The sequence below is a fragment of the Pseudomonas sp. B6001 genome (assembly GCF_013386015.1).
Lineage (GTDB): Bacteria > Pseudomonadota > Gammaproteobacteria > Pseudomonadales > Pseudomonadaceae > Aquipseudomonas.
The window spans coordinates 1-57,671 of sequence record NZ_JACAOX010000027.1 but is presented as its reverse complement, the minus strand read 5'-3'; the positions used below and the strand labels follow the sequence as shown (position 1 = coordinate 57,671).

Here is a 57,671-nt window from a genome sequence, read left to right as displayed (position 1 = left end):
CAGTGACCACTTCGCAGCCCCACTGCCCAAGCAGCGCGCTCATGCTGTCGAGGATGCCGACTTCGTTGTCCAGCACCAGCAGCCGCCTCCCCGGCAGCGGGTTGCCGGTGCTCGGTTGCGCGGCCACTACACTGATGGGCAGCGGCATGTCCTCGCTGATGGGGACTTCGATGCTGAACATCGAACCGCGCCCCGGCCACGAACGCACCGCCACCGGATAACCGAGGACCTCGGCGATACGCTCGACAATCGCCAACCCCAGTCCCACGCCCTTGCGGTCGGCGGCGCGGCCCACGTCCAGTTGATTGAACTCCAGGAAGATGGCGTCCAGGCGGTCCGCCGCAATTCCGCGCCCGGTGTCCCACACCTCCAGGCGCAACCGCTCACCCCGGCGGCGGGCGCCCAGCAGGATGGAGCCCGCGCTCGTGTAGCGGCAGGCGTTGCTGAGGAAATTGCGCAGGATCCGCGTCACCAGCCGCAGGTCGGTGTTGATTGCGTAATGGCCTGTACGCGCCCGCAGGTTCAGCCCGGACGCCGCGGCCACCGACTGGAATTCCGAGACCAGCGGTGCGAACAGTTCGTCGAGACGGTACAGGGCGATGTCCGGCTTGACCGCCGCTTGATCGAGTCGGGAAATGTCCAGCAAGTCGGTGAGCAAATCCTCGGCGCCTTCCAGGGCCTGATGGGTGCGCTCCACCAACACGTGTTCGACGCTGGGCAAGTTGCGCTCGCGCAGGGTGGAAATCAGCAAGCGTGCGGCGTTGAGGGGTTGCAGCAGGTCATGACTGGCGGCGGCAAGGTATTTGTCCTTGCTGCGGTTGGCGGCCTGGGCGGCATCCCGGGCATCGCGCAGGTCCTGCTCGATCTTCTCGCGCTGGGCGATTTGCTGTTGCAGGTTGCGGTTGGCTTCCAGCAACTCGTCGGTACGCGCCGCGACCCGCTGTTCCAATTCGTCGTTGAGGCGGATGTAGCGATTGCGCTCGGCTTCCAGCTCGTCGAGGCGCGCGGTCAGTTCGGGGTAATGACTCTTGCGCGCCGAGTGGTTGCCCAGCCCCAGGAGCCCCGCGAGTGCCCGTTGCTGATCGTCAGAGAGCTTCGCCATAGACGACCTCGACGTCACGCTGGCTGGATTCACGCGGGTTGGTAAGGATGCACGGGTCGTGCATGGCGTGCTGCGACAGAAAGGGAATGTCCGCCACTCGAATCCCATGCAGGCCGAGGGTTTCATGGAAGCCGATCGCATGCTTCAACGCGATCAAATGGTCCACCAGCCGGCCGCAGATTTGCCGGTGGTTGAGGCCCCGGCAATCAATGCCGAAGGTCTCGGCAATCACCTTGAAACGCTCCGGTGCCGCGCTGTAGTTGAACGCCACCACATGTTCCACCAGCACCGCGTTGCACAGGCCATGGGGCAGGTCGAGAAAGCCGCCAAGGCTGTGGGACATGGCATGCACCGCGCCGAGGATCGCGTTGGAAAACGCCAGCCCGGCCTGCATGCTGCCCAGCATGATTTTCTCCCGCAGGGCGATGTCGCCGGGGTTGGCGATCATCTGCACCAGGTTGCCATTGATCAGGCGCATGGCTTCCAGCGCGTGGGGATCGGTCAGCGGGCCGTGGCCGGTGGACACGAAGGCCTCGATGGCATGCACCAGCGCGTCGATGCCGGTACAGGCCGAGAGAAACGGGTCCATGCTCGCCGTGGTTTCCGGGTCGATCAGTGAAACATCGGGCACCACCGCCTTGCTGACGATGGAGAACTTCATGCGCTCCTGCTGGTTGGAAATGATCACGAACTGCGAGACATCCGCCGAGGAGCCCGCGGTAGTCGGGATCAGGATCAGCGGCGGGCTCGGCACGCGGATGGTGTCGACGCCTTCGAAGTCGAGGATGCTGCAGCCATGGGCGACCACGATGCCGATGGCCTTGCCGCAGTCCATCGGGCTGCCGCCACCGACGGCGACGATCACGTCGCAATGGTTTTCACGGTAGACCTCGGCGCCGAGCATCACCTCTTCAACCCGGGGGTTGGGCGAAACGGCGGTGTACAGGCAGTAGTCGATGCCGATCGCTTGCAGGCTGGCCTCGACATCGGCCACCCAGCCGACAGCAACCACGCCGGGATCACTCACCACCAACACCTTGCGCGCGCCAAAGGTCTTGGCGTAGTTGCCTACGTTGTGCCGGCAGCCGGCGCCAAAGATGATTTCAGGGGAAACGAATTTACGCAGGAGACTCAGGTTCGGGCTCATTGGTAAGCCTGTTTTTATTATTCTGGAAGATGCGCTCCACACTAACCCATCCGACACTGAATGCAATCAGACCAATGGGTGGCGCTGAAACCGCGACGTACGGCACGATCTACTACTTTGGTACTGATTCCCCTCTCTATCGTCGCATTCCCAAGGCATCGAGACTGGCATGTAATGGGCGCATGACCCTATGGATCGGACCTGCTTGAATAAGCAAAAATAATAAGGCGAACGTCCATGTACAAAATTCTGATAGCCGACGATCACCCACTGTTTCGCGAGGCGATCCACAACGTCATCAGCGACGGGTTCCCGGGCAGCGAAGTGATGGAAACCGGCGACCTGGACAGCGCCCTGACCATGAGCCAGGAGCACGACGATCTGGATCTGATCCTGCTGGACCTGAACATGCCGGGCATGCACGGCCTCAATGGCCTGATCAACCTGCGCAACGAGTCGCCGACGATTCCGGTGGTGATCGTGTCTGCCGAGCAGGACAAGCAGGTCGTGCTGCAAGCCATCACCTATGGCGCGGTGGGGTTTATCACCAAGTCCTCGCCCAGGCTGCAGATGACCGAGGCAATCCAACAGATTCTCAACGGCAATGTGTATTTGCCGCCGGAGATTATTCGCAGCCAGAAAATCGGCGGGCAACGGCGCATGAATGATTGCCTGGGGCTTGCGCCGGAGCTGCTGCAGGCCCTGACCCGCAAGCAATTGCTGGTGCTGGAGCGGATGACCAAGGGTGACTCGAACAAGCAAATCGCCTATAGCCTGGAGATTGCCGAGACCACGGTGAAGGCCCATGTCTCGGCAATCCTGCGCAAGTTGAACGTGCACAATCGGGTGCAGGCGATTCTCAGCGCCGGGGACATCGACTTTGGTGCCTACCTGCGGCGCTGATACCCGTAGGGGCGGGATGCTGAGCGCATTTCAAGGCACCTGAATGAGGGCCCGAAACAGCATGCCCGCCGCCACCAGCACACACAGGGTGGCAAAACCCACCTGCAAGGTGCGCGCCTTGATCACCGAGCACAGGCGCCGCCCCGCCAACATGCCGACAATGCTCGAACCGATAAACACCCAGCCCATCGGCTCGATACTGACCCCGGCATGAAACGCGCCGATCACGCCGATCAACGAGATCAGGCTGATCACCATCAGCGAGGTGGCGACGATGCCGCGCATCTGCACATCGGTCAGTTGCTTGAACGCCGGTACGATCAGGAAGCCGCCGCCCACGCCGAGCAACCCCGAGACCGCACCGGTCACTGCGCCGAGTGCTGCCAGGGTGGCGGTGCATTTGGCGGTCCAGGAAAAGCGCCCGGTCTGCTGGTCGAGCATGCAGTTCTTCTGGCCCCACGACGCGGTGCCGTGGTCGCTCGGCCCGGCCTCAAGCTTCTCCCGTTGCAGCATGCGCCAGGCCACCAGCACCATCAGCGCACTGAACAGGCCCATCAGGACTTTCTCCGACATCTGGTGGGCGAAGAAAACCCCCAGCGGCGAAAATAGCGCGCCAAGCAGCGCAATCAGCAGCGCCGCGCGGTAACGCACCAGGCCATGGCGCAAACCGTCGACAGCCCCCACGGCAGCGGCCGCGCCCACCGCGAACAACGACACGGGCGCGGCCTGGGTCATGGTCAACCCCAGCCCCAATACCAGGGCCGGGACACCAAGAATGCCGCCCCCGGCGCCGGTCAGGCCCATGACCAACCCCATCAACACGCCCAGAAAACTTGCCAGCAGCATAGGGTTGCCTCAATCCACCTTGGCCAGACGGGTCAGCCACTCGCGGCCCTTGAGCATGCCGTTCCAGTAGAACCACGGCAGGAAACTCGCCTTGAGGAACCACGCCGAACGCCGCGCCACAGTCGGGTCGAGGGGAAAGGTCGGCAGCAACTTGCCGCCATAGCCGAACTCGGCCAGCACCACCTTGCCCTTCTCCACGGTCAGCGGGCAGGAGCCATAGCCGTCGTACTTGAGGGGCAACGGTGCCTGTCTGCGCAGGGCCAGCAGGTTTTCCGCCACCACCACGATTTGCTTGCGCACCGCCGCGGCGGTCTTGGCGTTGGTGGTGGAACACACATCGCCCAGGCCGAAGATGTGCGGGTAGCGCAGGTGTTGCAGGCTCTGGGGATTCACTTCGCACCAGCCGGCGGCATCGGCCAGGGGGCTGTGGCGAATGAAGTCCGGCGAGACCTGTGGCGGGACGACGTGCAGCAGGTCGAAGGTTTTCTCTTCGACGCGCACATTGCCTTCGGCGTCCTTGATTTCGAACCAGGCCTTGCGCGCGGGGCCGTCGACCTTGACCAGGTTGGAGTTGAATGCCAGTTGCGCCGAGTACTTTTCAACGTACTTCATCAGCGGCGGCACGAAGGTCGGCACGCCGAACAAGGCAGCGCCGGCCAGGTTGAATTCGACCTTGATGTTTTTCAGGTCACCCTGGCGGAGCCAGTGATCGCACGACAGGTACATGGCTTTTTGCGGAGCGCCGGCACATTTGATCGGCATGGCCGGTTGGGTAAAGATCGCCTTGCCATTTTTGAGTTGCTGCACCAGCTGCCAGGTGTAGGCGGCGTGCTCATAGCTGTAGTTGGACGTTACGCCATGCCGGCCGAGGGTCTCTTGCAGGCCTTCGATCTTCTCCCAGGCCAGGCGCAGGCCCGGGCACACGATGAGGTTCTTCCAACTGACGCGCTGGCCACTGTCGAGCACCAGGGTGTGCTCGTCGGGCAGTAATTCGCTGACCGCGGCCTGGATCCAGGTGACGCCGTTGGGCAGCACGTCGGCCATGGGGCGCACGGTCCTGGTAACGTCATAAGCCCCACCGCCCACCAGGGTCCAGGCCGGCTGGTAGTAGTGGTGGTCGTTGGGCTCGATCAGGATGATGTTCAGGTGCGGGTCGCGCTTGAGCAGGCTGGCCAGCAGGCCGATGCCTGCCGAGCCGCCACCGATGACAACGATATCGCCACTGATGGCAGGTCCCCAGTGTTGGTCGTTCATGGTCTATGGCCTTTTTCAGTTAATGCACGCAAGGGTCGTTGCCGTATGGCACCACGCCCTAGCTGTTTGCCACCACGATGCCATCCTTTGCCTCGGGTCCTTTAATTCACTTAAGCTCACAAGGTTATGTGGAAACCTAACTGAATGTAAGTCGCCATTAGCTATCTGGGAAACCCGTCATGTCAGCGTTGATTCAATCCTTTCTGGACGAGGCGTCGTCGACCTACACCTACGTCGTCTATGAAACGGACGGTGGCCCATGCGCCATCGTTGATTCGGTGCTCAACTACGACCCGGCCTCCGGACGCACCGGCACCGGCCAGGCGGACAAGGTGATCGCGTTTGTGCGCGAGCATGGCTTGCAGGTGCAGTGGTTGCTGGAAACCCACGCCCATGCGGATCATCTGTCGGCTGCGCCTTATTTGCGTCGCCAGCTGGGGGGCAAGATCGCGATTGGCCAGTCCATCAGCAAGGTGCAGGGAGTGTTCAAGAACCTGTTCAACCTGGAGCCGGAGTTTCGGGTGGATGGGTCGCAGTTCGACCATCTGTTTGCGCCGGATGAGGTGTTTCACATCGGCAACCTGAAGGCCCAGGCGCTGCATGTGCCGGGGCATACGCCGGCGGATATGGCTTACCTGATTGATGACCAGTTGATTCTGGTGGGCGACACGCTGTTCATGCCGGACGTGGGCACGGCGCGCTGCGATTTCCCTGGTGGGGATGCGCGCCAGCTGTATGGGTCGATGCGCAAGTTGTTGGCCTTCGCGCCTGAAACCCGCCTTTATGTGTGCCATGACTATCCGCCCGAAGGACGCGCAGCCAAGTGCCTGACCACGGTGGCTGAACAGCGGGCGGGGAATATTCATGTGCATGACGGGGTGGATGAGGCGGCGTTTGTCGAGATGCGCACCACGCGGGATGCCGGGTTGGGCATGCCCACGCTGTTGTTGCCGGCGATTCAGGTGAATGTGCGGGCCGGGGTGATGCCGCCGGCGGAAGGAAATGGGGTGGTTTATTTGAAGATTCCCCTCAACCAGCTTTGAAATGCACTACAAAATGTGGGAGCGGGCTTGCTCGCGAATGCGGTGTATCAGTCTATATTTTCGGTGACTGACACTCCCCATTCGCGAGCAAGCCCGCTCCCACATTTGTTTTGTGTCGTTCGTTAGCCGAGGTTGATGCCGTTGGCCGGTAGCGGCAGCGCGGTCTTGTAGCGCACTTGCTTGAGGGCAAAGCTGGAGCGGATGTTGGCGACACCCGGGACTTTAGTCAGGAAGTCCATCATGAAACGCTCCAGGGACTGGATGGTCGGCACCAGCACCCGAATCAGATAATCGGGGTCGCCGGCCATCAGGTAGCACTCCATCACTTCGGGGCGATCCGAAATCGCCCCTTCGAATTGCTGCAATGCCAATTCGTTCTGCTTTTCCAGGCTGACGTGGATGAACACATTGACGTGCAGCCCCAGCAGGTCGGCGTCCAGCAGCGTCACCTGGTCGCGAATCAGCCCCAGTTCTTCCATGGCCTTGACCCGGTTGAAACACGGCGTGGGCGACAGGTTGACCGAACGGGCCAGGTCGGCGTTGGTGATGCGAGCGTTCTCCTGAAGGGCGTTCAGAATGCCGATATCGATACGGTCCAGTTTGCGCATGAGACAAAACCACCTGTTTATTATGTTTATGCAGTTTTTTTATCCCCAAATGATCTCCAACGCAATGAAACAGAGATAAATATTCTCCTGAGCCGAGCCTATGATTGTTGTAGGACAAGATTTCTTCTACCCGAAGAAGGACTGTCAGCTACCGCGCCCACTACAAGAAATTCACAAGATAGAGCGTAGAAAGCCATGACTCAGCAGTACGAACCACTGCGCCTGCACGTTCCCGAACCCTCGGGCCGCCCAGGCTGCAAGACCGACTTTACCTACCTGCGCCTGACTGACGCTGGCCTGGTGCGCAAACCCCCAATCGACGTAGAACCCGCCGACACCGCCGACCTGGCCAAGGGCCTGATTCGCGTGCTCGACGATCAGGGCCAGGCCCTCGGCCCATGGGCTGAAGGCGTGCCGGTGGAGATTCTGCGCAAGGGCATGCGCGCCATGCTCAAGACGCGGATCTTCGACAACCGCATGGTGGTCGCCCAGCGTCAGAAGAAGATGTCGTTCTACATGCAGAGCCTCGGCGAAGAAGCCATCGGCAGCGCCCAGGCCCTGGCCTTGAACATCGACGACATGTGCTTCCCCACTTATCGCCAGCAAAGCATCCTGATGGCCCGGGAAGTGCCGCTGGTAGACCTGATCTGCCAACTGCTGTCCAACGAGCGCGACCCGCTCAAGGGCCGCCAGTTGCCGATCATGTACTCGGTAAAAGATGCCGGCTTCTTTACGATTTCCGGCAACCTCGCCACCCAATTCGTACAAGGCGTGGGCTGGGGCATGGCCTCGGCCATCAAGGGCGATACCAAGATTGCCTCGGCCTGGATCGGCGACGGCGCCACCGCTGAGTCCGACTTCCACACCGCCCTCACCTTCGCCCACGTGTACCGGGCACCCGTGATTCTTAACGTAGTGAATAACCAGTGGGCGATCTCCACCTTCCAGGCCATTGCCGGCGGTGAAGCCACAACCTTTGCCGGACGCGGCGTGGGTTGCGGCATCGCCTCCCTGCGGGTGGACGGCAACGACTTTGTCGCGGTGTACGCCGCCTCCGCCTGGGCCGCCGAACGTGCCCGCCGCAACCTGGGCCCGACCCTGATCGAATGGGTGACCTACCGTGCCGGCCCGCACTCCACCTCCGATGACCCGTCCAAATACCGTCCCGCCGACGACTGGAGCCACTTCCCGCTGGGCGACCCGATCGCCCGCCTCAAGCAGCACCTGATCAAGATTGGTCAGTGGTCCGAAGAGGAACACGCGGCGGTCAGTGCCGAACTTGAAGCCGAAGTGCTCAAGGCCCAGAAAGAAGCCGAACAGTACGGCACCCTGGCCGGTGGCCAGATTCCAAGCGCCGCGACCATGTTCGAAGACGTTTATAAAGAGATGCCGGAGCACTTGAAGCGCCAGCGTCAAGAGTTGGGGATCTGACATGAACGATCACAACAACAATATCGAGCTGGAAACCGCCATGACCACCACGACCATGACCATGATCCAGGCCTTGCGCTCGGCCATGGATGTGATGCTTGAGCGAGACGACAATGTGGTGGTGTTCGGCCAGGACGTCGGTTACTTCGGCGGCGTGTTCCGTTGCACCGAAGGCTTGCAGAACAAGTACGGCACCTCGCGGGTGTTCGACGCACCGATCTCCGAAAGCGGGATCGTCGGCGTGGCGGTCGGCATGGGCGCCTATGGCCTGCGGCCGGTGGCCGAGATTCAGTTCGCCGACTACGTGTACCCTGCCACCGACCAGATCATTTCCGAAGCCGCCCGCCTGCGTTATCGCTCGGCCGGCCAGTTCACGGCACCGCTGACCATGCGCATGCCCTGCGGCGGCGGCATCTACGGCGGCCAGACCCACAGCCAGAGTATTGAAGCGGTGTTCACCCAGGTCTGCGGTCTGCGCACGGTGATGCCGTCCAATCCGTACGACGCCAAGGGCCTGCTGATCGCCTCCATCGAAAACGATGACCCGGTGATCTTCCTCGAACCCAAGCGCCTGTATAACGGCCCGTTCGACGGCCACCACGACCGCCCGGTAACCCCGTGGTCGAAACACCCGCAAGCGCAGGTGCCGGACGGTTACTACACCGTGCCGCTGGATGTGGCCGCCATCGCCCGCCCGGGCAAGGACGTGACGATCCTCACCTACGGCACCACGGTGTATGTGTCGCAAGTCGCCGCCGAAGAAACCGGCATCGACGCCGAAGTCATCGACCTGCGCAGCCTGTGGCCGCTGGACCTGGAAACCATCGTCAATTCCGTGAAGAAAACCCGTCGCTGCGTGATCGTTCACGAAGCCACCCGTACCTGCGGGTTCGGCGCCGAGCTGGTGGCGCTGGTGCAGGAGCATTGCTTCCACTACCTGGAAGCGCCGATCGAGCGCGTCACCGGTTGGGATACCCCGTATCCCCACGCGCAAGAGTGGGCGTATTTCCCTGGCCCGACCCGAGTGGGCGCGGCTTTGCATCGGGTTATGGAGGTCTGAATGGGCACGCACGTTATCAAGATGCCGGACATTGGCGAAGGCATCGCAGAAGTTGAATTGTCGGTATGGCACGTCAAGGTCGGCGACCTGGTGGTAGAAGACCAGGTGCTGGCGGACGTGATGACCGACAAGGCCATGGTGGACATTCCGTCGCCGGTGCACGGCAAGGTGATTTCCCTCGGCGGCGAGCCGGGGGAAGTCATGGCGGTGGGCAGTGTTTTGATCAGTATCGAAGTGGAAGGCGCGGGCAATACCAGGGAGTCGGCGTTGTCGGCGGTGGTTGAAGAGGTCGCGCCGGCACCGGCTCCTGCACCGAAAGTCGAAGCCAGGGCCGCGCCGGTGGTTGAACCCAAGCCGGCAGCCAAACCTGCGGTGGCGGCTGCGCAAGCGCCCGTGGCCCGCGAGGCCGATGACCGCCCGCTGGCCTCCCCGGCCGTGCGCAAACATGCGCTGGATGCTGGCATCCAGCTACGACTGGTCCAGGGCTCCGGCCCGGCCGGCCGGATTCTGCATGAAGATCTGGACGCTTACTTGCTCCAGGGTCCGGCGAAAAATTCCGGGGCCTCCAACCCGTACGCCGAACGCAACGACGAGCAGCAAATCCCGGTGATCGGCATGCGCCGCAAGATCGCCCAGCGCATGCAGGACGCCACCCGGCGCGCCGCGCATTTCAGCTATGTGGAAGAGATCGACGTCACCGCCCTCGATGAGTTGCGCGTGCACCTCAACGAGAAACACGGCGCTACCCGCGGCAAGCTGACCCTGCTGCCGTTCCTGGTGCGGGCCATGGTCGTCGCATTGCGCGACTATCCGCAGATCAACGCGCGTTATGACGACGAAGCCCAGGTCATCACCCGCCTCGGCGCGGTGCATGTGGGTGTCGCCACCCAGAGCGATGTCGGCCTGATGGTGCCGGTGGTGCGTCACGCCGAAGCCCGCGACCTGTGGGGCACGGCGCAAGAAATCAATCGCTTGGCGAATGCGGCGCGCAATGGCAAGGCCAGTCGCGATGAGCTGTCGGGCTCGAGCATCACCCTGACCAGCCTCGGTGCGTTGGGCGGGATTGTCAGCACCCCGGTGCTGAACCTGCCGGAAGTGGCCATCGTCGGGGTCAACCGCATTGTCGAGCGGCCGATGGTGATCAAGGGCCAGATTGTGATCCGCAAGATGATGAACCTCTCCAGCTCCTTCGATCACCGGGTGGTCGATGGCATGGACGCGGCGCAATTCATCCAGGCCATCCGTGGCCTGCTCGAACAACCCGCCAGCCTGTTCCTGGAGTAACCCATGTCTCAAACATTGCACACCACGCTGCTGATCATCGGCGGCGGGCCTGGCGGTTACGTGGCAGCGATTCGCGCCGGCCAGCTGGGCATCCCGACCATCCTGGTGGAAGGCCAATCGCTGGGCGGCACCTGCCTGAACATCGGCTGCATTCCGTCCAAGGCGCTGATCCATGTCGCCGAACAGTTCCAGCAAACCGTGCACCACAGCCAGGGTTCGCCGTTGGGTATCGAAGTCGATGTGCCGACCCTGGACATCGGCAAAAGCGTTGAATGGAAAGACGGCATCGTCGACCGCCTGACCACCGGCGTAGCCGCGCTGCTGAAAAAACACAAGGTCCAGGTCATTCAGGGCTGGGCCAAGGTCGTGGACGGCAAGACCGTCGATGTCGGCGACCAGCGCATCCAGTGTGAACACCTGTTGCTGGCCACCGGCTCGAAAAGTGTCAACCTGCCGATGCTGCCGATTGGCGGGCCGATCATCTCCTCCACCGAAGCCCTGGCGCCGAAACGCATCCCGAAACGCTTGATCGTGGTGGGCGGCGGCTACATTGGCCTGGAATTGGGGACTGCCTATCGCAAGCTCGGTGCCGAGGTCAGCGTGGTTGAGGCCCAGGACCGGATTTTGCCGGCCTACGACGCCGAACTGACCCAACCGGTGGCCGAATCCCTGAAGCAACTGGGGGTGAAGGTGTTCCTCAAACACAGCGTCACCGGTTTTGAGCACAACACCCTGCAAGTGCGCGACCCCAGCGGCGAGACGCTGTCGCTGGAAACCGACCAGGTGTTGGTTGCCGTTGGTCGCAAACCCAACACCCAGGGCTGGAACCTCGAAGCCTTGAACCTGGACATGAACGGTTCGGCGATCAAGATCGACAGCCGCTGCCAGACCAGCATGCGCAATGTGTGGGCCATCGGTGACCTCAGCGGTGAACCGATGCTCGCCCACCGGGCCATGGCCCAGGGCGAAATGGTCGCCGAACTGATCAGCGGTAAATCCCGCGAATTCAACCCGGCCGCGATCCCGGCGGTGTGCTTCACCGACCCGGAACTGGTAGTGGTCGGCAAGACCCCGGACGAAGCCAGGGCGGCCGGGCTGGACTGCATCGTGTCGAGCTTCCCGTTCGCCGCCAATGGCCGGGCCATGACCCTGGAGTCGAAAACCGGCTTCGTGCGGGTAGTGGCGCGCCGCGACAATCACCTGATCGTCGGCTGGCAGGCGGTAGGCGTTGGCGTCTCGGAACTGTCCACGGCCTTCGGCCTGAGCCTGGAAATGGGTTCACGCCTGGAAGACGTGGCGGGCACCATCCACGCCCACCCGACACTCGGCGAAGCGGTACAGGAAGCAGCCCTGCGGGCCCTGGGGCATGCATTGCATCTATAAATGGCGAAGTTCAAATGTGGGAGCGGGCTTGCTCGCGAAAGCGGTGGATCAGCACCGAATGCATCGAATGACACGCCGCATTCGCGAGCAAGCCCGCTCCCACACAAGCCAAGAATGAAGTATTGTTGCGCCCATCCAGAAATAAACCATAAGCCTGCCTTCGACCAGGCGGTTGACAAAAGATAGAGGGTGTCATGGGTAACGAAAGCATCAATTGGGACAAGCTGGGTTTTGACTACATCAAGACCGACAAGCGTTTCCTCCAGACCTGGAAAGACGGCGAGTGGCAAAAAGGCACCCTGACCGACGACAACGTGCTGCACATCAGCGAGGGCTCCACCGCCCTGCACTACGGCCAGCAATGCTTTGAAGGCCTCAAGGCCTACCGCTGCAAGGACGGTTCGATCAACCTGTTCCGCCCCGACCAGAATGCCGCGCGCATGCAGCGCAGCTGTGGCCGCCTGCTGATGCCACAAGTGCCGACCGACGCCTTCATCGAAGCCTGCAAGGAAGTGGTCCGCGCCAACGAGCGGTTCATCCCGCCGTACGGCACCGGCGGCGCGCTGTACCTGCGCCCGTTCGTGATCGGCACCGGTGACAACATCGGCGTGCGCACCGCGCCGGAATTCATCTTCTCGATCTTCTGCATCCCGGTCGGCGCCTACTTCAAGGGCGGCCTGACCCCGCACAACTTCCTGATCTCCGGCTACGACCGTGCGGCTCCCAACGGCACCGGCGCAGCCAAGGTCGGTGGCAACTACGCCGCCAGCCTGATGCCCGGTTCCCTGGCGAAAAAAGCCAACTTCGCCGACTGCATCTACCTCGACCCGGCCACCCACTCGAAGATCGAAGAAGTCGGCTCGGCCAACTTCTTCGGGATCACCCACGACAACAAGTTCGTCACCCCGAACTCGCCGTCGGTGTTGCCAGGCATCACCCGCCTGTCGCTGATCGAGCTGGCAAAATCGCGCCTGGGCCTGGAAGTGGTTGAAGGCGACGTGCTGATCGACAAGCTGTCGGACTTCAAGGAAGCCGGCGCCTGCGGCACCGCCGCCGTGATCACCCCGATCGGCGGCATCGAGTACAAAGACAAGCTGCACGTGTTCTACAGCGAAAAAGAAGTCGGCCCGGTCACCCAGAAGCTCTACAAAGAGCTGACTGGCGTACAGTCCGGCGACGTCGAAGCGCCTGAGGGCTGGATCGTCAAGGTCTAAGCAACACTGCAAAACCAAACTGTGGGAGCGGGCTTGCTCGCGAAAGCGGAGTGTCAGTCGACAGATTTATTGGCTGATCCACCGCATTCGCGAGCAAGCCCGCTCCCACATTTGCTTTCAGTGCTTGGAAAACCGGGCTTCAGGCCTTATCCATCGGGATGTTTTCCAGGATCTTCTTGCCCATGCTGATCCGCGGCTCCGCGCCATAACCCAGCGCCTCATAAAACCCCATCACCGCGTCATTGCCACTGGTGATCTGCAGGTTGATCTTCATGCAACCCAGCGCCGTCAACGCCTGCTCCGCATGCCGCACCAACGAGGCGCCCAGGCCCTGGCGGCGATAGTCGTTGTGCACCGCCACTGAATACAACCAGCCACGATGCCCGTCGTAGCCTGCGAGGATGGTACCGATCACCGCCTTCTTGTCGGTGGCCACGAAGAACAACCCATCGTTGACCGCCAGCTTCTTGTCGATCGCCAGGCTCGGCAGGTTATGCGCCGCGTCATAACCAAACGCCGCCTGCCACAACGCCACCACCTGCGCCCGATGGGCCCGATCGCGATAGACGCCGATGGGATGGCGGGATGACAACGCCTTCTCCATCACCAGCGTGCGTTCATTGCCATGGTAGACATCGCGCACCGTGTGGAAACCCAGCTTGGTGTAGAACGGCTCGGCCGTCAGCGAAGACGGCACATGCAACAAGGTCACCCCGGCTTCCCGGGCGCGCAGCTCGATTTCAATCATCAGCAAGCGCCCGATGCCCTGCCCTTGCAGCGCCGGATTGACGAAGACCGAGCGCACCACATTGGCGTCAAGTGCCGCCGTGGCAACGATCACCTCATCCTGAACAGCCACCAGCACCGTTCGACGCGCGAGCAACGCCACGACAGCCTCGGGAGTAAAGTTGCTCGCCACCCGCGCAATCACATCCGCCGGATAATCCCGGGCGTTGCTGTCATGCAGGGCCGCCAGGATGACCTGGCTGATGCCCTCGGCATCGGTAGTTTGGGCGAGACGAACTTCAGTGGGCATGGTTTCTCCATCCAGACAAAAAACCTCAGGCAACACAATACCAATGTGGGAGCGGGCTTGCTCGCGAAGGCGGTGTATCAGCCACCGAATTTATTAACTGACCCACCGCTTTCGCGAGCAAGCCCGCTCCCACATTTTGATCTCCACTCACCTCCACAGCCGATTCGGCTGCCCCACCCCACTTTTCAGCTTTCCCGGCTGAGCCACCCCCTCAGTTCAGCCGGGATTCTTCCTTCACACCGCACAAAATAGCCTCACTGCCCACCCCATGGACCCGTGCCCCCATGCAAACCACCAACACTGTCCTGATGATCCGCCCGGCGCACTTCGCCTTCAACCCGGACACCGCGATCAACAACCGCTTCCAGCGTGCGCCCCTCGACCCGTTGGCGGCACAGCAGAAAGCGCTGGAAGAGTTCGACGGCTACGTCGACACCCTGCGCCACCACGGCGTGGAAGTGCTGGTGGTACAAGACACCCCCGCTCCCCATACCCCGGATTCGATCTTCCCCAACAACTGGTGGAGCAGCCACGCCGACGGCAGCCTGGTGCTGTACCCGATGGAAGGCCGGAACCGACGACTGGAACGCGACAAAGGCGTGCTGCAAGTGCTGGAGCAACGCTTTGCGATCCACAACACCATCGACTTCAGCCACCTCGAACAACAGAACATGTTCCTCGAAGGCACCGGCAGCATGGTCCTCGACCGCCAGCACCGCATCAGCTACGCCTGCCATTCCGGGCGTACCCATCAGGATGCCCTCCGCCAGTTCGCCGAACGCCTTGACTACCAGGTCTGCGTATTCCACGCCGTCGACCGCCACCACGCGCCGATCTACCACAGCAACGTAATGATGAGTGTCGGCCGCGACCTCTCCGTGGTGTGCCTGCAAGCCCTGCCCGATGACCACGAGCGCCAGGCCCTTGAACGCTCCCTGCGCGACACCGGCAAAGACATCGTCGCCCTGGACTTCGACCAGCTGGAAGCCTTCGCCGGCAACATGCTCGAAGTCCATGACCGCGACGGCCAGCCGCTGCTGGTGATGTCGGCCAGCGCCTGGGGCTCCCTCAAGCCCGCCCAGCGCCAGCACGTGGAGCGCCACACCCGGCCGGTGGTGGTGAACATCGACAACATAGAACGCATCGGCGGCGGCAGTGCCCGCTGCATGTTGGCGGAAGTACATCTGCCCGCCCGCCCCTCATTTCAATAAGGAGTCTTCCCATGACCCGCTATATCGACGTCAACGACTTGAGCTACCTGGTTTCGCAAAAAGGCCTGCAAACCTGCATTACCGAGATGGCCGAGTACATCCGCGCCGACTACCTGCGCTGGCAGGACTTTGAAAAATGCGCACGCCTGGCCAACCACTCGCCCGAGGGCGTGATCGAGCTGATGCCGGTGTCCGACGCGTCGCTGTACGCCTTCAAATACGTGAACGGCCACCCGAAAAACACTCAGAGCGGCATGCTCACCGTCATGGCCTTCGGCGCCCTGGGTGATGTGGACACCGGCAAACCGGTGCTGCTGGCGGAAATGACCCTGACCACCGCGATCCGCACGGCCGCCACCTCGGCCCTGGTGGCGCGCTACCTGGCCCGGGACAACAGCCGCAGCATGGCGCTGATCGGCAACGGCTCCCAGAGTGAGTTCCAGGCCCTGGCCTTCCACGCGATGCTGGGCATCACTGAAATCCGCCTGTTCGACATCGACGCCAAGGCCACCGCCAAACTGGCCGCCAACCTCAAAGCCTTCCCGGCGATCAAGGTGATCCTGGCAGGCAGCGTTGCCGAAGCCGTGAAAGGCGCCGACATCGTCACCACCGTCACCGCCGACAAGGCCTACGCCACCATCCTCACGGACGAGATGATCGAACCGGGCATGCACCTGAATGCCGTCGGTGGCGACTGCCCCGGCAAGACCGAACTGGACCGACGAATCGTCGAACGGGCCCGCGTGATTGTCGAGTACGAGCCACAAAGCCGCATCGAAGGCGAAATCCAGCACATGCCGGAAGATTCGCCGGTCACCGAGCTGTGGCAAGTGATCAACGGCCAGGCGCCAGGCCGCGAAAACGCGCGCCAGGTCACCCTGTTCGACTCGGTAGGTTTTGCCATCGAAGACTACTCCGCCCTGCGTTACGTACTGGACGTGGCCAAGGCGCTGGACGTGGGCAGCGAACTGGAACTGGTGCCGGACCTTGCCGACCCCAAGGACCTGTTTGCCCGCCTGACCCAAGCACCGGTGGCACAGCAGAAAAAGCGCGCCTGAGACCGCTCTGGCCTGCCGCTTTGCGTGAAAGGCAGGCCGGAAAAACCCGGTCAACAAGCCGATTCAGCGGGTGCCGCAGCCGTTTCCGCTGTGACCCGCGTTTTAACAGCACATTCCGCCCGCCGCGGCAGGGGTAAACGACACAAAAAACGCACCATCTTGAAGCATTCTCTCTGACAACAAACAGCCCAATGTGGCGAGGCACCCAATGGTGAGGCAGCCCAATGTGGCGAGGGAGCTTGCTCCCGCTGGAGTGCGTAGCGCTCCCAGGATTTTGGGGCCGCTGCGCAGCCCAGCGGGAGCAAGCTCCCTCGCCACAAAAAGCCTCTTGACCTTAGCGTCCCGTTTTCTACTGCCCTGACATCAATTACAAAATATAGGGAATACACATGACTCCGCTCCGATCACTTTTCGCTGCGCTGCTCCTGCCATTGGCCGCAACCGCTGCCCAGGCTCAGGAATGGAAAGAAATCCGCTTTGGGGTTTTCCCCGAATACCCACCGTTTGAATCCGTCGCCGCCGACGGCAGCCTGCAAGGTTTCGACATCGACCTGGGCAACGCCATCTGCGCCAAGCTGGAAGTCAAATGCGTGTGGGTCCACAACGAATTCGACGGCATGATCCCGGCCCTGCGCGCCCGCAAGTTCGACGCCATCATGTCCTCCATGGCCGTGACCCCGGCCCGCCAGAAAGTCATCGACTTCAGCGACCGGCTGTTCCTCAGCCCGACCTCGGTGATCACCCGCAAAAGCGCCGACTTCGGCGACACCCCCGAATCCCTGAAAGGCAAACAGGTCGGCGTGCTGCAAGGCTCGCTGCAGGAAGCCTACGCCCGTGCGCACCTGGCAAAACTTGGCGCGCAGATCAAGGCGTACCAGTCCCAGGAACAGAACTACGCCGACCTGCAAAACGGTCGCCTCGACGCCACCCTGACCGACAAGCTTGAAGCCCAGCTCAACTTCCTGTCCAAACCTGAAGGCGCCGACTTCAAGACCGGCCCGGCCTTCAAGGACCCGACCCTGCCGCTCGACATCGCCATGGGCCTGCGCAAGAACGACAAGGACCTGGTGGAGCTGATCAACAAAGGCATCGCCGCCGTCCAGGCCGATGGCACCTACACGCAGATCCAGAAGAAATACTTCGGCGATCAGGACATCTACAACGAGTGACGCCTCCTGTGGGAGCGAGCTTGTGTGGGAGCGGGCTTGCTCGCGAAAGCGGTGGGTCAGTCACACATGTATTGACTGAAACTCTGTCTTCGCGAGCAAGCCCGCTCCCACACAAGCTCGCTCCCACCGTAAAACTCTGCGCTCCATCGAGATACTTCCCATGAATGAACTCCTCAACTTGCAAGGCTTCGGCCCGCTGCTGGCCCAGGGTGCCTGGATGACGGTCAAGCTGGCGTTCCTGGCGCTGCTGCTGAGCCTGTCTCTGGGACTGCTCGCCGCCGCCGCCAAGCTCTCCAGCGTCAAGCTGCTGCGGGTTCCGGCCACGCTCTACACCACGCTGATTCGCAGCGTGCCGGACCTGGTGCTGATCCTGCTGATTTTCTACAGCCTGCAACTGTGGCTGAACGACCTGAGTGAAATGCTCGGCTGGGCCTACTTCGAAATCGACCCGTTCACCGCCGGTGTCATCACCCTCGGTTTTATCTACGGTGCGTATTTCACCGAAAACTTTCGCGGGGCGATTCTCAGCGTGCCCGCCGGCCAACTCGAAGCCGCCACCGCCTACGGCCTGAGCCGCTGGCAGCGCTTTCGCCTGGTGCTGTTCCCGCAACTGATGCGCTTTGCCCTGCCGGGCCTGGGCAACAACTGGCTGGTGCTGCTCAAGTCCACCGCGCTGGTGTCGATCATCGGCCTGTCAGACCTGGTCAAGGCCGCACAAAACGCCGGCAAGACCACCAATGACCCGCTGTATTTCCTGATCCTCGCGGGCCTGGTGTACCTGGTGATCACCACCCTCTCCAACCGCATCTTCAAACGCCTGGAACGGCGCTACAACGTGGGCATCAAGGGGATGGTGCGATGATCGAACTGATCCAGCAATACGGCCTGGCCTACTTGTTCACCGACGGTAACGGCTTTTCCGGGGTGGCGATGACCCTGTGGCTCTTCATTATCTCGGTGGTGCTGGGCTTCTTTCTGTCGATCCCGCTGGCGATCGCGCGGGTCTCGGAACACTTCTGGATTCGCTGGCCAGTGGAGGTCTACACCTACCTGTTTCGCGGCACGCCGCTGTATATACAGTTGCTGATTTGCTACACCGGCCTCTACGGCCTGGACGTGGTGCAGGACAACGCCCTGCTCAACCAGTTTTTTCGCAATGCACTGAACTGCACGCTGCTGGCGTTTGTACTGAACACGTGCGCCTACACCGTGGAAATCTTTGCCGGGGCGATTCGCAACATCCCCCACGGCGAGATCGAAGCCGCCAAGGCCTACGGCCTGCATGGCTGGCGCCTGAACCTGTTTGTGGTAGTGCCCGCCGCACTGCGTCGCGCACTGCCGGCCTACAGCAATGAAATGATCCTGATGCTGCACGCCACGTCCCTGGCGTTCACCGCCACCATTGCCGACATCCTCAAGGTGGCCCGCGACGCCAACGCCGAGACGTTCCTGACGTTCCAGGCCTTCGGCATCGCTGCCCTGTTGTACATGCTGCTGTCCTTTGCACTGGTGGGCCTGTTTCGACTGGCCGAACGTCGCTGGATGCGTTTTCTTGTTCCTACCCGAGGCTAACCCATGAATCAGTCCGCGCAGGCCCTGGCCGCTTATCCCACCGATGTACGCCCCACTACCCAGCCGGTCGCCGTGGCCGAAAACGCCAACGTCAAACTCCAGGTCGAAGGCCTGCACAAACGCTATGGCGAGCATGAGGTGCTCAAGGGCGTTTCACTGAACGCGCGCAACGGCGACGTGATCAGCCTGATCGGCGCCAGCGGCTCCGGCAAGAGCACGATGCTGCGATGCATCAACTTCCTCGAACAGCCGGACGCCGGGGTTATCACCCTCGATGGCATCAGCATCGAAATGCAGCAAGGCCGCGCCGGCACGCGCGCGCCGCACCAGGCGCAATTGCAGAACCTGCGCACCCGCCTGGCCATGGTGTTCCAGCACTTCAACCTGTGGAGCCACATGACCGTGCTGGAAAACATCACCATGGCGCCGCGCCGGGTGCTGGGGATGAGCGCCGCCGAGGCGGAAAAACGCGCACGCCTGTACCTCGACAAGGTCGGCCTGCCGGGCCGGGTGGCGGACCAATACCCGGCATTCCTCTCCGGCGGCCAGCAACAGCGCGTGGCCATCGCCCGGGCCCTGGCGATGGAACCGGAGATCATTCTGTTCGACGAACCCACTTCGGCCCTCGACCCTGAACTTGTAGGAGAAGTGCTCAAAGTCATACAGACGTTGGCGGAGGAAGGTCGTACCATGCTCATGGTCACCCACGAAATGGGCTTTGCCCGCCAGGTGTCCAGCCAAGTGCTGTTCCTGCATCAGGGCCGCGTCGAGGAACAAGGCGGAGCCGGAATCCTCGACCAGCCGAACAGCGAACGCTTGCAGCAATTTCTTTCCAACCGATTGAAGTGAACACCACACACCATGGATACCAAGGCCACCGGACCGAACGCCTCACCTGTGCTGGACCGCATCGATGAAGCCATCATCGACGTGTTACGGCACCAGGGACGCATCACCTACGAAAAACTCTCGTCGCTGGTGCACCTGACGCCCAGGCCGTGCCTGGAACGGGTGCGCAAGCTGGAACGACGCGGGGTCATCCGGGGTTATGGGGCGATCATCGACGTGCAGATGGTCTCGCCGGGGCTGTCACTGCTGGTGCTGGTGGCCCTCTCCAACCAGAGCGGGCGCTCGGCGCAGAAGGCGTTCGAGGCATGTGTCAAAGCCTGCCCGCAAGTGTTCGAGTGCCAGTTGATCAGCGGGCCGTTCGACTACAGCCTGCGCATGCGCTGCCGGGACATGGAGCACTACCGCGTGCTGACGGAAACCTGGCTGAACAATGATGAATTGCACATCGATAAATTGGTGGCGCATCCCGAGCTGGCGGTCGTAAAAAACACCGCCACCGAACTGGCCTGAATCCGCCCCTACAGGCAATAGAGATCAAATGTGGGAGCGGGCTTGCTCGCGAATGCGGTGTATCAGTCGCTGGATGTGCTGCTGACACACCGCATTCGCGAGCAAGCCCGCTCCCACATTTAACCGTGCCCGCTTGAAATTCGCTTGCCTGGACGCGCCCCAATCAGCTTCGCCTGCCCATCCCGCTGCTTGCCCGTACGCGCCTCGCTGATCAGCCCCGGAATCAACTTGCCCTCCGGCAGATTCTTCCAGAACCGGCTCGGCAAATGCCCTTCCATCACCTTCGGATTCAACCGCGCCGGGTTAAAGATATGGCTGTAGTACGTCAACCACATCGCACTGTGGGGATCCTCGACATTCTGCGCCAACGCCTGCCATTCCACCGGGCATTGCCGCTGGTGAATCAACTGCTCCCCGTCGTAATAAACCCCATCCAGGGGCGTGGCGATCATCCAGCGATGACGCCCCATGCGCCCGACAAAATGCTGGCTGGCCACCTTCAAGATATCGTGGGCCGGCTCATGCCACGCCACGTACTCCGGCAACTGCGGCCCCGCCTCTGCCGGCAATGCGATAAACCGCACAAACGCATGCAGGTGATGGGCCTCGCGCTGCACCTGCTTGATCCGCCGCTGCAATTCGCTACCCAGCTTGTCCCCCGACATCATCGCCGTGCGGTCCCCATGGCTGACGCGCCACAGCACCTCATACAACAGGCTCCAGCGCTGTTCACCGTGATAACACGCGGCAGACTCCAGCAGCTCCAGCAGCGCCTTGGGAATCCGCGCCTGGAACGGCCCGCACTCCGCCGGGTACTGCTCGTCGGTGGCAAACAGGTCCGCCACCTCGGCCACGCCCCAACTCACGTGGCTGGGGTCGATCTGATAACTGAGCAACCAGCGCGCCTGCTCGCGCCAGGTGCTGAACAGGTTGTCGCATTCCAGGCTGATCATCCCCACAGCCCCATTTGCTGCGGCTGCGGGCGGTCGCGCAGTTGTTCGCGCAGCAGCACGCTGGTGCTTTCCGCTTGCTGCGGGTGGTAGTCGCTGGTGATGAAAAACGGCTTGGCCTTGGTCAGCACACACCGCATGCGCGCCAGGTCTTCGAAGCGGATCTTGCGCTGGCGACGCAGGTCCACCAGCCGTTGGGTGGTGCGCAGGCCAATTCCGGGAATGCGCGCAATAAGCGTCGGCTCGGCCCGGTTCAAGTCCAGCGGGAACACCTCGCGGTGCTCCAGCGCCCAGGCCAGCTTGGGGTCGATATCCAGGGCCAGGTCGCCCGGCCCTTCAAACAGTTCATTGGCGCTGAACCCATAGCTGCGCAACAGGAAATCCGCCTGGTACAAGCGGTGCTCGCGCATCAGCGGCGGCGCGGCCAGGGGCACGCTTTTCGGGCTGTTGGGGATCGGGCTGAACGCCGAGTAATACACCCGGCGCAGTTTGAAATTGCCGTACAACGCCTCGGCGCTGTGGAGGATGGTGCTGTCGTCGGTGTCATCGGCGCCGACGATCATCTGCGTGCTCTGCCCGGCCGGCGCGAAACGCGGCGCGCGGGGTTCGTTGAGCACGGTCTGCTCACCGGTATAGATGGTTTGCATGGCCTGCTTGATCGAGACGATCTGCTTCTCGGGCGCCAGGGTTTGCAGGCTCTTGTCCGTTGGCAACTCGATATTCACGCTGAGGCGATCGGCATACCGCCCCGCCTCGGCAATCAGTGCCGGGTCGGCTTCGGGAATGGTCTTGAGGTGGATGTAGCCGCGAAAGTCATGCTCTTCGCGCAGGAGTTTGGCGACCTGCACCAGCTGCTCCATGGTGTAGTCGGCCGAACGGATGATGCCGGAACTGAGAAACAGCCCGCTGACGCAGTTGCGCCGGTAAAAGTCGAGGGTCAGGGTCACCACCTCCTCCGGGCTGAAGCGTGCACGGGGCACGTCGCTGGAGCGGCGGTTGACGCAGTATTGGCAGTCGTAGAGGCAGAAGTTGGTCAGCAGCACCTTGAGCAACGACACGCAGCGACCGTCGGGCGTGTAGCTGTGGCAGATGCCCATGCCATCGGTGGAACCCAGCCCCGCCTTGCCTTCCGAGCTGCGCTTGGGCGCACCGCTGCTGGCGCAGGACGCGTCGTACTTGGCGGCGTCGGCGAGGATGCTGAGTTTTTCGATCAACTGCATGGGGCTTCTACCGATACTGGTTTTTTGTACAGTATCAGCAGCCGCCCCCGCGGTTCAAGTGCAGCCTGTCAGCTGGCGGTGGCCAGCAACACGTCCTGCACCGAACGGCTCTTGCCGCGGCTGCGGTCGTGTTCGTACAGCGACGCAGCAATCTCGTCGGCACGGATCGGCAGGATCGACAGCAAGGTATCGCTCAGGCCATGGCTGGCCTGGCTGAAGCCCTGCATGTAGATGCCGGCCTTGCAGCGCTCGTCGGTGACGATGCGGTAGTCGCGGCTGACTTCAAAGTCGCCCATATAGTCGGCCAACGGTGCGAGCAACTGACGATGCATCTGGCGCTCGTAACCGGTGGCCAGTACGACGGCATCGTAATGGTTGAGGCTGGTTTCGCCGGTGGCGTTGTTGCGCAGCGCCAACTCCACACCCAGCGGCCCGGCCGTGGCTTTTTCCACGGTGGTCAGGGTACGGAACGCGTGACGGGCAATGCCGGAAACTTTCTGGCGGTAGAAGATCCCGTAGATGCGCTCGATCAGGTCCAGGTCCACCACCGAATAGTTGGTGTTGTGGTATTCGTTGACCAGGCGCTCGCGCTCGCTGCCGTTCTGCTGGAACACCAGGTCGGTGAACTCCGGCGAGAACACTTCGTTGACGAACGGGCTGTCATCCGCAGGCTTGAGGGCCGAGCCGCGCAGGATCATGTCGACCTGCACTGACGGGAAGCTGTCGTTGAGGTCGATAAACGCCTCGGCTGCGCTCTGGCCACCACCGATGATCGCGATGCGCATCGGCTTGCCGTCGACACACGGTTGCTGGGCCATGCGTTCCAGGTACTGGGAGTGATGGAACACCCGACCGTCATCCTTGAGCGCCTTGAACGACGCCGGAATACGCGGCGTACCACCGGCGCTGACCACCACCGAGCGGGTGGTGCGCACGTGCTGTTCACCCTGGGCGTCCCGGGAAATCACCCGCAGCGCCTCTACCTGCTGCTGATGCAGGATCGGCTCGATGGCCAGCACTTCCTCGCCGTAGCGGCTTTGCGCCTGGAACTGCCCGGAGACCCAGCGCAGGTAGTCGTTGTACTCCATGCGGCACGGATAGAAGGTACCCAGGTTGATGAAATCCACCAGGCGCCCGTGGGCCTTCAGGTAATTGACGAAGGAATAAGGGCTGGTGGGATTGCGCAGGGTCACCAGGTCCTTGAGGAAGGAAATCTGCAATTCACTCTGGGTGACCAGGGTGTTGCCGTGCCAGCGGTAGTCGGCCTGTTTGTCGAGGAACAGCACGTCCAGTTTGCCCTGGGCTTTCTCGCGTTCCTGCAGGGCGATGGCCAGCGCCAGGTTCGAAGGGCCGAACCCGATACCGATCAGGTCGTGAACGGCGGGCGATGCAATTGCCTGTGTCATTCCAGTGTCCTCTGGATAAGCCCCGTGGCAGTGGGGCGGGAAAGCCTCAGAGACCTGAAGGCACAGCAACAGGTCGTGTGTTGATAGGAGACGAGGACAATGAAATAAAATTTAGCTAACGCTGGAATCAGTGCGCATCCCACTCACGCATGCGCGCCCGGCAATGCTTCATGGCATTGACGATGTGTTTTTCCACCAGCGCGCGGGAAATACCCAGGCGCTCGGCGATTTGCAGGTGGGACAGGCCGTCGAGCTTGCGCAACAGGAAACTGTCACGGCAGAGCGCCGGCAGCTCGGCCAGCGCGCGCTCAAGCATTTCCAGGCGCTGGCCGTGGTCCAGGCAGTGATGGGGCGAAGACAGCGAAAAACGCTCCTCGCTGTCGAGTACTTCCAGGGGTTCATCCTGGCGCAGGGCGTTGCGCCGATGACCGTCGATCACCAGGTTCAGCGCCGTGCGATAGAGAAACGCCCGGGGCTGCTCGATCGGGACCTCACTGGCACGCCCCAGCACCCGCACATAAGCGTCATGCACCACATCTTCGGCCACCTGACGGTTGCCCAGCTTGGCGTTGAGGAAACACACCAGCTCGCGATAGTAGTTTTCCAACATGACTCCCGACCGCCTGTAGGCGGCATTAGGTCCTTTGATTACGAAGATAACGGCCGATTCGATGATGGCAGTTTGAGGTGCGTGTAATTTATAGTAATTCTCATCTAGTTTTAAACAAGACTTGCAACGCCGGCCAATTATTTTGCCTGACACACCTGTAACGGCATATGTAACGGCCTAAATCCCCGGACAATTTCCTCGTCTACCTGTCAGCTTCCCGCTCCTGCGGGCCGATCTTTCCTGGCTGGAACTCTGCATGAAACGTCCTCGACCTGCCCGACGCGCCCTGCTTGTGGTCGCGTGCCTGATCCCCGTCATCGCTTTAGCTGCCTGGCAGGTCCTGCCGCCGGGCCGGGACAAACTGGCGACCGTCACCGTGACCCGGGGCGATATCGAAAGCAGCGTCACGGCCCTGGGCACCCTGCAACCCCGGCGCTACGTCGACGTGGGCGCCCAGGCGTCCGGACAGATCCAGAAGATTCACGTCGAGGCCGGTGCCCAGGTCAAGGAAGGCCAATTGCTGGTAGAGATCGACCCCTCCACGCAAAAAGCCAAGCTCGACGCCAGCCGCTATGCCATCGAGAACCTGCAGGCCCAGTTGCAGGAGCAACGGGCCCAGCACGAACTGGCTCGCCAGAAGTACCAGCGCCAGCAACGCCTGGAAGCCGGTAACGCCACCCGCGAGGAAGACGTGCAAACTGCCAGGGCCGAGCTGAGCGCCACCCAGGCGCGGGTCGACATGTTCCTGGCGCAGATTCGCCAGGCCAGGGCCAGCCTGCGCAGTGACGAGGCAGAGTTGGGCTACACGCGCATTTATGCGCCAATGAGCGGCACCGTGGTCGCGGTGGACGCCCGGGAAGGCCAGACCCTCAACGCCCAGCAGCAAACCCCGCTGATCCTGCGGATCGCCAAGCTTTCGCCGATGACCGTATGGGCCGAAGTCTCGGAAGCCGACATCGGCCATGTCAAACCCGGCATGACCGCCTACTTCACCACCCTGAGCGGCGGCAGCCGACGCTGGACCAGCACCGTGCGGCAGATTTTGCCGATCCCGCCCAAGCCGCTCAACGAAACCAGCCAGGGCGGTGGCAGCCCGAGCAGCGCCAGCAAAAGCGGCACCGGGCGAGTGGTGCTTTACACGGTGCTGCTGGACGTCGACAACACCGATAACGCCTTGATGGCGGAAATGACCACCCAGGTATTCTTCGTCGCCGGCCAGGCCAGGGACACCCTGACCGCGCCGGTCGCCGCCCTGCAAGGCAGCCTCGGCGGCGACAAACAGATCGCCCGCGTGGTGGCGAAAAACGGCAGCATCGAGCAACGCGAAATCCGCCTGGGCCTCAGCGACCGCCTGCGAGTCCAAGTGCTGGAAGGCCTGAACGAAGGCGATCACCTGCTGATCGGCCCGGCCGATGGCAGCGGAGGTTGAATGTCGACCCCACTGATCGAACTCAAGGGCATCCGCAAATCCTACGGCGGCGGCGACACGCCGCAGGTTGATGTGCTGCGCGGCATCGACCTGGCGATCCATGCCGGGGAATTCGTGGCGATTGTCGGCGCCTCCGGCTCCGGCAAATCCACGCTGATGAATATCCTCGGCTGCCTCGACCGCCCCACCGAGGGCGACTACCTGTTCGCCGGGGAAAACGTCGCCCGGCTCGACAGCGACGAACTCGCCTGGCTGCGCCGCGAGGCCTTCGGTTTCGTGTTCCAGGGCTATCACCTGATCCCATCCGGCTCGGCCCAGGAAAACGTCGAGATGCCGGCGATCTATGCCGGCATCAGCGCCGCCGAACGCCATGCCCGCGCCAAGGCCCTGCTCACGCGCCTGGGCCTGGCCGAGCGCACCGGCAACCGCCCGCACCAGCTTTCCGGCGGCCAGCAACAGCGGGTGTCGATTGCCCGGGCGTTGATGAACGGCGGGCATATCATCCTCGCCGACGAACCCACCGGCGCCCTCGACAGCCACAGCGGCGCCGAGGTCATGACCCTGCTGGACGAACTGGCCAGCCAGGGCCACGTGGTCATCCTGATCACCCACGACCGCGAAGTCGCGGCGCGGGCCAATCGCATCATCGAGATCCGCGACGGGCTGATCATCAGCGACTCTGCCGACACCAGCGAGACGGCCGCCGTGGCGATCTCGGGCGCCTTGCAAGCCGTGGACCTGCGCCAGCGCCTGGCCGATGGCGCCGAGCACAACGGCGCCTGGAAAGCCGAGCTGCTGGATGCCGTGCAAGCCGCGTGGCGGGTGATGTGGATCAACCGTTTTCGCACGGCGCTGACGCTGCTGGGGATCATCATCGGCGTGGCGTCGGTGGTGGTGATGCTGGCGGTGGGCGAAGGCAGCAAGCGCCAGGTGATGGCGCAGATGGGCGCTTTCGGCTCCAATATCCTCTACGTCAGCGGGTCGGCACCCAACCCGCGCACACCACCCGGCGTGATCACCCTCAACGACGTCGCCGCCCTGGCGGCCCTGCCTCAGGTCAAGCGCATCATGCCGGTGAACGGCGCAGAGGCCGGGGTGCGCTTTGGCAACGTCGACCATATGGCGTATGTCGGTGGCAACGACACTAACTTCCCGACGATTTTCAACTGGCCCGTGGCCGAGGGCAGCTACTTTACCGAAGCCGATGAGCGCTCCGGCGCCACCGTCGCCGTGATCGGCAACCGGGTGCGTACCAAACTGTTCAAGGACAACCTCAATCCGATCGGCCAATACATCCTGATCGAAAACGTGCCATTCCAGGTGGTGGGAGTGCTGGCGGAAAAAGGCTCCAGCTCCGGAGATAAAGACAGCGACGACCGCATCGCCATCCCCTACACCGCCGCCAGCGTGCGTTTGTTTGGCAGCTACAACCCCGAATACGTGGTGATCGCTGCCGCCGATGCACGCAATGTACGCGAGGCAGAAAAAGCCATCGATCAGTTATTGCTGCGCCTGCATAACGGCAAGCGTGACTATGAGTTGACCAACAATGCCGCCATGATCCAGGCCGAAGCAAGGACCCAGAACACCCTGTCGCTGATGCTCGGTTCGATTGCCGCGATCTCGCTGCTGGTGGGCGGTATCGGCGTGATGAACATCATGCTGATGACCGTACGCGAGCGCACGCGGGAGATCGGCATCCGCATGGCCACCGGCGCGCGGCAGCGGGATATCCTGCGCCAGTTCCTCACCGAAGCGGTGATGCTTTCGGTGGTCGGTGGCCTCACCGGCATCGGCCTGGCCCTGCTGGTAGGTGGCGTACTCATCCTCAGCAACGTGGCCGTCGCGTTCTCGATTCCGGCCGCCGTGGGGGCCTTCTTCTGCGCCCTGGTCACCGGCGTTATCTTCGGTTTCATGCCGGCCCGCAAAGCCGCTCGACTTGACCCGGTCAAGGCCCTTACCAGTGAATGATCGCCCTATGAAAGTGTCCCTGACCCTCCTCGCCGCCAGCCTGCTGCTGGCCGCCTGCAGCAGCCCCGCACCGCGTCCGGACGCAGGCATGCAAACACCGCCCGCCTGGCACAGTGCAAACGACGCAACGGCGCTGCGGGCCAACCAGCAATGGTGGACAAGTTTCGACAGCCCCCAGCTCAACCAACTGATCGAACAGGCCCGCAGCGGCAGTTACGACCTGGCCAGCGCCATGGCCCGGGTGCGCCAGGCCCAGGCCAGCGCAGTGATAGCCGGCGCACCGTTGCTGCCTGAACTCACCGGCGCGTTCAATGCAAACCGCCAGAAGCTGCTGCGGGGCAAGGGCTACAGCCAGCTGGATGCCACCAGCAGCAACAAGGCCGTGGATTACTTCGATGCGCGCCTGAGCGCCACTTACGAAATTGATTTCTGGGGTGGCAAGCGCGCCGCCCGGGACAGCGCCGTGGAAGAGGTGCGCGCCAGCGAGTTCGACCAGGCCACCGTGGAACTGACCCTGCTCAGCGGTGTTGCGACCAGCTATACCCAGTGGCTGTCATTGCGTGAGCAACTGCGCATCGCCCAACTCAACCTGGACAACGCCCAAAACGTGTTGAAGCTGGTGCAGACTCGCCACGATGCAGGCTCCGCCACCGCCCTGGAACTGGCCCAGCAAAAAAGCCTCGTGGCCGCACAACAACGCCAACTGCCGCTGGCACAGCAACAGGCCGACGAGGCCTTGATCAGCCTCGCGGCACTGCTGGGCACACCGGTGCAGGACCTGCACCTGGCCCCGCAACCCTTCGCCCAATTGAACTGGCCGGGCATCGCCGCCGGTGTTCCCAGCCAACTGCTCAGCCGCCGTCCCGACATCGCCAGTGCCGAGGCCCGGCTGGCAGCAGCCCAGGCAGACGTCACCGTCGCCCGGGCAGCCATGTTGCCCACCCTCACCCTCAGTGCCGACCTTGGCTCGGGTGCCAACAAGCTCGCCGACGTAGTGCGCAGCCCGTTCTACAACCTCACTTCCGGCCTGGTCGCACCGATCTTCAACAATGGCCGCCTGAGCGCCGAGCGGGACAAGGCCCGGGCGCGTCAGGATGAGCTGCTGCAGACTTACCGGGGAGCGATCATCAATGGCTTTGCCGATGTGGAAAAAGCCCTGAGCAGCATTCGCGGGCTGGATGCGCAGCGTCAGTGGCAGAGCGAGGAACTGAGGGAGGCGCAGACTGCCTTCGAGATTGCCCAGAGTCGCTATGAAGCCGGGGCGGAGGACTTGCTGACGGTGCTGGAGACGCAGCGCACGTTATATGCGGCGCAGGACATGAATGTGCAATTACGCCGATCGCGGCTGAACGCAAGCATTGCATTGTATAAGGCACTGGGGGGCGGCTGGCAGGTGCCAGCAAGCACAATCAACTGAATGAAAGCCGGGCTTGCCCGGCCCCCCACCGTTGAGCGGCGCGCTTTAGAGCACCCGCTCCTTGACCTTCAAATGGCGCGCGTACCAGGGACGCTTCGGCACCTTGCGAAACAGCCCGGCCAGCCTGTCCTCATCCGCCCCGAAGGTAATCCGCAGCGCCAGCTTCATGGTCTCCGGGTCCATCTCCATCGACTTGCCCATCTGCAACCCCGGCGTGGTGCTGCAACCATGGGTGTCCGGCCCCAGCCACGGGTCATCCACCTCCACCCAGCGCCCCGGCGCAAACCAGGGCACGCCGTTGACTTCCAGCCGGCTCACTTCACCCGGATGAAAACGCTCATGGGCACGAAACCAATCCTCGATGCGGTCATCGATCCAACCATGAAAACGCCAGAACACCGGATTCACGTGAGAAGAAAACGGATCTCCAAGGAAGTCATTCTCTGCCACGTACCAACGCGCGGCAAAGTCAGCCGGGTCCCGTGCAAAAGGCACCGGCGCGCCGTTGGACGGGTCCCGCGGCACCGAGGCCCAGCGCATATGCAGCCAGTCGTGCAGGCCCAGCTCCACCTCCGAGCCGAACTGCCCCAAGGTGAGTTTCGCCAGGTAGCGCGGGTCGCGGTACTGCGACTCCCAGACCTCAAAGTTACTGTGGTAAGTCTCGGCCGCCTTGATATCGCTGACCCACTGGGTATACGCACTGTCATTCGCCGCCATCCAGGTAGGCGGCAACGCGAAACCGTCATGATTGTCGAAATAACGCACAAATCCCTGGCGATCACGCTCCAGCCCCGGCTGTGGCTGAGGGAAGTACGTCCACGATGGCAAGTCCTGCATCGAACGTGCGGCGCCCAGCATGTGCCGATGCATGAAAAAGAAGTCGATACCCGAACCGTTGCGATCCTTGCGCGGCCCCCGTGCATCGCGCTCCCGGTCACGCGGACCAGGCTGCCAGCCGATCCCCCGCAAGGCATTACGCTTGTCTTCGGAGAGTTTGTGCCACTGGTCACGGGAAGCGTGCCAGAGCTGGTGAAACAGGCGATGTTCGGGAGCAATCAACCAGGCCAATAGGACCGGGTTGAGACCGATGCGCTCACGCGCCTCGGGAAACAGCCGCTTGGTGGCGACAAAATGATTGTCCCGTTCGAGCAGGGCCAATGGGCGGTCCAGGCTGAGGATCTGCCCGCTCAAGGTGCCGCTGCCGGCGTTACCGAATTCGGCCCAGACTTCATCAAGGGTCATTTTGAACTCGTAGGCTGGAGCCCCGTCCACGGCATCGCGGTCGATCAGGCGCCAGTACAGATGCGCCCCGTCTCCGGGAGTCAGGTCACCCAACACACGATAGCGCGGCTCGCCGTCGGCACGCAGTTGTTCGCCAGTGTCGAGGTAGCCCCGCAGGCCACGCCCACGCGGGGCAACGTCGAGGAGCAATTCCAGGCCCTCCAGGGGCAGGCCTTTCAGGCCGGCATCGCGGCCTGCCAACTGCACATGCCACACGCCACGCAGGCTGTCCGCCAAATGCTGGCCGGCGGTGTCTGCCAGATCCACCGTGGCTTCGCCCGGGGTAATCGGAAACTCTTCACGCGTCAGCTCGCGATGGGCATAAAAGGCCGCAGGCACTGCAGCGCCAGTCAGCGCCAGGCCGGCGATGAACCCTCGTCGAGAAATCGTCATTGCTTTACCTGTGTCAGCCATCAAGCAGGCTTTATCCAAGCTAGAACGTTCGCTGACAGGGGAAATTTAGCACCGCGCCCCCAGGCTTAAATTTTCCCGCCCATCGCTCGTTCATCCCAGATAGCAAAGGCCTCAACTGACTGAGATGGCAATGACAAAACCACGTTCGAAAAAGGCGTTGTACTTCGGCCTGCCGCTGGTCCTGGCCATTGGCGCCGGGGCCGGGTTCCTGGCTTGGGACCATTGGTTCAGGGGCAATGCCGGGTACCCGTTGGCGGTAATCAAGCAGGCCAATGAGATGCAGGACCGCCTGCTGTCGTTCGACAGTCACATCACCGTGCCGCTCAACTTTGGTACCGCCGGCAACGAAGCCGACAAGGACGGCAGCGGCCAGTTCGACCTGGCCAAGGCCAGCCGGGGGCGCCTGTCGGGTGCAGCCCTGACGATTTTCGGCTGGCCGGAAATGTGGAACGGCCCCAATGCGCCCCACAAGCCCACCGCGGGTTTTGTCGAAGAAGCCCGCCACCAGCAGGAGACTCGCTACAAGATCATCTCCGGCATGGTTCGCGACTTCCCCAACCAAGTGGGCATTGCCTACACCCCGGATGATTTCCGGCGTCTGCATGGCGAAGGCAAGTTTGCGATCTTTATCAGCATGCTCAACGCCTACCCGCTGGGTGATGACCTTAATCAGTTGAACCTGTGGACCGCGCGCGGCATGCGCATGTTCGGCTTCAGCTACATCGGCAACAACGCCTGGTCGGACTCGTCACGCCCACTGCCGTTTTTCAATGACTCACCCGATGCCCTCGACGGCCTCTCGGATATCGGCAAGCAAGCCGTGCATCGCCTCAATGACCTGGGGGTAATCATTGATGTCTCGCAGATGTCCACCAAGGCCCTGGAGCAAGTTGCGCAACTGAGCCGCACACCGATGGTGGCCTCCCACTCGGCGCCACGGGCGTCGGTGGACATACCACGCAACCTCAGCGACAAGGAACTGCAACTGATCAAGAACAGCGGCGGTGTCGTTCAGGTGGTGGGCTTCCCAGCTTACCTGCGCCCCCTCAGCCAGCCCACCCAGGACAAACTCAACGCGTTGCGCGCGCGCTTCGACCTGCCGCCACTGCCCAACCTGGCCGTAGCCCTGATGCCCGGCGATCCGATCATCTCGGCCTGGCCAGAACAAAAGTTTGGCCAATACGCCAGTGCGCTGTACGCCATCCTCGAAGAAGAACCCAAGGCCACCCTCAAGGACTTGGGCGATGCCATCGATTACACCGTGCGCAAGGTTGGCATCGACCACGTCGGCATCGCCTCGGACTTCAACGACGGCGGCGGCCTCAAGGGCTGGGAGAACGTCGGCGAAGTGCGCAACGTGACTGCGGAACTGATCCAGCGCGGCTACTCCGAAGCCGATATCGCCAAGCTCTGGGGAGGCAACTTCCTGCGGGTCTGGGACCAGGTACAAAAAGCTGCCAAGCCATTGGCCAACCGCTGAACCACCCTCAATGAATGAAGTGAATTCATGACCGACCGCCGTACGTTTCTCAAGCAGGCCGGGCTTCTCGCCGCGAGCCTGCCGCTGGGCACTGCCATCATCCCCCAGGCACTGGCAGGCAATGCGGCACCACCTGGCGACCCTTGGGCAGGCTTTCGCCAACTGTTTACCCAGGACCCGGACTACCTGCACTTTTCGAATTTCCTGGTGGCCTCGCACCCCAAGCCGGTGCGTGAGGCCATCGAGCGCTACCGCGCGCAGATCGACCGCAACCCCGGCCTGGCCATGGATTGGGACCTGCAAGAGACATGGAAGCGTGAAGGCCAGGTGCGCGAATGGGCCGGCCGCTACCTGAATGCCAGGCCCGGCCAGATAGCCCTGACCGGCAGCACCTCCGAAGGCCTGGCGATGATTTACGGCGGGATCCAGGTACGCCCCGACCAGGAAATCCTCACCACTGTTCACGAACATTACGCCACCGCCTACAGCCTCGATTTCCGGGTACGCAAGGAAGGCACCCAGGTACGCAAGATCAAATTGTTCGAGAGCGCCCATTCGGTGTCCGTCGATGAAGTGCTCGGTTCTATCGAGCGCAATATCCGCCCCAATACCCGTGTGCTCGGCATGACCTGGGTGCAATCCGGCAGCGGCGTCAAGCTGCCGATCGGCGCGATCGGCAAGCTGGTGGATGAACACAACCGCAATCGTGACGACAAGGACCGCATCCTCTACGTGGTCGATGGTGTGCATGGCTTTGGCGTCGAGAACCTCGATTTCCCGGACATGCATTGCGACTTTTTCATTGCCGGCACCCACAAGTGGATGTTCGGCCCGCGGGGCACCGGGATCATTTGCGCCCGCTCGGAGCAGAACACCGACGTGACACCGATGGTGCCGACCTTCTCCGAAGACACCAACTTCGCCACCACCATGACACCCGGCGGCTACCACGCCTTTGAACATCGCTGGGCTGCGGATGAAGCCTTCAAACTGCACTTGCAGTTGGGCAAGCCGCAGGTACAGGCACGCATTCATCAGCTCAACGACGAACTGAAGACCCAACTGCTGGCGCACTCGAAGATAGAGCTGGTGACACCCCGCAGCAGCGAGTTGTCGGCAGGCTTCACCTTCTTCCGGGTCAACGGCCAGGACAGCCGCGACGTGGCCGCCCACATGATGAAAAACCGGGTAGTGATCGACTCGGTATATCGGGACGCCGGCCCGGTGATTCGCACTTCACCAGGCCTGCTCAACACATCGGCCGAGATCCAGCGCTTCATGACGTTGCTGAGCCAACGGTTGTGACGCCTCTTTTTCATTTCAACGAGATGCTCCCATGAACCATCACCCGCACCTGAAACCGCTGGCCGCAGTGATTCTGACAACACTGTGCAGTGCCCTGCTACCGGGGCTGGCCCAGGCGGCCACGCCGACACCCGGTAAAGTGTTCAAGGACTGCAAGGATTGCCCGGAAATGGTCGTGTTGCCCGCCGGTACGTTCACCATGGGCACCCCGGAAGACGAAGTGGGCCGCGAGCCTGATGAAGGCCCGATGCACCCGGTCACCTTTGCCAGGCCCTTCGCCATGAGCCGCTTCCAGGTCACCGCCGGCGAGTGGGACAGCTATGTACGCCAGTCCGGGGTCAAGATCGCCAATGGCGATGAACGACCCGGCCGCGAGTGCGTCGCCAGCAAGCCACGCTACCCCCAGGGGCCGCGCCAACCTGCCGTGTGCATGGACTTCGAGGATGTGCAGAACTACGTCGCCTGGCTATCGAAGAAAACCGGCCATCACTACCAGATGGTCAGTGAAGCCCAACGTGAATACGCCGCCCGCGCCGGCTCCACCGGCCCGTTCCCCTTCCCGTTCGACGAGGGCAAGGGCTACAGCATTGCCCAGCATGCCAACACCTACGGCCCGGCGGATGGCTACAGCTACTCGTCCCCGGTGGGCAGCTACCCGCCCAACGCGTTCGGCATGTACGACATGCACGGCAACGTCTACGAGTGGACAGCCGATTGCTACAACGACGATTACGTCGGCGCCCCAAGCGACGGCAGCGCCTGGCTGACCGGTAAATGCCAGTTCAGACGCATCCGCGGCAACGACTGGGGTGAAGCCCCCGTGTTCTCCCGCTCCGGCAACCGCAATGCGTTGGTACCGGACAACCGCGGCGACTGGATCGGCTTTCGCGTCGTGCGGGACCTGTAAGGCAGCCAGCCCTCTAAATTAACCCTCCTCCCAGTCGTTTTACAGGTGTGTGTGACCCGTCATGCAACGCATTGCGGCGCACCACCGCCCTCTATGCCACCCAGGCCGAGCCCGCGACCGAAGCCGGGCCCGGCCGATCTTCAAGCAGGGAACCTCCATGAGCAAACCAACACGTGGGGTGATCAATGAATTGTTCACCCTGCTCAAACCCTTTCGGCTGATCGTTGTCGGCTCCATTCTGCTCGGCATGGTCGGCGGCCTCAGCGTCACGGTATTGCTGGCGACCATCAATACCGTGCTGCACGCCGACAACGGCCTGACCAACACCGTGGTCGGCGCCTTTGCCGGCCTCTGCCTGCTGGCACTGGTCAGTTCGATCTTTTCCGATATCGGCACCAATTATGTGGGGCAAAAGATTATCGCCCGGCTGCGCAAGGAGCTTGGGGAAAAAGTCCTGTCGGCGCCCATCGAACAGATTGAGCGCTACCGCAGCCACCGCCTGATCCCGGTGCTCACCCACGACGTCGACACCATCAGCGATTTCGCGTTCGCCTTCGCCCCGCTGGCCATTTCGCTGACCGTCACCCTTGGCTGCATGGGTTACCTGGCGATGCTGTCATGGCCGATGTTCTTGATCATGGTGGTCGCGATCATCATCGGCACGGTCGTCCAGTACATCGCCCGGGGCCGGGGAATCAAAGGCTTCATGGAGGCCCGCGACGCCGAAGACGAACTGCAGAAACACTACAATTCCATCGCCGAGGGCGCCAAGGAGTTGCGCATCCATCGTCCGCGCAGGCACCGCATGTTTGTGTCGGGGATAGAAAGCACCGCCGACAAAATCTGCGACACACAAATTCGTTCGGTGAATATTTTCGTCGTCGCCAAGACCCTCGGCTCCATGCTGTTTTTCGTGGTCATCGGGCTGGCACTCGCCCTGCAATCACTGTGGCCGAGTGCCGACAAATCAGTGATGAGCGGCTTTGTGCTGGTGCTGCTGTACATGAAAGGGCCGCTGGAGCATCTGATCGGCACCCTGCCAATCGTCAGCCGCGCGCAGATCGCATTCCGCCGTATCGCGGCGCTGTCGGAGCAGTTTTCCTCGCCCGAACCCCACCTGCTGCTCAGCGACCAAGGCAACCAGAGTACGCCGGTGCACAGCCTGGAATTGACGGACGTGTCCTACAGTTTCCCCGCCACCGAAGGCAGCGCACCGTTTCGCCTGGGCCCGGTCAGCCTGAAGATCGAGCAAGGCGACATCATCTTCATTGTCGGCGAAAACGGTTGCGGCAAGACCACCCTGATCAAGCTGCTGCTAGGCCTGTACGCCCCGCAGCAGGGAGAAATCCGCCTCAACGGGCAGCCCGTGACGGCAGTGACACGTGACGACTATCGCCAGTTGTTCACCACGATCTTCGCTGACTACTACCTGTTCGACGACGTGGTGCAGGGCGATACCCATATTCCCGAAGATGCCAACCAATACCTGCAGCGCCTGGAAATCGGCCACAAGGTCAGCGTGCGTGACGGTTCGTTCACCACCACCGACCTGTCCACCGGCCAGCGCAAGCGCCTGGCGCTGGTCAATGCATGGCTGGAGGAACGCCCGGTGCTGGTGTTTGACGAATGGGCCGCAGACCAGGACCCGACGTTCCGGCGGATTTTCTACACCGAGCTGCTGCCGGATCTCAAGCGCCTGGGCAAAACCATCATCGTGATTTCCCACGACGATCGTTACTTCGACATTGCCGACCAACTGGTCCGCATGGAAGCCGGGAAAGTAGCCACCGAACTGCAACCGGCATGAATAAGTTAGATTCTCATTCTGGTTTTTCCGGCCTCATGCGTCTAATTAAGAATCGCTAACAACTACGCAACCATTAAAACCAGTAAGAGTGAGCACAATGTCAGCAATTGCGGGGATTCCACGTTTTACCAAAGCCTTGTTCATGCGCCGTATGCTGCAGCCGGGCTTCAGCGCCACCGCGTTCAGCATGGCGCTGGCGTTGCCGTTCAGTGCGCAGGTTCAGGCCCAGGAGATCAACTTCAATATCCCGGCACAATCGCTGGCAAGCGCCCTGCAGGCACTGGGCACCCAGTCGAACATGCAAGTGCTGTACAGCGCCGATGATGTAAAGGGCCAGCACAGCCAGCCGGTGAGCGGCCGGTTGTCGCCTGAACAGGCGTTGTCGCAGATGCTGGTGGGGACCGGCGCTGTGTTCACCGTTCAAGCCAACACCGTCACCGTACGTGCCCGGGCAACGGGTGATTCACTGGAGCTGGGTGCCACCACCATCAGTGGCCAGGCTGTCGAATCGGCCTACGGCCCCGTGGACGGCTACGTTGCCACCCGCAGCGCCACCGGCACCAAGACCGATACGCCCCTCCTGGAAATCCCGCAAACCGTCAACGTGGTCACCGCTAAACAGATCGAAACCCAGGGCGCACTCAACCTGACCCAGGCCTTGCGCTACACGCCAGGCCTGAACACCGGCGGCTTCACCGACCGCAATGCGATCGCCGACGAAATCACCAGCCGTGGCTTCGCCCCTACCCAGTTGTACCTGGACGGCGCTTACTTGCCCTATGCCGGCAGCCTCGGCGGCGCCCCGCAAATCGATCCGTATACCCTGGAGCGCATCGAAGTGCTCAAGGGCCCATCGTCGGTGCTCTTTGGCCAGAACCAGCCCGGCGGCCTGATCAACATGGTCTCCAAGCGACCGACCACCGAACAACGCAGCGAGGTCAAGATCGGTGCCGGCAGCTACAACCGGGTCAACGGCGCATTCGACACCAGCGGTCCGCTCGACGATCAGAAAGAGTTCAGCTATCGCATCGTCGGCGTCGCGAAGAAAGGCAACCAGCAGGTCGATCATACCCACAGCGAACGCATGCTGCTGGCACCCAGCCTGACCTGGGCCCCGAACGACGACACATCCCTGACCGTACTGGCGCAGATCCAGCGGGACCGAGGCCTGGAAGACTATCAGGCGTTGCCAATGATCGGCTCTCTCGAGCGCGGCCCCAACGGCAAACGCATCGACCGCAACTTCTTCTCCGGCGACTCGAAATACAACGACTACAAACGTGACCAGTTCATCCTGGGCTACGACTTGACCCACAGCTTCAGCGAAAACCTGAAAGGTCGCTCCACCGCCCGCTACACCGACGTACGCGACGACTACAAAGGCTTCTACCTGCGCAGCTTCGTCACCGATGCAGTCACCGGCGCGGTCGACCAGACCCGGGCCAACCGTGTCAAACTCGACTGGCGCCAGCACAACACCGCCTACACCATCGATAACAACCTGGAATACAAATTCAACACCGGCGCGCTGGAGCACACCACCCTGGTCGGCCTGGACTATCGCAACTTCAACCGCAAATACACCGGCTACAACGCCTACAACGTACTGCCGATCAACCTCTACGGCGAAAACAACAACTACGACACCAGCAGCGTGACCCCGGAAAAAACCACCAAGTGGGACAACACCGTGCGCCAGACCGGCGTCTACCTGCAGGACCAGATCAAACTGGACAAGTGGATCCTGACCATTGGTGGCCGTCAGGACTGGGCCGAAGTTGAAAACAAGGACCTGATTGCAAACTCCATCACCGAACAGCGTGACAACAAGTTCACCGGCCGTGTCGGCCTGACCTATGTCACCGACTTCGGGCTGGCGCCGTACGTCAGCTACTCCGAATCCTTCCTGCCGACCGTTGGCACTACCGCGCCCGAACGTGGCGGCAAGGCCTTCGCGCCGACCGAAGGCGAACAGTACGAAGTGGGTGTGAAGTACCAGCCGTTCGAGAAGACGCTGATCACGGCTTCCGTGTACCAGATCAAGCAGAAAAACGTGCTGAGCCAGGATAACGAGTACACCCAGTACTCGGTCCAGCAAGGCCAGGTTCGCTCCCGCGGTGTTGAACTGGAAGTCAAATCGACGATTGCCAACGTCGACGTACTGGCTGCTGCGTCCTACCTCGACGCGTTCTACATCAAGAACAACTACGGCAACACCGGTAACCGCACCGAGCAACAGGCACCGGTTTCGGCATCGCTGTGGGTTGACTACCACTTCACCCAGGCGGTGCTCAATGGCCTGACCTTCGGTGCCGGCGCCCGCTACACCGGCCCCAAACCCGGTGATGCTGCCAACTCGTTCGAGGTCCCGGGCTTTGTGGTCTATGACACCACCGTCAGCTACGACCTGAGCAAGGTATCGCCAAGCCTGCGTGGCGTGGAAACCAGCCTGAACGTGCAGAACGTGTTCAACCGCGAGTACGTGTCCCACTGCAACTACTCGTTCGGCTGCTACTACGGCCAGGAACGCGTCGCCTCGGTTGACGTGACGTACAACTTCTAGCCGACACCCACAAAAAAACCGGGCCTGGCCCGGTTTTTTTGTGCCTGTTCTCAAGCTGCCAGCGCGGCTCGCAATGCCTGGGTCAATTGACCGTACACCTCGTCGATATCCGGCACCACGCTCTGCAGGCGCAGGAAATCGTGAATCAACCCGGCGTACTCGATCACTTCCACCGCCACCCCCTGTTCCTGCAACCGTCGGGCATAGGCACGCCCTTCATCCAGCAGCGGGTCATGACCGGCCAACGCAATCAGCGCCGGTGGCATGCCCGGGTACCCCGGCGCCAGTAACGGCGAGAAGCGCCAGTCAAGACGATCCGCCGCCTCCCGGGCGTAATGCCGGTAGAACCATTCCAGTGTCTCGGTCTCCAGCAGATAGCCCTCGCCGAACAGCTCGCTCGACGGGCTATGGGTGGAAGCGTCCGTCACCGGATAGCACAGCAGTTGCCAGCAGGGTTTAATTGCCAGCGTCGCGGGCTCGAGCACCGACTGCAACGCCAGCACCGTCGCCAGCGTGGCCCCCACACTGTCGCCACCGAAAGCCACGCGGGTGAGGTCCAGGCCTTCGGCTGCAGCGTTATCGGCCAGCCAGGCCATGGCATCGGCGCCATCGTTCAGCGGCGTCGGGAACCTGTGCTCCGGCGCCAGTCGATAACCCACTGAAACCACCGCACACGGAGTTCTGGCGCAGAATTCGCGGCACACCCCGTCATGGGATTCCAGGCTGCCGACCACGTAGCCACCGCCATGGAAGTACACCAGCACCGGCAGGCTCTGCGCCGAAACGTCAGCGGGACGGTACACACGCAACGCCAGCGTCGCGCCATCGCGTGCCGTGAATTCGATGTGGCTGCAGCGCACCTGCGCAGGCGCCTGCCAGCGCAGTTGCGCGGTGGTGCGCTCGAACGCCTCACGAGCTTGGGCGGGCGTTGACAGGTGAAACGGCCCAGGACCGTCCGCCTGGCTTTCTTGCGCCAGGTCGAGGAAGGCATTGAGTTCCGGATGCAAGGACATCGCAGGTTTCCTTATGAAAAAGCCACAGACGAAAGAGGAGCCACAAGGGCCCCTCTTTGTATAACGATGGATCGGCCTCAATCCTTAAGCCGCTTGTGCCACGCAATGCTCGATCAGCGCCTCCAGTTCGGCCTGGTACTCTCGCATCAACTGTTCGACGGTTTCGGCACGGTAGCGGCGCGTGCTGAAAATACAGCGCATCGCCAGGCGTCCGTCATACACCTGCCCCACCACTTCCAGCCAATTGCCCAGGGCCGCCTGCGGGCTGTAGCAACTGCCATAGCTCTCCTGAGCCGGCACCAGCATCGCCTTGTCATCGAAGCTCTGGTCGAACTGCCCCAGGTAGTTGAAGGTGACACGCGCCTGGGGTGCCAGGCGCAAGGTATCGGCCATCGACACACCGCTCATGTGACGCAGGATGCCGTAGCCCAGGCCCTTGTTCGGTACGGCCGCCAATTGCCGCTGCACCGCACGCACCGAGCTCCCGATGTCAGCCCCGGCACCGGGTGCCAGGCGCACCGGGAACATGCTGGTGAACCAGCCCAGGCTGCGGCTCAGGTCGATGTCCTTGACCAGGTCTTCGCGGCCATGGCCTTCGAGCTGGATCAATACCGAAGGCTGCCCGCTCCAGCGGCACAACACCCGGCTCAGCGCGGCGAGCAACACATCGTTGATCTGCGTCTGGTAGACCGCAGGCACTTGCTTGAGCAACTGCTGGGTATGTTCCTGCGACAGGCCCATCAGCGCGACCGACTGGTACTGCACCTGGTTCTTGCCACGCGGGTTATCGCACGGTAGCTCACTGCCCGGCTGGTCGATCTGCTCAAGCCACCAGGCTTGCTCCTGCGCCGGATAATTCGCCGCGTACGCTTGCAGCCCCTCGGCCCAGGCCCGGTAGCTGCTGGTACGAATCGGCAGGGCCGGCGCCTGGCCATTGCGGTAAGCCTCATAAGCGACCTGCAAATCCTGCAGCAGCAAACGCCAGGAAACGGTGTCGATCACCAAATGATGGATCACCATCAATACCCGCACCTGGCCATCGCCCAACGTCACATGAGCGGTACGCCACACCGGCCCGTCTTGCAGGTCCAGGCTGCGCTGTACCTGTTCGGCGTACAGCTCAAGCTCCGCTTCATCGGCCACGGTGTGTTGCCATAACAAGGGCTCAGTGGCCCATTGCGCCTGCATGTCCTCCAGCGGCTGGTAATGCTGGTAATAGCGTGCGCCCACCTCACGAAAGCGCAGGCGCAGGGCGTCGTGCTGCTTCAACATGCAGCGCAATGCCAGCTCCAGCGCCGGCAGATTCAGCGCCTGGCGTGCACGCAGCATCAATGCCTGGTTGTAATGGTGCGGCTCGCTCATACGCTGGTCGAACAGCCACTGCTGGATCGGAATCAGGTTGAACTGGCCCTCGGCGGCCACCTGCGAAACATCCTCGATCAGCGTGGCGACGGTGCTTGAACGCTGCTCGAAAATCGCCTCGATGGTCTGCCCGCGCATCAGGTCCCGCAGCTTGAGGTCCATCTTCAGTTCAGGGTGGTTGCGTACCCGCGAGACGACTTGCAGGCTGAGGATCGAGTCACCGCCCAACTCGAAGAAGTTGTCGGTGATGCCCACGCGTTCCACTTGCAACACATCAGCCCAGACCTGTGCCAGCAGTTGCTCGTCACGAGTACGGCCGGGAACATACTCGCCGCCCTTGAATTCAGGCTCCGGCAAGGCCTGGCGATCCAGCTTGCCGTTGGGCGTGACAGGCAGCGCCGCCATGCAGATGACCTGGGTGGGCACCATGTAATCCGGCAATTGCGCGCGCAAGTCCGCCTTGAGGCGATCACCGATGGCCATGCCATCGGGCGTCACCACATAACCGATCAGTTGCTTGCCCGACGCACTGTCACGGGCGATCACCAACGCGTCACTGACATCGTCCAGTTGCCGCAGGCTCGCCTCGATTTCCCCCAGTTCAATGCGAAAGCCCCGGACCTTGATCTGGTGGTCAATACGCCCGACGTAATCAAGCACACCATCAACACGCTGGCGTACCAGGTCGCCGCTGCGGTAGAGGCGATCGCCCGGCGACCCGAACGGGTCCGGCACAAAGCGCTCGGCACTCAGGTCCGGACGACGGTAATAGCCGCGGGCAATGCCCTGTCCGCCGATGTAGAGCTCACCGGCAATCCCCGGCGGCAGCGGGTTGAGGTCTTCGTCCAGCACGTACAGCGCGCGCTCGCCGACAGCACGCCCGATCGGCGCATAGGCGGCCTCGCACCGGGTGTCGACCGGGACCTTCCAGAGCATCGGCGTGACCACGGTTTCGGTGGGGCCATAGCCGTTGGTAAAGAACTGTGGACGCAGTGCCGCTTTCACTTGTTCGAAGGTCTGGTCCGGCACCGCATCGCCACCGAAGCAATACACCCGTACCGCGGGTGGTTCCTGTTGGCTATGGGCCGCGTACTCGGCCAACTGCTTGAGGTAGGCCGGCGGGAAACAGGCAATCGTGATGCCGTGTTGATGCAAGGCGTCGAAGGTCTGCTCCGGTGTCCACAGGCTGGCATCGCGGATCACCAGCGTGCCCCCGCTCAATAGCGTACTGAGCCAGCGCTCATGAGCGCCGTCGAAGGCAAATGACATGAAATGCAGCTCGCGGGTGCGCTCATCCATGTCATACAGCCCGGCGATGGCCTGGCAATGCATGCTCATCGGCCCATGCGCCACTGCCACGCCTTTCGGCCGACCGGTGGAGCCCGAGGTATAAATCAAGTAGGCCAGATTGGCGCCCAGCAAACTGCTGGCGGGCGGCGTGTCGCTGTAGCCGGCGCGGTCAAACGTGTCGATGGCCAGCTGCGCCAGGCCTTCCACCGCCGGAAGGCGCGCCTGCACCTGGCTATGGGTCAGCAACAGCGCCATCGCCGAGTCTTGCATCATGAACGCCAGGCGTTCGGGCGGATAGTCGATGTCCAACGGCACATAAGCCGCGCCGCTTTTCATCACCGCCAGTAACGCCACGATCATCTCGACGGAGCGCTCCAGGGCCACCCCGACCACCACTTCCGGCCCGGCCCCCAGCTCGATCAAGCGATGGGCCAGGCCATTGGCTCGACGTTCCAGCTCACCGTAGCTCAGCGAATCGCCCCCACACACCAGTGCCGTCGCCTCGCCACGCGAATGGGCATGGCGTGCGATCAGTTCCGGCAAGAGCTGCGCCTGATAGCTGGCATTCGGCGCCGCACTCCACTGCTCAAAGGCTTGCCACTGCTCGGCCCCAAGGCGCTGAAGGTTGCCCAGTCGCGCCGTCGGCGCAACGATCATGGCCTCAAGGGTGTCTTCCATGCAGCGGCGAATCTGCTCTACCGCCTCGACACTGAAGGCATTGCGCAGGAACAGATATTCGATCGACAACTGTTCGCCGAGGTTGACCGCCAGGTCCATCGCAAAGTTGGTCACGTCATGGTTACGCGACTCGCCGAAACTCAGGCCGGTGTCCTGTTGCTCACCCAGGCGCTCATCGATCGGGTAGTTTTCAAACACGATGATGCTGTCGAACAGCCCTTGCCCACCCAGCCCCGACCAGCGCTGGATATCCGCCAGCGGCGCGTGTGCGTACTCACGGATGTCCATGTTGCAGGCCTGCAACGCTTGCAGCCACTGATCCAGCGGCTGCGCGGGTTCCAGGGTCTGGATCACCGGTAGCGTATTGATGAACAGCCCCAGGATGTTGTCGGCATTGGCCAACCCCGCAGGACGGCCAGCCACGGTGGCACCGAACACCACAGTGTTCTGCCCGGTAAAGCGTTGCAGCAACAACAGCCACGCGCCCTGGATCAGCGTGTTGGGGGTGATTTGCAAGGCGCGGCAAGCCTGTTGCAGGCGTGCGGTTTGCACCGCATCCCAACGTGAGTAAAGCGCTTGGTGCCCGGGCAAATCCTCGACATGCCGCGGGAACATCGCCTGGTTCAGCGAAGTGGCCTGCTCCAGCGTTGCAAGACGGCTTCTCCAGAAGCCCTCCAGCGCCCGTTGATCCTGGCGTTGCAGCCATTCGATGAACTCGCGGTAACGACCGTTGCGTGTCGGCACGTGGCCCTGGGCATAAAACTGCATTACCTCGCCAAACAGTCGCGAACTGCTCCAGCCGTCCATCAGGATGTGATGGCAGGTCCAGATCATCTGGTAACGGTCGTCCTCAAGCCGCAGCAACAGCACACGCTGCAACGGCGCACGGGCCAGATCGAACCCTTGCAGGTAATCAGCCGTTGCCCGCTCGCCGACCGCCTGTTCGCTGATGTCCTGGCCGCGCCAATCTTCGATCAGCAGCGGCAATTCGGCCTGGCGGTGGACAATTTGCACCGGGGCGCTCAAGCCATCCTGCCAGTGAAAGCTGGTCCGCAGAATGTCCTCACGCTCAATCACCGATTGCCAGGCTGCGGCGAAGCGCTCGGTATCCAGCCCGTGTACCGGCAGGCTGATCTGGTTGATGTACAAGCCGCTGCTGTCGTCGGCCAGGGTGTGGAACAGCATGCCTTCTTGCATCGGTGACAACGCATAGACGTCTTGCACCTGCGCCACGGGCACCGGCAGGCCGTCAAGGTGCGCCTGGGTCAAACGGGCCAGCGGGAAGTCAGACGGCGTCAGGCCCTGATGCTCTTCGCCGCAGCAATGCTCGATCAGTGCCTGCAACGCGACGCCGTAGGCATCGGCCAATTGCTGGACGGTGGCCTCATCAAAAACGTCGCGGCTGAAGGTCCAGTCCAGGGACAACTGGCCGTTGTACACCCGGCCATCGATGGTCAGCCAGTTGCCCAGCGCCACGTCATCAGCGTGCCCAGCCCCGCTGCCCTCCTCGCTCGGCGCGAATAACGCCTGCTCATCAAAGCTCTGGTCGAACTGGCCGAGGTAGTTGAAGGTAATCCGGGCCTGCGCGAGTTTCGCCAGACGCGAGCGGACATCCTCTGCACCGAGGTAACGCAGCACGCCATAACCCAGGCCCTTGTTCGGCACCGCGCGCAGCTGTTCCTTGATGCCCTTGATGGTGTCTGCCGCGTGCACCGATGGGGTCAATACCACCGGGAACAGGCTGGTGAACCAGCCCAACGTGCGGCTCAGGTCGACGTCGCCGAACAGTTCCTCACGGCCATGGCCTTCCAGTTGCACCAGGCACGCAGGTTGCGCAGTCCACTGGCAAATCACCTGCGCCAGGGCACTGAGCAAAAGGTCGTTGACCTGGGTGCGATAGGCCGACGGTGCCTGCTTGAGCAGGCGCCGAGTCTGTTCTGTATCCAGACGCGTGTTGACCGAATGGCCATGCACCGAAGCCTGGCTGCCCTCAGGCCGCGCCCGTGGCAGTTCCGGCAACGCATGGGCCTGTTGCCCGGTCCAGTAACTCAACTCCCGAGCCAGCCCTTCGCTGTGGGCGTAGCCCTGCAACTGCTCGGCCCACGCCTTGAACGCGGTGGACTTGGGTGGCAACACCACAGGCTGGTTTACCGCCAGTTGCCGGTAGGCCGTTTGCAAGTCTTCCAGCAGCACGCGCCACGACACACCGTCCATCACCAGATGGTGAATCGCCAGATGCAGGCGCGAACTGCCGTCCTGCACTGCGATCAGGCTGCAACGCAACAGCGGGCCGTGTTGCAGGTCGAGGCTGCGTTGCGCCTGGTTGGCAATGGCGATGATCTCATCGGCGTTCTCTGCCTGGCGCTGCCAGAGGCCTACCGGTTGTGCGCGGACGGCCTCATGGCTGGCCTGCCAGGTACCATCGCCCGATTGCACGAAGCGCAAGCGCAAAGCGTCATGATGGGCCACCACGTGCTCAAGGGCCTGCTGCAGACATGCGCCGTCCAATGGCTCGCGCGGGGTCAGCATCAGCGACTGGTTCCAGTGGTCACGGTGCGCCATGTCATTGGCGAAGAACCAGTGCTGCATCGGAACCAGATGGCTGTCACCGCTGACCGGCCCCTGATCGATCGTTGCGGCTTGATCGGCGCTCGCAGCCCGGGCCAGCGCCTGGATGTTCTGGTGCAGGAACAGGTCCTTGGGGGCCAGGCCGATTCCCTGCTGACGTGCACGGCTGACCACTTGAATCGAATTGATCGAGTCACCGCCCAAGGCGAAGAAGTTATCGGCAGTGCCCACCCGGGCCACGCCGAGGACGGCTTGCCAGATCTCGACCAGGGCACTTTCGACTGCATTGGCGGGAGCCACGAAGTCCTGCTGTACCTCAGCCATGTCTGGCACCGGGAGAGCCTTGCGGTCGAGTTTGCCGTTGGGGCTCAGGGGCATTTTTTCCAGCGGCGTCAGGTGCGTCGGCACCATGTGTTCCGGCAGGGTCTGGCGCAGATGCGCTGTCAGCGCCTCGCGCAGTGCCGGCCAGTCGCTGGCGGCGCCAGGCTGGGTAACGACGTAGCCACTCAGGGCTTTGCCGTTGCGGCTGTCCTGCGCCACCACCACGGCTTCGCGCACGGCCCCGTGCTCCAGCAAACGGGCCTCGATTTCACCCAGCTCGATACGAAAACCGCGGATTTTCACCTGATGGTCGATACGGCCAATGTAATCAATCACCCCGTCAACGCGGTAACGGGCCAAGTCGCCCGTGCGGTACAGCCGTTCACCCGCGACAAACGGGCTTGCCACGAATCGTTCGGCCGTCAGCTCCGGGCGACGGTGGTACCCACGCGCCAGTCCCTGGCCGCTGAGGTACAGTTCGCCGTTGACGCCGCAGGGCACCGGGTTGAGCTCGGCGTCGAGAATGTAGGTCATCAAGTTCGCAATCGGCTCGCCGATGGGCACTGCGTCACGGCCCTCGTCACGACAGGTCCAGTGGGTGACGTCAATTGCGGCTTCGGTAGGGCCGTAGAGATTGAACAGCCCCGCGCCCGGCAGCTTGGCGAAGACCTGCTGCTGCGCATCGATCGGCAACGCTTCGCCACTGCAAACGATACGGGTGAGGCTGGTGCAGCGGCTGACATTGGCATCCAGCACGAACGCTTGCAGCATCGACGGGACGAAATGCAGGGTAGTAATGCCCTCGCGCTCGATCAATTGGACCAGCTTCTGTGGATCGCGATGATCCCCTGGCGACGCCACGACCAAGCGGACGCCGGTCATAAGCGGCCAGAAAAACTCCCAGACGGACACATCGAAGCTGAACGGCGTTTTTTGCAGCACGCGGTCGTCGGCGTGCAACCCGTAGGCCTGTTGCATCCAGCACAACCGGTTGGTCAGGGCACCGTGGCTGTTGCCAGCCCCTTTGGGTTTGCCGGTGGATCCGGAGGTGTAAATCACATAGGCGAGGTTTTGCGCGACGGCCCGCGACTCGGGGTTGCCTTGCGCCTCACCGGCCAGCCAGGCATCGTCACCATCGAGTATCAGCGTGCGCACCCGTTCCGGCAGCGGCAAGGTTGCGACCAGTGCTTGCTGGGTCAGCAACCATTCGATGCCGCTGTCGTCGATCATGTAGGACAGGCGTTCCGGCGGGTATTCCGGGTCCAGCGGTACATAGGCGCCGCCGGCCTTCAGGATCGCCAACAGGCCCACCACCATTTCCAGGCTGCGGTGCAGTGCAATGCCCACCAGCACATCGGGGCCTACGCCACGCGCGATCAAGGCGTGAGCCAATCGGTTGGCCCGCGCGTTGAGCTGGGCATAGGTCAGCGACTGCCCCTCGAACACCAACGCCACGGCATGCGGGGCCCGTTCCACCTGGGCTTCGATCAAGTGGTGCACCGGCTGGTGGTTCGGGTAGTGGGCGAACGTGCGGTTCCAGTCCTCAACCATCATCCGGCGCTGCACCGCATCGAGCATCGGTAATTCGGCGATGCGCTGGGTGGGGTTGGCCACAATCGCGCGCAGCAGGTTCAGCCAGTGTTCGCCCAGGCGTGCGACGGTGGCTGGCTCAAACAAGTCAGAGGCATAGGACAGTGCGGCACTGATGCCTTCGCTGTACTCGAACGTATCCAGGGAGAGGTCGAACTGCACGCTGCCCGAATCCCAGGTCAATTGCTCCAGGCTCAACCCCGGCAGTTCAATCGCCTCGCGACGAGCATCACTGGCATGGTTGAACATGGCCTGGAACAACGGCGTATGGCTCAGGTTGCGTGCAGGTGCAAGCAGCTCCACCAGTTGCTCGAACGGCAGGTCCTGATGGGCCTGTGCTCCCAGTACCCGCTGCTTGACCTGATGAAGCAATTGGTCAAAGCGCAGGTGCCCCTCAATGTCGGCCCGGAGTACCTGGGTGTTGACGAAGAAACCCAGCATCCCTTCGGTTTCCAGGCGATTGCGGTTGGCAATCGGTACCCCGACACGAATATCCTGCTGCCCGCTGTAGCGGTGCAACAAGGTCTGGAAGCCGGCCAGCAGCAGCATGAACAGTGTGGTGTTTTGCTGCTGCGCCAGGCGCTTGAGACTCTCGGCCAGGGACGGCTCGAGGGTGATCGGCAACCGGGCCCCACGATAGCTTTGCTGAGCCGGACGTGGATGGTCGGTTGGCAGTTCAAGGACCGGTTGCTCGCCGCCCAACTGTTCTGTCCAGTAGCTGAGCTGACGTTGCTGCTCACCCGCCGCCAGCCACTGACGCTGCCACTGTGCGTAATCGGCATACTGGATCGGCAGTGCCGCCAACGCCGCCGGTTGGCCTTGACTGAAGCCGCGGTATAACTGCATCAGCTCATCGATCATGACCCGCATCGACCAGGCATCCGACACGATGTGGTGTTGGGTCAGGATCAGCACGTGATCTTCAGCGCCCAGTTGCAACAGCTTGACCCGCAGCAACGGCCCGCGCTGCAGATCAAAGAGTTGGCGGGTTTCAGTTTCAATCAAGCCGCGCAGGCCAGGGTCATCCAGCCCGGCAGCCGCCGACTCAAGCGCAATCGCCACCGGTGCCGGCGCGTCGACCCGTTGTACGGGACGCTCGTTCTCCAGCACAAACCGGGTACGCAAGCTCTCATGACGCGCCACCAGAGCGTCAAAACACTGTTGCAAGGCCGCCAGGTCAAGGTGTCCACGCAAACGCAGGGCCGCGGGAATATGGTAGGCGCTGCTGGTGGGCTCCAATTGCCACAAAAACCATTGCCGTTGCTGGGCATATGACAGGGCAAGCGGCTGGTCGCGTGCAACGCGCGGGATGGCCTGTTCAGGAGTCAACGATGCCGGGGCCATCGCCTCGACAAATGCTTGCAGGGTGTTATGGGCGAACAGCAGGCGCAAAGGCACCTGGACTTGCAGTTGCTGGCGAATCCGCGAAACCATTTGGGTCGCCAGCAGCGAATGGCCGCCCAGCTCGAAAAAGTTGTCACTCAGGCCAACCCGCGGCACGTTGAGCACCTCGGCCCAGATCGCCGCCACCGCTTGCTGCACCGGCGTCTGCGCAGCCACGTAGGTTTTCTGCCATTGGCTGGCATCGGGCTTGGGCAGTTGCCTGCGGTCCAGCTTGCCATTGGGGGTCAGCGGGAACCTAGGCAACAGCACCATATGCGCCGGCACCATGTAGTCGGGCAAGTTGGCCTTGAGCCGGGCGTTCAGGCTGTCGCGCAGGCGACCCTGGCCGTCGGCATCCAGGCCCTGCCATTCGGCGGCGGGGACCACATACGCCACCAACGCCTGGCCGCCCGGGGCATCCTGGGCCAGTACCGCGGCTTCACGTACAGCGTCCTGCTCCAGCAGGCGCGCTTCGATTTCCCCGAGCTCGATGCGGAAACCGCGAATTTTCACCTGATGGTCGATCCGCCCCAGGTATTCGAGGATACCGTCCGGGCGCTGACGTGCGAGGTCGCCGGTGCGGTAAAGCCGCTCGCCGGTGCTGGAAAACGGATGGGGAACAAAACGTTCGGCGGTCAATCCAGGGCGCTGGAAGTAACCCCGCGCCAGGCCGTCCCCGCCGATCAGCAATTCGCCGGCAACACCATAGGGCACCGGCATCAGGTCTGCACCGACGATGTACAGCGATGTGTTGTCGATTGGCCCGCCCAGCCAAGGTTGCGCAGCCTGCGGACGCAGCCGGTGCAACGCCGACCAGACCGTGGTTTCCGTCGGGCCATAGAGATTCCAGACTTCACCGCCAAGGCCAAGCATGCGCACCGCCAGTTCCTGGGGCAACGCCTCGCCGCCGCACAGGCACGTGCACCCCTGGAGCACGTGGGCCTGTTCATTGTCGAGCAACATGCGCCAGGTCGAGGGAGTCGCCTGCACCACGTTGACCTGTTCGGCGTCGATCAGGGCCAGCACTGCGTACGGGTCCTGCGCCACCTCCTGGCCGGTCAGCACGATGCACGCGCCGACCATCAGGGGTACGTAGATTTCCAGGCCGAAAATATCAAACGAGAACGTGGTCAGTGACAACGCCCGATCCTGGGCGGTCATGCCCGGCACCCTGGCCATGCTTGCGACAAAGTTGGTCAGGGCGCCATGTCGCACCATCACCCCTTTCGGCTGGCCGGTGGAGCCAGACGTGTAGATGACATAAGCCAGGTGCTCCGGATCCAGCCGGGTTGGCAGATCGTCACCGGCATGGCCGTCAAGCCAATTGCCCGGTTGATCCAGCACCAGCGTAGTGACCGTGTCAGGCACCGGGATCTGGCTGAGCAGCGAATGTTGGGTCAGCAACAGGTCGATGCCACTGTCCTCAATCATGTAGGCGAGGCGATCCTGCGGGAACGCGGGATCGAGGGGCAGATAGGCGCCGCCGGCCTTGAGGATTGCCAACAACCCGATCAGCATGTGCGGGCTGCGTTCGACGGCAATGCCCACCAGCACACCCGCGCCCACCCCGTGACGTTGCAGCTCCACCGCCAACTGATTGGCCCGGGTATTGAGTTGCCCGTAGCTCAAGCGCTGGCCATTGATGACCAGCGCCTGCGCCTCCGGCGAGCGGGCCACCTGTGCCTCGAACAATCGATGAACATAACCCGCCTGCGGGGTGGCTACCGACGTGCGGACGCAATCGTCGAGCTGCGCTTGGCGCTGTTCAGCGTCAAGCAACGGCAGCTCACCGATGCTTTGTGCCGGGTTCGCGATGATTGCCTGCAGCAGGTTTTGCCAGTGCCCGGCCATCCGCGCAACCGTGTCTGCACCGAACAGATCCGTGGCATAGATCAGCGCCGCAGACAGGCCATCGGGGCGCTCCATGGTTTCCAGGGTCAAGTCGAACTGTGCACTATGGGTATCCCAGCGCAGCCCCTCGACCTTCAATTCACCGGCCGGCCCCTCGCCCGCCGGGCCTTGGGTCTGGTGGTTGAACATCACTTGAAACAGCGGGCTGTGGCTCAGGTTGCGTTGCGGCTGCAAGGCTTCCACCAGTTGCTCGAACGGCAGGTCCTGATGCGCCTGGGCATCCAGCGCAGTCTGCTTGACCTGTTGCAGCAAGGCACTGAAGGAGCCCTGGCTGTCGACCTCACTCTTGAGCACTTGGGTGTTGACGAAAAAGCCGATCAACCCCTCGGTCTCCACCCGGTTACGGTTCGCGGTCGGCACGCCAACCCGAATGTCGTTCTGCCCGCTGTAGCGATGCAGCAAGGCCTGGTAGGAGGCCAGCAGGATCATGAACAGACTGACCCCTTCGCGCTGGGCCATCTGCTTGAGGCCGCAGGCCAGCGCGGCGTCGATATCCAACTCCAGCCGGGCACCGCGATAGCTCATCACGGCCGGGCGGGCAACGTCAGTCGGGAGCTCAAGCACCGGCTGCTCGCCGCCCAGTTGCGCGGTCCAGTATTGCAACTGCCGCTCCCGCTCGCCGGCCTCCATCCAGTGCCGCTGCCAGATGGCGTAGTCGCTGTATTGAATCGGCAACGCTGGCAGTTCCAGGCTCAACCCTCGACTGAACGCGGCGTAACCCTTGACCAACTCCTCGACCATTACCTGCATCGACCAGCCATCGGAAACGATGTGGTGCAAGGTGACAATCAGCACATGGTCATCCGCGCCCAGTTGCAACAGGCACGTACGCAACAAGGGCCCCTGCTGCAAGTCGAACAGCCGGCGCGTCTCGTCTTCGATCAAATGCCGCAGTTGCGCCGCATCCGGCACCTGGGCCAGAGGCTGCACCTGCAGATTTACCGGTGCAGCCTCCTGCACTTGCTGCACCACTTGCTCGCCGTGCACCACGAAGGTGGTACGCAGGCTCTCATGGCGCGCGACCAGCGCACTGAAACTCTGTTGCAGCGCCGCAATGTCCAATGGACCGCGCAAGCGCAGGGCCGTAGGCATGTGATAAGCCGCGCTTTCCGGGTCCAGCTGCCACAAGAACCATTGACGCTCCTGGGCAAAGGACAATGACAACGTGTCGAACTCGGCACTGACAGGCGGAATCGGCAGGTTCGCCGGGGAAACGTCCTCTTCGAGCATTTTCTGCAGGTAAAGACGGCGTTTTTCCAGCGGCAGCGTTATGAAGCGCCTGGCAATACGTTGTGCGACAGCGGTGTCCATCAAACCTCCTCGAATTCATCAAGCAGCGCTTCAAGCTTGCTCAATTTTGACGTGCTCATTGACGTGCCGGTCTGCTCCAGTTGCGCGACAAACGCACCGAGGACCGGAAATTGGAATATCAATTGGGGCGTTAACTTCATGCCCAGTTCGAGCTGCAGGCGCGACACCACATTCACCACCAGCAGCGAATGCCCGCCCAGCTCGAAGAAATCATCCGCCAGACCGACCTGCTCAACGTTGAGCACGCCTTGCCAGATGGCCGCGACCTTGCATTCCAGATCGCTTTGCGGCGCCAGGTAAGCCGAATGCAGCGCGCGGGTATCCGGTGCGGGCAGTGCCTTGCGGTCGAGTTTGCCGTTGGGTGTAAGCGGCAGTTGATCGAGGAAGACCAGATGGGTGGGCACCATGAAGTCCGGCATCTGTTGTGCCAGCCGCGCCTTGAGCTGTTCACTCAAGCGCGCCTCGGCCGCCCTATCCAGGCTGCTGTCCTGGCTGACAAGCCAACCCACCAGGCTCGTGCCGGTCGCCGTTTCCCGAGCCAGCACTACCGCGTCTCGTACTTCAGGTTGAGCGTGGAGGCGGGCTTCGATTTCACCCAGCTCAATGCGCAGGCCACGGATTTTCACCTGATGGTCAATCCGGCCGATGTATTCGATTACGCCATTTTCGGCGTGGCGCACCAGGTCGCCGGTGCGATACAGGCGTGCGGCGGCCGACTCGCCAAACGGATCGGGAACGAAGCGCTCGGCGGTCAGCCCTGGACGCTGGTGATAACCACGGGCCAGGGATTCACCACCGATGTACAACTCGCCAATCGCCCCCACGGCGCAAGGCTGCAAGGCGCCGTCCAGCACATAGGTGCATACGTTGTTGATCGGACGACCGATGGCGATGATTCGCCCGTCGTCTTCGACAGTGGCCGCCACGGCATGGCTGCTGGTATCAATCGTGGCCTCCGTGGGGCCATAAAGATTGCGCAACTCGCCATCGAAGAGGCCCAGGACCTGGCGGGAAAGGTGCGCACTCAGCGCTTCACCGCCGCACAGCAGCAGGCGCAAGGAGGCCAGGTGTTCACGGGTCGCCAGCGGCAACAGCGCCTGCAGCAACGATGGCGCCATTTGCAGCACACTGATCCCCCAACGCTCCACCTCGACCCACAAGGTGGTCAAGTCCAGGTTCAATTGCGGCGCGGCCAATACCAGTTGCGCGCCGCTCATCAGTGGCAACCAGAACTCCCACACCGAGGCGTCGAAACTGATGGCGGTCTTCTGCAGGACACGGTCACTGTGATTCAGCTTCAGGCAACCCTGCATCCATTCCATATGGTTGCTCAGGGCGCCATGGCGAATCGTCACGCCTTTGGGTTTCCCGGTGGAACCGGAGGTATAGATCACATAGGCGAGGTTCTGGCTGTCGACGGTTACCGAAGGCTCATGCTCGCCGTAGCCATCGAACCGCTCGGGCAGTGCGTCCAGCAGCAGGCAGTCCACGGCCACGTCAGCGAAGTACGGCTGTACGCTGGTTTCGGTCAACAGCAAGGCAATGCCGCTGTCCTCGACCATGTACATCAAGCGATCCTGTGGATAAGCGGGGTCCAGCGGTACATAGGCACCACCGGCCTTGAGGATCGCCAGTAGCCCGACGACCATCTGCACGCTGCGCGGCATGCACAGCCCCACCAACACGTCCGGGCCTACACCCCGCTCGATCAACGCATGAGCCAGGCGATTGGCGCGCAGGTTGAGCTGGGCATAGGTCAGCGACGCTTGATCGGCCAACAGGGCCGGCGCATCAGGCGTGCGTCGAGCCTGGGACTCGAACCATTGATGAACGTGGCGTGGGTCGGTGGCCGGCACTGCCGTGGCATTCCAGTCGCGCAACAGCACGGTGCGCGTCGCCGCGCCAACCAGGTCGATATCGCCCAGGCTACGGTCGGCGGCCAGGCTCACCATCTGTGCGAGCACGTGCTCCACCTGCTCAGCCAGGCGCTGGATTGTATGTGTATGGAACGCAGCATGGGCATAAGTGAAGTGCAGGCTCAGGGTCTCATTGAGATTAACGGCCAGGGTCAACGGGAAATTAGTCTGTTCCTGATTACCCACCGTGCCGAAGCTCAGGCCTGACGGTGCCTGCGCTTGCAGGGCCTCGGCCAGCGGGTAGTTTTCGAACACCAGCAGCGTGTCGAACAGGCCTTCACCGCCCTGCCCGGCCCAGCGCTGAATCTCGAACAGCGGCGTGTGTTCATGCTCGCGCAACGCAACGTTGCCGGCCTGAAGCTGTTGCAGCAGGCTGGTGACCGATTGTTCCGGCCGGGGGCTGGCAATCACCGGCAAGGTATTGATGAACAGGCCTATCTGCTGTTCGACGCCTTTGAGTTCGCCGGGGCGTCCGGACACCGTGGCGCCGAAGGCCACCGTGTCATGCCCGGTGTAATGTTGCAGGAGCAGCAACCAGGCCGCCTGGACCACGGTGTTGAGGGTGACCTTTTGCTGGCGGGCGAATTCGCCCAGGCGTTGGGTCTGCTGTTGGGACAGTGAGTGATACAGGCTGGCATGGCTGGTCTCGACAGCCGGCTGCGGCGCGGCGAAACGGTTTTCGGCGAGGCGCGTCGGCGCGTCGAGCGCGTGCAGTTGCGCACGCCAGAACGTCTCACTGGCCTTGGCATCACGCCCTTGCAGCCAGGCGATGTAGTCACGATAGCGGCCGGCCGGGCGCGGCAGCACCTGGCCATCGTAACGTTGCAACACCTCGCCCAGCAGCTGCGAGTTGCTCCAGCCGTCCATCAGAATGTGGTGATGGGTATAAATCAGGTGATAACGCTGTTCAGCGGTCTTGACCAGCACCAGCCGCAGCAGCGGCGCGAGGGCGAGGTCGAAACCCTGGTCGCGCTCGCTGGACGCCAACTCGACGAGGGCCTGCGGGGCATCCGTGCGTGTGCTCCAATCCAGCGCGGTGAAGGGTACGCGCACCTGTTTATGCACCACCTGCACCGGTTGCTCGCTGCCTTCCCAGATGAAACTGCTGCGCAAAATGTCATGGGCGTCGACCGCCGCCTGCCAGGCAGCCTCGAAACGCTGTGGGTCGAGACCGTCGATGTCCAGGCACATCTGATTGATGTACTGACCGCTGCCGTGTTCGTACAAGCTGTGGAACAGCATGCCCTGCTGCATCGGCGCCAGCGGGTAGATGTCATCCACCGAACGGGCGGCGAGGCCCAGGTTATCGAGCTGCGGTTGGGTAAAGCTGGCCAGCGGGAAGTCGGAAGGCGTCATGCCATGGTTTGCAGGATCGCAGCAATGACCGATCAACAGAGCCAGCTCCACGGCATAATCGTCGGCCAGTTGCTGGATGGTGGCCTGCTCGAACTGTTGGTGGCTGAACGTCCAGCCCAGGCTCAGTGCGCCATCAAATACCCGCCCGTTGAGGCTCAGCCAATTGCCCAGGGGCGCCATCGCGCTTTGCTCTTCACCGGCGCTTTCGCTGGCCGGGCTGAACAACGCGCCCTGTTCCTTATCGAAGCTGGCGTCGAACTGCCCCAGGTAGTTGAAGGTAATGCGCGGCACCGGCAGCGCTTGCAAGGCTGACCGGCTGGCCTCGTCACCGAGGAAGCGCAGCGCGCCGAAACCCACCCCCTTGTCCGGGATCGATCGCAACCCTTGCTTGATCGACTTGATCGAGTCCCCGAGTGCCGCCGCCGGCGACAACTGGACCGGGAACATACTGGTGAACCACCCCACGGTGCGCGTCAGGTCGATGTTGGCAAACAACTCTTCGCGACCATGGCCTTCAAGCTGGATCAAGGTACTTGCATGCCCGGTCCAACGGCAGACCACCCGCGCCAGGGCGGTCAGCAACAGGTCGTTGACCTGAGTGCGATAGGCGGCTGGCGCTTCCTGCAGCAGTTGCCGCGTCAGGTGTTTGTCCAGACGCGTATGAACAGTGACGGCCTGGCCGTTCTGTGGGCTCGCCTCGGGGTTGAGGCACGGCAGGTCAGCCGGCGCACCTTGCAGTTGCGCCTGCCAGTAGGCCAACTGCTGCTGCAATTGCGCGCTGCGTGCATGCGCTTGCAACTGTTCGGCAAACGTCTTGACCGAGCTGGTCTTGGCCGGCAATTGCAAGGCTTGCCCGGCGAGCAATTGGTTGTAGGCCGTTTGCAGGTCGTCGAACAGAATCCGCCACGACACACCGTCCACCGCCAGGTGATGGATCACCAGCAACAGCCGCTGGGTGCCATCGTCCAGGGTCGCCAACACGGCGCGCAGCAAGGGTCCGGTTTGCAGGTTCAGGCTGCGCTGGGCTTGATTGGCCAGCACTTCCAGCGCGCCAGCATCGGCCACCGGGCGCACCCATAACAGATCATTGCGCATCGATGCGTCGCGATGGCTGGCACTCCAGCCTTCGGCGCTTTCGTTGAACATCACCCGCAACGCATCGTGATGCAGCACCAGCGCCTGCAATGCTTGCTCCACCAGCGCCGCTTGCAGCGCACGGGCCGGTTGCAGCAGCACCGACTGGTTGTAGTGGTGACGCTGCGGGATGGCGTCGGCAAAGTAAGCCTGTTGAATCGGCAGCAGCAACGCCGGGCCCTGCACCGCAGCCTGATCGATTACCTGCACCGGGTCACCGGTCTGCGCGACAGTCGCCAATGCCTGCACCGTCTGGTGCTGGAACAGGTCTTTTGGACTAAAGCGGATGCCGGACTGCCGGGCGCGGCTGACCACTTGAATCGAGATAATCGAGTCGCCACCCAGTTCGAAGAAGTTGTCGGTGAGGCCAACCCGTTCCAGTTTCAGCACGTCTTGCC

At 62.4% G+C, this 57,671-nt stretch carries 36 protein-coding genes (1 of these 36 running past the window's edge); 22 read left to right on the top strand and 14 right to left on the bottom strand.

Going from position 1 to position 57,671, the window contains the following annotated elements:
* Both HX821_RS25985 and ercA read right to left on the bottom strand, forming a co-directional pair.
* Window positions 1-1,102, bottom strand: partial view of a hybrid sensor histidine kinase/response regulator gene (locus HX821_RS25985; RefSeq protein WP_003207799.1) — the 5' portion only. Its footprint begins 269 nt before the window's first position; the window shows 1,102 of its 1,371 coding nt (coding positions 1-1,102); its start codon is at window positions 1,100-1,102; the stop codon falls past the left edge of the window.
* Window positions 1,086-2,249 carry an alcohol dehydrogenase-like regulatory protein ErcA gene (gene ercA / locus HX821_RS25980; RefSeq protein WP_003207798.1) on the bottom strand — a complete coding sequence of 388 codons (1,164 nt, stop codon included), beginning with the start codon at window positions 2,247-2,249 and terminating at the stop codon, window positions 1,086-1,088. Before ercA ends, HX821_RS25985 begins: the two co-directional genes overlap by 17 nt.
* Window positions 2,250-2,486: 237 nt before the next feature.
* Here ercA and HX821_RS25975 point away from each other — a divergent pair, with 237 nt between their 5' ends.
* On the top strand, window positions 2,487-3,152 hold the full coding sequence (locus tag HX821_RS25975; RefSeq protein ID WP_003207796.1) for a response regulator transcription factor: 666 nt from the start codon (window positions 2,487-2,489) through the stop codon (window positions 3,150-3,152).
* Between the two features lie 30 nt (window positions 3,153-3,182).
* Here the strand turns inward: HX821_RS25975 and HX821_RS25970 are convergent, their stop codons facing one another.
* Complete coding sequence (locus tag HX821_RS25970; RefSeq protein WP_003207794.1) at window positions 3,183-3,998, bottom strand: sulfite exporter TauE/SafE family protein; 816 nt, start codon at window positions 3,996-3,998, stop codon at window positions 3,183-3,185.
* 9 nt (window positions 3,999-4,007) lie between these two features.
* Window positions 4,008-5,252: an FAD/NAD(P)-binding oxidoreductase gene (locus HX821_RS25965; RefSeq protein WP_177036787.1), complete on the bottom strand. Its 1,245-nt coding sequence runs from the start codon at window positions 5,250-5,252 to the stop codon at window positions 4,008-4,010.
* A gap of 179 nt (window positions 5,253-5,431) precedes the next feature.
* On the opposite strand from HX821_RS25965, the gene HX821_RS25960 reads away from it, so the two are divergent.
* Complete coding sequence (locus HX821_RS25960; RefSeq protein ID WP_003207791.1) at window positions 5,432-6,295, top strand: MBL fold metallo-hydrolase; 864 nt, start codon at window positions 5,432-5,434, stop codon at window positions 6,293-6,295.
* Between the two features lie 122 nt (window positions 6,296-6,417).
* Here the strand turns inward: HX821_RS25960 and bkdR are convergent, their stop codons facing one another.
* Complete coding sequence (bkdR, locus tag HX821_RS25955) at window positions 6,418-6,903, bottom strand: Bkd operon transcriptional regulator BkdR (protein ID WP_003212855.1); 486 nt, start codon at window positions 6,901-6,903, stop codon at window positions 6,418-6,420.
* A 195-nt stretch (window positions 6,904-7,098) separates the two neighbouring features.
* Between bkdR and HX821_RS25950 the strand changes: the two genes are divergently transcribed.
* From HX821_RS25950 to HX821_RS25930, 5 genes are all read left to right on the top strand, one after another.
* Window positions 7,099-8,334, top strand: coding sequence for a 3-methyl-2-oxobutanoate dehydrogenase (2-methylpropanoyl-transferring) subunit alpha (locus HX821_RS25950; RefSeq protein WP_003212857.1), 1,236 nt, complete (start codon window positions 7,099-7,101; stop codon window positions 8,332-8,334).
* Between the two features lies 1 nt (window position 8,335).
* Window positions 8,336-9,394 carry an alpha-ketoacid dehydrogenase subunit beta gene (locus tag HX821_RS25945; protein ID WP_003212859.1) on the top strand — a complete coding sequence of 353 codons (1,059 nt, stop codon included), beginning with the start codon at window positions 8,336-8,338 and terminating at the stop codon, window positions 9,392-9,394.
* Window positions 9,395-10,678, top strand: a complete 1,284-nt coding sequence (locus HX821_RS25940; RefSeq protein WP_102369558.1) for a dihydrolipoamide acetyltransferase family protein — start codon at window positions 9,395-9,397, stop codon at window positions 10,676-10,678.
* Between the two features lie 3 nt (window positions 10,679-10,681).
* Window positions 10,682-12,061 (top strand): dihydrolipoyl dehydrogenase, encoded by a 1,380-nt coding sequence (gene lpdA / locus HX821_RS25935; protein ID WP_087694490.1) that lies wholly within the window; start codon window positions 10,682-10,684, stop codon window positions 12,059-12,061.
* 194 nt (window positions 12,062-12,255) lie between these two features.
* Window positions 12,256-13,275: a branched-chain amino acid aminotransferase gene (locus HX821_RS25930; RefSeq protein WP_003212864.1), complete on the top strand. Its 1,020-nt coding sequence runs from the start codon at window positions 12,256-12,258 to the stop codon at window positions 13,273-13,275.
* A gap of 139 nt (window positions 13,276-13,414) precedes the next feature.
* Here HX821_RS25930 and HX821_RS25925 read toward each other — a convergent pair whose 3' ends face one another.
* Window positions 13,415-14,311, bottom strand: coding sequence for a GNAT family acetyltransferase (locus HX821_RS25925; protein WP_003212866.1), 897 nt, complete (start codon window positions 14,309-14,311; stop codon window positions 13,415-13,417).
* A 284-nt stretch (window positions 14,312-14,595) separates the two neighbouring features.
* On the opposite strand from HX821_RS25925, the gene ctlX reads away from it, so the two are divergent.
* The 7 genes from ctlX to HX821_RS25890 all read left to right on the top strand — a co-directional run bounded on the left by ctlX (window position 14,596) and on the right by HX821_RS25890 (window position 20,680).
* Window positions 14,596-15,522: a citrulline utilization hydrolase CtlX gene (ctlX, locus tag HX821_RS25920; RefSeq protein ID WP_087694491.1), complete on the top strand. Its 927-nt coding sequence runs from the start codon at window positions 14,596-14,598 to the stop codon at window positions 15,520-15,522.
* A gap of 11 nt (window positions 15,523-15,533) precedes the next feature.
* Window positions 15,534-16,580: an ornithine cyclodeaminase gene (locus HX821_RS25915; protein WP_177036785.1), complete on the top strand. Its 1,047-nt coding sequence runs from the start codon at window positions 15,534-15,536 to the stop codon at window positions 16,578-16,580.
* A 389-nt stretch (window positions 16,581-16,969) separates the two neighbouring features.
* The gene (locus HX821_RS25910; RefSeq protein WP_003212870.1) at window positions 16,970-17,749 is read left to right on the top strand and encodes an ABC transporter substrate-binding protein; all 780 of its coding nucleotides are present in this window, start codon (window positions 16,970-16,972) and stop codon (window positions 17,747-17,749) included.
* 160 nt (window positions 17,750-17,909) lie between these two features.
* Window positions 17,910-18,611 carry an ABC transporter permease gene (locus HX821_RS25905; protein ID WP_008434488.1) on the top strand — a complete coding sequence of 234 codons (702 nt, stop codon included), beginning with the start codon at window positions 17,910-17,912 and terminating at the stop codon, window positions 18,609-18,611.
* Window positions 18,608-19,321, top strand: a complete 714-nt coding sequence (locus HX821_RS25900) for an ABC transporter permease (RefSeq protein ID WP_008434490.1) — start codon at window positions 18,608-18,610, stop codon at window positions 19,319-19,321. The genes HX821_RS25905 and HX821_RS25900 overlap by 4 nt, the downstream gene beginning before the upstream one ends.
* Before the next feature lie 3 nt (window positions 19,322-19,324).
* Window positions 19,325-20,170 (top strand): ABC transporter ATP-binding protein, encoded by an 846-nt coding sequence (locus HX821_RS25895; protein ID WP_177036783.1) that lies wholly within the window; start codon window positions 19,325-19,327, stop codon window positions 20,168-20,170.
* 12 nt (window positions 20,171-20,182) lie between these two features.
* On the top strand, window positions 20,183-20,680 hold the full coding sequence (locus HX821_RS25890) for an Lrp/AsnC family transcriptional regulator (protein WP_003208571.1): 498 nt from the start codon (window positions 20,183-20,185) through the stop codon (window positions 20,678-20,680).
* A 119-nt stretch (window positions 20,681-20,799) separates the two neighbouring features.
* On the opposite strand, the gene HX821_RS25885 is transcribed toward HX821_RS25890, so the two are convergent.
* The 4 genes from HX821_RS25885 to HX821_RS25870 all read right to left on the bottom strand — a co-directional run bounded on the left by HX821_RS25885 (window position 20,800) and on the right by HX821_RS25870 (window position 24,866).
* On the bottom strand, window positions 20,800-21,633 hold the full coding sequence (locus HX821_RS25885; protein ID WP_177036780.1) for a TIGR03915 family putative DNA repair protein: 834 nt from the start codon (window positions 21,631-21,633) through the stop codon (window positions 20,800-20,802).
* Entirely contained in the window at window positions 21,630-22,850 is a 1,221-nt protein-coding gene (locus tag HX821_RS25880; RefSeq protein ID WP_008434495.1) for a putative DNA modification/repair radical SAM protein, read from the bottom strand. Before HX821_RS25880 ends, HX821_RS25885 begins: the two co-directional genes overlap by 4 nt.
* A gap of 68 nt (window positions 22,851-22,918) precedes the next feature.
* On the bottom strand, window positions 22,919-24,256 hold the full coding sequence (locus HX821_RS25875; protein ID WP_003208565.1) for a lysine N(6)-hydroxylase/L-ornithine N(5)-oxygenase family protein: 1,338 nt from the start codon (window positions 24,254-24,256) through the stop codon (window positions 22,919-22,921).
* A 127-nt stretch (window positions 24,257-24,383) separates the two neighbouring features.
* Window positions 24,384-24,866, bottom strand: a complete 483-nt coding sequence (locus tag HX821_RS25870; protein ID WP_032899291.1) for a sigma-70 family RNA polymerase sigma factor — start codon at window positions 24,864-24,866, stop codon at window positions 24,384-24,386.
* 256 nt (window positions 24,867-25,122) lie between these two features.
* Between HX821_RS25870 and HX821_RS25865 the strand changes: the two genes are divergently transcribed.
* Genes HX821_RS25865 through HX821_RS25855 form a run of 3 tightly spaced genes read left to right on the top strand, consistent with a single transcriptional unit; the run spans window position 25,123 to window position 29,683 of the window.
* Window positions 25,123-26,295 carry an efflux RND transporter periplasmic adaptor subunit gene (locus tag HX821_RS25865; protein ID WP_177022269.1) on the top strand — a complete coding sequence of 391 codons (1,173 nt, stop codon included), beginning with the start codon at window positions 25,123-25,125 and terminating at the stop codon, window positions 26,293-26,295.
* On the top strand, window positions 26,296-28,266 hold the full coding sequence (locus tag HX821_RS25860; protein ID WP_177036778.1) for a MacB family efflux pump subunit: 1,971 nt from the start codon (window positions 26,296-26,298) through the stop codon (window positions 28,264-28,266).
* Window positions 28,267-28,273: 7 nt separating this feature from the next.
* On the top strand, window positions 28,274-29,683 hold the full coding sequence (locus tag HX821_RS25855) for an efflux transporter outer membrane subunit (protein WP_177036776.1): 1,410 nt from the start codon (window positions 28,274-28,276) through the stop codon (window positions 29,681-29,683).
* A 45-nt stretch (window positions 29,684-29,728) separates the two neighbouring features.
* Here the strand turns inward: HX821_RS25855 and HX821_RS25850 are convergent, their stop codons facing one another.
* Window positions 29,729-31,357, bottom strand: coding sequence for a PvdJ/PvdD/PvdP-like protein (locus HX821_RS25850; RefSeq protein ID WP_177036774.1), 1,629 nt, complete (start codon window positions 31,355-31,357; stop codon window positions 29,729-29,731).
* Window positions 31,358-31,508: 151 nt separating this feature from the next.
* Here HX821_RS25850 and pvdM point away from each other — a divergent pair, with 151 nt between their 5' ends.
* The 5 genes from pvdM to HX821_RS25825 all read left to right on the top strand — a co-directional run bounded on the left by pvdM (window position 31,509) and on the right by HX821_RS25825 (window position 39,440).
* Window positions 31,509-32,858, top strand: a complete 1,350-nt coding sequence (pvdM, locus tag HX821_RS25845; RefSeq protein WP_008434503.1) for a pyoverdine-tailoring dipeptidase-like protein PvdM — start codon at window positions 31,509-31,511, stop codon at window positions 32,856-32,858.
* Window positions 32,859-32,885: 27 nt separating this feature from the next.
* A complete protein-coding gene (locus HX821_RS25840; RefSeq protein ID WP_003208551.1) occupies window positions 32,886-34,163 on the top strand; it encodes an aminotransferase class V-fold PLP-dependent enzyme in 1,278 nt (425 codons plus the stop codon).
* Between the two features lie 31 nt (window positions 34,164-34,194).
* A complete protein-coding gene (locus HX821_RS25835; protein ID WP_003208550.1) occupies window positions 34,195-35,070 on the top strand; it encodes a formylglycine-generating enzyme family protein in 876 nt (291 codons plus the stop codon).
* Window positions 35,071-35,227: 157 nt separating this feature from the next.
* Window positions 35,228-36,877 carry a cyclic peptide export ABC transporter gene (locus HX821_RS25830; RefSeq protein WP_177036772.1) on the top strand — a complete coding sequence of 550 codons (1,650 nt, stop codon included), beginning with the start codon at window positions 35,228-35,230 and terminating at the stop codon, window positions 36,875-36,877.
* A gap of 97 nt (window positions 36,878-36,974) precedes the next feature.
* Complete coding sequence (locus tag HX821_RS25825; RefSeq protein ID WP_102605425.1) at window positions 36,975-39,440, top strand: TonB-dependent siderophore receptor; 2,466 nt, start codon at window positions 36,975-36,977, stop codon at window positions 39,438-39,440.
* Between the two features lie 50 nt (window positions 39,441-39,490).
* On the opposite strand, the gene HX821_RS25820 is transcribed toward HX821_RS25825, so the two are convergent.
* The 3 genes from HX821_RS25820 to HX821_RS25810 all read right to left on the bottom strand — a co-directional run.
* Window positions 39,491-40,453, bottom strand: coding sequence for an alpha/beta hydrolase (locus HX821_RS25820; RefSeq protein WP_177036770.1), 963 nt, complete (start codon window positions 40,451-40,453; stop codon window positions 39,491-39,493).
* 84 nt (window positions 40,454-40,537) lie between these two features.
* Window positions 40,538-52,867 carry a non-ribosomal peptide synthase/polyketide synthase gene (locus HX821_RS25815; RefSeq protein WP_177036768.1) on the bottom strand — a complete coding sequence of 4,110 codons (12,330 nt, stop codon included), beginning with the start codon at window positions 52,865-52,867 and terminating at the stop codon, window positions 40,538-40,540.
* A partial coding sequence (locus tag HX821_RS25810) for a non-ribosomal peptide synthetase (protein WP_177036766.1) occupies window positions 52,867-57,671 on the bottom strand: 4,805 nt, incomplete at its 5' end. The genes HX821_RS25815 and HX821_RS25810, both read right to left, overlap by 1 nt.

Bases quoted from the DNA above. Each gene is read 5' to 3' on its own strand.
- ercA (WP_003207798.1), bottom strand. From the start codon at position 2,249: ATGAGCCCGAACCTGAGTCTCCTGCGTAAATTCGTTTCCCCTGAAATC.
- HX821_RS25930 (WP_003212864.1), top strand. From the start codon at position 12,256: ATGGGTAACGAAAGCATCAATTGGGACAAGCTGGGTTTTGACTACATC.
- lpdA (WP_087694490.1), top strand. From the start codon at position 10,682: ATGTCTCAAACATTGCACACCACGCTGCTGATCATCGGCGGCGGGCCT.
- HX821_RS25815 (WP_177036768.1), bottom strand. From the start codon at position 52,867: ATGGACACCGCTGTCGCACAACGTATTGCCAGGCGCTTCATAACGCTG.
- HX821_RS25945 (WP_003212859.1), top strand. From the start codon at position 8,336: ATGAACGATCACAACAACAATATCGAGCTGGAAACCGCCATGACCACC.
- HX821_RS25880 (WP_008434495.1), bottom strand. From the start codon at position 22,850: ATGCAGTTGATCGAAAAACTCAGCATCCTCGCCGACGCCGCCAAGTAC.
- HX821_RS25910 (WP_003212870.1), top strand. From the start codon at position 16,970: ATGACTCCGCTCCGATCACTTTTCGCTGCGCTGCTCCTGCCATTGGCC.
- HX821_RS25840 (WP_003208551.1), top strand. From the start codon at position 32,886: ATGACCGACCGCCGTACGTTTCTCAAGCAGGCCGGGCTTCTCGCCGCG.
- HX821_RS25865 (WP_177022269.1), top strand. From the start codon at position 25,123: ATGAAACGTCCTCGACCTGCCCGACGCGCCCTGCTTGTGGTCGCGTGC.
- HX821_RS25885 (WP_177036780.1), bottom strand. From the start codon at position 21,633: ATGATCAGCCTGGAATGCGACAACCTGTTCAGCACCTGGCGCGAGCAG.
- HX821_RS25965 (WP_177036787.1), bottom strand. From the start codon at position 5,252: ATGAACGACCAACACTGGGGACCTGCCATCAGTGGCGATATCGTTGTC.
- HX821_RS25900 (WP_008434490.1), top strand. From the start codon at position 18,608: ATGATCGAACTGATCCAGCAATACGGCCTGGCCTACTTGTTCACCGAC.
- pvdM (WP_008434503.1), top strand. From the start codon at position 31,509: ATGACAAAACCACGTTCGAAAAAGGCGTTGTACTTCGGCCTGCCGCTG.
- HX821_RS25970 (WP_003207794.1), bottom strand. From the start codon at position 3,998: ATGCTGCTGGCAAGTTTTCTGGGCGTGTTGATGGGGTTGGTCATGGGC.
- HX821_RS25890 (WP_003208571.1), top strand. From the start codon at position 20,183: ATGGATACCAAGGCCACCGGACCGAACGCCTCACCTGTGCTGGACCGC.
- HX821_RS25975 (WP_003207796.1), top strand. From the start codon at position 2,487: ATGTACAAAATTCTGATAGCCGACGATCACCCACTGTTTCGCGAGGCG.
- HX821_RS25940 (WP_102369558.1), top strand. From the start codon at position 9,395: ATGGGCACGCACGTTATCAAGATGCCGGACATTGGCGAAGGCATCGCA.
- ctlX (WP_087694491.1), top strand. From the start codon at position 14,596: ATGCAAACCACCAACACTGTCCTGATGATCCGCCCGGCGCACTTCGCC.
- HX821_RS25895 (WP_177036783.1), top strand. From the start codon at position 19,325: ATGAATCAGTCCGCGCAGGCCCTGGCCGCTTATCCCACCGATGTACGC.
- HX821_RS25950 (WP_003212857.1), top strand. From the start codon at position 7,099: ATGACTCAGCAGTACGAACCACTGCGCCTGCACGTTCCCGAACCCTCG.
- HX821_RS25875 (WP_003208565.1), bottom strand. From the start codon at position 24,256: ATGACACAGGCAATTGCATCGCCCGCCGTTCACGACCTGATCGGTATC.
- HX821_RS25825 (WP_102605425.1), top strand. From the start codon at position 36,975: ATGTCAGCAATTGCGGGGATTCCACGTTTTACCAAAGCCTTGTTCATG.
- HX821_RS25855 (WP_177036776.1), top strand. From the start codon at position 28,274: ATGAAAGTGTCCCTGACCCTCCTCGCCGCCAGCCTGCTGCTGGCCGCC.
- HX821_RS25905 (WP_008434488.1), top strand. From the start codon at position 17,910: ATGAATGAACTCCTCAACTTGCAAGGCTTCGGCCCGCTGCTGGCCCAG.
- HX821_RS25830 (WP_177036772.1), top strand. From the start codon at position 35,228: ATGAGCAAACCAACACGTGGGGTGATCAATGAATTGTTCACCCTGCTC.
- HX821_RS25850 (WP_177036774.1), bottom strand. From the start codon at position 31,357: ATGACGATTTCTCGACGAGGGTTCATCGCCGGCCTGGCGCTGACTGGC.
- bkdR (WP_003212855.1), bottom strand. From the start codon at position 6,903: ATGCGCAAACTGGACCGTATCGATATCGGCATTCTGAACGCCCTTCAG.
- HX821_RS25835 (WP_003208550.1), top strand. From the start codon at position 34,195: ATGAACCATCACCCGCACCTGAAACCGCTGGCCGCAGTGATTCTGACA.
- HX821_RS25870 (WP_032899291.1), bottom strand. From the start codon at position 24,866: ATGTTGGAAAACTACTATCGCGAGCTGGTGTGTTTCCTCAACGCCAAG.
- HX821_RS25820 (WP_177036770.1), bottom strand. From the start codon at position 40,453: ATGTCCTTGCATCCGGAACTCAATGCCTTCCTCGACCTGGCGCAAGAA.
- HX821_RS25960 (WP_003207791.1), top strand. From the start codon at position 5,432: ATGTCAGCGTTGATTCAATCCTTTCTGGACGAGGCGTCGTCGACCTAC.
- HX821_RS25925 (WP_003212866.1), bottom strand. From the start codon at position 14,311: ATGCCCACTGAAGTTCGTCTCGCCCAAACTACCGATGCCGAGGGCATC.
- HX821_RS25915 (WP_177036785.1), top strand. From the start codon at position 15,534: ATGACCCGCTATATCGACGTCAACGACTTGAGCTACCTGGTTTCGCAA.
- HX821_RS25860 (WP_177036778.1), top strand. From the start codon at position 26,296: ATGTCGACCCCACTGATCGAACTCAAGGGCATCCGCAAATCCTACGGC.